The 57,340-nt window shown below is 71.5% G+C and carries 50 protein-coding genes (2 of these 50 cut by a window edge); 22 read left to right on the top strand and 28 right to left on the bottom strand.

Annotated elements, in window-relative coordinates; genetic code table 11:
- Positions 1-1,054: the 5' portion of a phosphomannomutase/phosphoglucomutase gene (locus tag RH864_RS11180; protein ID WP_310517629.1), read on the bottom strand. Its footprint begins 383 nt before the window's first position; the window shows 1,054 of its 1,437 coding nt (coding positions 1-1,054); it begins with the start codon at positions 1,052-1,054; its stop codon lies beyond the left edge, outside the window.
- Positions 1,051-1,218, bottom strand: coding sequence for a DUF3499 family protein (locus tag RH864_RS11175; RefSeq protein ID WP_310517628.1), 168 nt, complete (start codon positions 1,216-1,218; stop codon positions 1,051-1,053). Before RH864_RS11175 ends, RH864_RS11180 begins: the two co-directional genes overlap by 4 nt.
- Before the next feature lie 93 nt (positions 1,219-1,311).
- Here RH864_RS11175 and RH864_RS11170 point away from each other — a divergent pair, with 93 nt between their 5' ends.
- Positions 1,312-1,755 (top strand): hypothetical protein, encoded by a 444-nt coding sequence (locus RH864_RS11170; protein ID WP_310517627.1) that lies wholly within the window; start codon positions 1,312-1,314, stop codon positions 1,753-1,755.
- A gap of 26 nt (positions 1,756-1,781) precedes the next feature.
- Here RH864_RS11170 and RH864_RS11165 read toward each other — a convergent pair whose 3' ends face one another.
- From RH864_RS11165 to RH864_RS11145, 5 genes are all read right to left on the bottom strand, one after another.
- Complete coding sequence (locus RH864_RS11165; protein ID WP_310517626.1) at positions 1,782-3,236, bottom strand: DUF5719 family protein; 1,455 nt, start codon at positions 3,234-3,236, stop codon at positions 1,782-1,784.
- Complete coding sequence (locus RH864_RS11160; RefSeq protein WP_310517625.1) at positions 3,226-6,348, bottom strand: glycosyltransferase family 2 protein; 3,123 nt, start codon at positions 6,346-6,348, stop codon at positions 3,226-3,228. Before RH864_RS11160 ends, RH864_RS11165 begins: the two co-directional genes overlap by 11 nt.
- A gap of 103 nt (positions 6,349-6,451) precedes the next feature.
- Complete coding sequence (locus tag RH864_RS11155; protein WP_396129965.1) at positions 6,452-6,787, bottom strand: WhiB family transcriptional regulator; 336 nt, start codon at positions 6,785-6,787, stop codon at positions 6,452-6,454.
- Between the two features lie 160 nt (positions 6,788-6,947).
- A complete protein-coding gene (gene galE, locus RH864_RS11150) occupies positions 6,948-7,925 on the bottom strand; it encodes a UDP-glucose 4-epimerase GalE (RefSeq protein ID WP_310517624.1) in 978 nt (325 codons plus the stop codon).
- A 73-nt stretch (positions 7,926-7,998) separates the two neighbouring features.
- Positions 7,999-8,151, bottom strand: coding sequence for a hypothetical protein (locus tag RH864_RS11145; RefSeq protein ID WP_310517623.1), 153 nt, complete (start codon positions 8,149-8,151; stop codon positions 7,999-8,001).
- An 87-nt stretch (positions 8,152-8,238) separates the two neighbouring features.
- Between RH864_RS11145 and RH864_RS11140 the strand changes: the two genes are divergently transcribed.
- The gene (locus RH864_RS11140) at positions 8,239-9,240 is read left to right on the top strand and encodes a GlxA family transcriptional regulator (RefSeq protein WP_310517652.1); all 1,002 of its coding nucleotides are present in this window, start codon (positions 8,239-8,241) and stop codon (positions 9,238-9,240) included.
- Between the two features lie 12 nt (positions 9,241-9,252).
- Here the strand turns inward: RH864_RS11140 and manA are convergent, their stop codons facing one another.
- Positions 9,253-10,482 carry a mannose-6-phosphate isomerase, class I gene (manA, locus tag RH864_RS11135; protein WP_310517622.1) on the bottom strand — a complete coding sequence of 410 codons (1,230 nt, stop codon included), beginning with the start codon at positions 10,480-10,482 and terminating at the stop codon, positions 9,253-9,255.
- Positions 10,483-10,586: 104 nt separating this feature from the next.
- On the opposite strand from manA, the gene RH864_RS11130 reads away from it, so the two are divergent.
- From RH864_RS11130 to RH864_RS11120, 3 genes are read left to right on the top strand one after another with little or no spacing between them, the layout of a single operon-like run.
- Entirely contained in the window at positions 10,587-11,765 is a 1,179-nt protein-coding gene (locus tag RH864_RS11130; protein ID WP_310517621.1) for an acyl-CoA dehydrogenase family protein, read from the top strand.
- Positions 11,766-11,787: 22 nt separating this feature from the next.
- A complete protein-coding gene (locus RH864_RS11125) occupies positions 11,788-13,161 on the top strand; it encodes an O-antigen ligase family protein (RefSeq protein ID WP_310517620.1) in 1,374 nt (457 codons plus the stop codon).
- Entirely contained in the window at positions 13,158-14,474 is a 1,317-nt protein-coding gene (locus RH864_RS11120) for an O-antigen ligase family protein (RefSeq protein ID WP_310517619.1), read from the top strand. The genes RH864_RS11125 and RH864_RS11120 overlap by 4 nt, the downstream gene beginning before the upstream one ends.
- Before the next feature lie 69 nt (positions 14,475-14,543).
- Here the strand turns inward: RH864_RS11120 and RH864_RS11115 are convergent, their stop codons facing one another.
- Positions 14,544-15,845: a lipopolysaccharide biosynthesis protein gene (locus RH864_RS11115; protein ID WP_310517618.1), complete on the bottom strand. Its 1,302-nt coding sequence runs from the start codon at positions 15,843-15,845 to the stop codon at positions 14,544-14,546.
- 57 nt (positions 15,846-15,902) lie between these two features.
- Here RH864_RS11115 and RH864_RS11110 point away from each other — a divergent pair, with 57 nt between their 5' ends.
- Genes RH864_RS11110 through RH864_RS11100 form a run of 3 tightly spaced genes read left to right on the top strand, consistent with a single transcriptional unit; the run spans position 15,903 to position 18,011 of the window.
- Entirely contained in the window at positions 15,903-16,826 is a 924-nt protein-coding gene (locus RH864_RS11110; protein ID WP_310517617.1) for a glycosyltransferase family 2 protein, read from the top strand.
- 34 nt (positions 16,827-16,860) lie between these two features.
- Positions 16,861-17,613, top strand: coding sequence for a glycosyltransferase family 2 protein (locus tag RH864_RS11105; RefSeq protein WP_310517616.1), 753 nt, complete (start codon positions 16,861-16,863; stop codon positions 17,611-17,613).
- Complete coding sequence (locus RH864_RS11100; protein WP_310517615.1) at positions 17,610-18,011, top strand: DUF2304 domain-containing protein; 402 nt, start codon at positions 17,610-17,612, stop codon at positions 18,009-18,011. The genes RH864_RS11105 and RH864_RS11100 overlap by 4 nt, the downstream gene beginning before the upstream one ends.
- Before the next feature lie 47 nt (positions 18,012-18,058).
- Here RH864_RS11100 and RH864_RS11095 read toward each other — a convergent pair whose 3' ends face one another.
- Both RH864_RS11095 and RH864_RS11090 read right to left on the bottom strand, forming a co-directional pair.
- Positions 18,059-19,198: an RHS repeat-associated core domain-containing protein gene (locus RH864_RS11095; RefSeq protein WP_310517651.1), complete on the bottom strand. Its 1,140-nt coding sequence runs from the start codon at positions 19,196-19,198 to the stop codon at positions 18,059-18,061.
- Between the two features lie 208 nt (positions 19,199-19,406).
- Complete coding sequence (locus RH864_RS11090) at positions 19,407-21,260, bottom strand: hypothetical protein (protein WP_310517614.1); 1,854 nt, start codon at positions 21,258-21,260, stop codon at positions 19,407-19,409.
- A gap of 119 nt (positions 21,261-21,379) precedes the next feature.
- On the opposite strand from RH864_RS11090, the gene RH864_RS11085 reads away from it, so the two are divergent.
- Positions 21,380-22,993 carry a DUF2142 domain-containing protein gene (locus tag RH864_RS11085; RefSeq protein ID WP_310517613.1) on the top strand — a complete coding sequence of 538 codons (1,614 nt, stop codon included), beginning with the start codon at positions 21,380-21,382 and terminating at the stop codon, positions 22,991-22,993.
- Here RH864_RS11085 and RH864_RS11080 read toward each other — a convergent pair.
- The 4 genes from RH864_RS11080 to RH864_RS11065 form a co-directional block, all read right to left on the bottom strand.
- Positions 22,978-23,985, bottom strand: coding sequence for a glycosyltransferase family 2 protein (locus tag RH864_RS11080; RefSeq protein WP_310517612.1), 1,008 nt, complete (start codon positions 23,983-23,985; stop codon positions 22,978-22,980). The two genes, RH864_RS11085 and RH864_RS11080, sit on opposite strands and share 16 nt — an antisense overlap.
- Positions 23,982-24,644 carry a class I SAM-dependent methyltransferase gene (locus RH864_RS11075; RefSeq protein WP_310517611.1) on the bottom strand — a complete coding sequence of 221 codons (663 nt, stop codon included), beginning with the start codon at positions 24,642-24,644 and terminating at the stop codon, positions 23,982-23,984. Before RH864_RS11075 ends, RH864_RS11080 begins: the two co-directional genes overlap by 4 nt.
- A gap of 99 nt (positions 24,645-24,743) precedes the next feature.
- Positions 24,744-26,858, bottom strand: coding sequence for a hypothetical protein (locus RH864_RS11070; protein ID WP_310517610.1), 2,115 nt, complete (start codon positions 26,856-26,858; stop codon positions 24,744-24,746).
- Positions 26,859-27,058: 200 nt separating this feature from the next.
- Positions 27,059-29,950 carry a rhamnosyltransferase WsaF family glycosyltransferase gene (locus tag RH864_RS11065; protein ID WP_310517609.1) on the bottom strand — a complete coding sequence of 964 codons (2,892 nt, stop codon included), beginning with the start codon at positions 29,948-29,950 and terminating at the stop codon, positions 27,059-27,061.
- Between the two features lie 112 nt (positions 29,951-30,062).
- Here RH864_RS11065 and RH864_RS11060 point away from each other — a divergent pair, with 112 nt between their 5' ends.
- Genes RH864_RS11060 through RH864_RS11045 form a run of 4 tightly spaced genes read left to right on the top strand, consistent with a single transcriptional unit; the run spans position 30,063 to position 34,689 of the window.
- Positions 30,063-30,971: an ABC transporter permease gene (locus RH864_RS11060; protein ID WP_310517608.1), complete on the top strand. Its 909-nt coding sequence runs from the start codon at positions 30,063-30,065 to the stop codon at positions 30,969-30,971.
- Between the two features lie 4 nt (positions 30,972-30,975).
- Positions 30,976-32,187 (top strand): ABC transporter ATP-binding protein, encoded by a 1,212-nt coding sequence (locus RH864_RS11055; RefSeq protein WP_310517607.1) that lies wholly within the window; start codon positions 30,976-30,978, stop codon positions 32,185-32,187.
- 1 nt (position 32,188) lies between these two features.
- Complete coding sequence (locus RH864_RS11050) at positions 32,189-33,088, top strand: glycosyltransferase family 2 protein (RefSeq protein ID WP_310517606.1); 900 nt, start codon at positions 32,189-32,191, stop codon at positions 33,086-33,088.
- Positions 33,085-34,689, top strand: a complete 1,605-nt coding sequence (locus RH864_RS11045; protein ID WP_310517605.1) for a DUF2142 domain-containing protein — start codon at positions 33,085-33,087, stop codon at positions 34,687-34,689. Before RH864_RS11050 ends, RH864_RS11045 begins: the two co-directional genes overlap by 4 nt.
- On the opposite strand, the gene RH864_RS11040 is transcribed toward RH864_RS11045, so the two are convergent.
- The 4 genes from RH864_RS11040 to rfbC form a co-directional block, all read right to left on the bottom strand.
- A complete protein-coding gene (locus RH864_RS11040) occupies positions 34,649-35,611 on the bottom strand; it encodes a glycosyltransferase domain-containing protein (protein WP_310517604.1) in 963 nt (320 codons plus the stop codon). The genes RH864_RS11045 and RH864_RS11040 overlap by 41 nt on opposite strands.
- Before the next feature lie 62 nt (positions 35,612-35,673).
- Complete coding sequence (locus tag RH864_RS11035; RefSeq protein ID WP_310517603.1) at positions 35,674-36,669, bottom strand: hypothetical protein; 996 nt, start codon at positions 36,667-36,669, stop codon at positions 35,674-35,676.
- A gap of 4 nt (positions 36,670-36,673) precedes the next feature.
- Positions 36,674-37,543 carry a glucose-1-phosphate thymidylyltransferase RfbA gene (gene rfbA / locus RH864_RS11030; RefSeq protein WP_310517602.1) on the bottom strand — a complete coding sequence of 290 codons (870 nt, stop codon included), beginning with the start codon at positions 37,541-37,543 and terminating at the stop codon, positions 36,674-36,676.
- Between the two features lie 6 nt (positions 37,544-37,549).
- Complete coding sequence (gene rfbC, locus RH864_RS11025) at positions 37,550-38,158, bottom strand: dTDP-4-dehydrorhamnose 3,5-epimerase (protein WP_310517601.1); 609 nt, start codon at positions 38,156-38,158, stop codon at positions 37,550-37,552.
- Positions 38,159-38,246: 88 nt separating this feature from the next.
- Between rfbC and rfbB the strand changes: the two genes are divergently transcribed.
- The gene (gene rfbB, locus RH864_RS11020; protein WP_310517600.1) at positions 38,247-39,245 is read left to right on the top strand and encodes a dTDP-glucose 4,6-dehydratase; all 999 of its coding nucleotides are present in this window, start codon (positions 38,247-38,249) and stop codon (positions 39,243-39,245) included.
- A 3-nt stretch (positions 39,246-39,248) separates the two neighbouring features.
- Complete coding sequence (gene rfbD, locus RH864_RS11015) at positions 39,249-40,094, top strand: dTDP-4-dehydrorhamnose reductase (RefSeq protein ID WP_310517599.1); 846 nt, start codon at positions 39,249-39,251, stop codon at positions 40,092-40,094.
- Positions 40,095-40,189: 95 nt separating this feature from the next.
- On the opposite strand, the gene RH864_RS11010 is transcribed toward rfbD, so the two are convergent.
- On the bottom strand, positions 40,190-41,794 hold the full coding sequence (locus tag RH864_RS11010) for a glycosyltransferase (protein ID WP_310517598.1): 1,605 nt from the start codon (positions 41,792-41,794) through the stop codon (positions 40,190-40,192).
- 102 nt (positions 41,795-41,896) lie between these two features.
- On the opposite strand from RH864_RS11010, the gene RH864_RS11005 reads away from it, so the two are divergent.
- Positions 41,897-42,808, top strand: coding sequence for a glycosyltransferase (locus RH864_RS11005; RefSeq protein WP_310517597.1), 912 nt, complete (start codon positions 41,897-41,899; stop codon positions 42,806-42,808).
- Between the two features lie 28 nt (positions 42,809-42,836).
- Complete coding sequence (locus RH864_RS11000; RefSeq protein WP_310517596.1) at positions 42,837-43,967, top strand: glycosyltransferase family 4 protein; 1,131 nt, start codon at positions 42,837-42,839, stop codon at positions 43,965-43,967.
- 20 nt (positions 43,968-43,987) lie between these two features.
- Here RH864_RS11000 and RH864_RS10995 read toward each other — a convergent pair whose 3' ends face one another.
- The 3 genes from RH864_RS10995 to RH864_RS10985 form a co-directional block, all read right to left on the bottom strand.
- Positions 43,988-45,301 (bottom strand): LCP family glycopolymer transferase, encoded by a 1,314-nt coding sequence (locus RH864_RS10995; RefSeq protein WP_310517595.1) that lies wholly within the window; start codon positions 45,299-45,301, stop codon positions 43,988-43,990.
- A 50-nt stretch (positions 45,302-45,351) separates the two neighbouring features.
- The gene (gene purE, locus RH864_RS10990; protein ID WP_310517650.1) at positions 45,352-45,819 is read right to left on the bottom strand and encodes a 5-(carboxyamino)imidazole ribonucleotide mutase; all 468 of its coding nucleotides are present in this window, start codon (positions 45,817-45,819) and stop codon (positions 45,352-45,354) included.
- Between the two features lie 91 nt (positions 45,820-45,910).
- A complete protein-coding gene (locus RH864_RS10985; RefSeq protein WP_310517594.1) occupies positions 45,911-47,092 on the bottom strand; it encodes a 5-(carboxyamino)imidazole ribonucleotide synthase in 1,182 nt (393 codons plus the stop codon).
- A 56-nt stretch (positions 47,093-47,148) separates the two neighbouring features.
- Here RH864_RS10985 and RH864_RS10980 point away from each other — a divergent pair, with 56 nt between their 5' ends.
- The 3 genes from RH864_RS10980 to RH864_RS10970 are packed head-to-tail and all read left to right on the top strand — an operon-like array spanning position 47,149 to position 49,269.
- Entirely contained in the window at positions 47,149-47,766 is a 618-nt protein-coding gene (locus tag RH864_RS10980; protein ID WP_310517593.1) for a GtrA family protein, read from the top strand.
- 10 nt (positions 47,767-47,776) lie between these two features.
- On the top strand, positions 47,777-48,946 hold the full coding sequence (locus RH864_RS10975; RefSeq protein WP_310517592.1) for a polysaccharide pyruvyl transferase family protein: 1,170 nt from the start codon (positions 47,777-47,779) through the stop codon (positions 48,944-48,946).
- Positions 48,934-49,269, top strand: a complete 336-nt coding sequence (locus RH864_RS10970; protein ID WP_310517591.1) for a hypothetical protein — start codon at positions 48,934-48,936, stop codon at positions 49,267-49,269. Before RH864_RS10975 ends, RH864_RS10970 begins: the two co-directional genes overlap by 13 nt.
- A gap of 13 nt (positions 49,270-49,282) precedes the next feature.
- On the opposite strand, the gene RH864_RS10965 is transcribed toward RH864_RS10970, so the two are convergent.
- The 4 genes from RH864_RS10965 to RH864_RS10950 form a co-directional block, all read right to left on the bottom strand.
- Entirely contained in the window at positions 49,283-52,402 is a 3,120-nt protein-coding gene (locus RH864_RS10965; RefSeq protein ID WP_310517590.1) for a glycosyltransferase, read from the bottom strand.
- 94 nt (positions 52,403-52,496) lie between these two features.
- Entirely contained in the window at positions 52,497-53,330 is an 834-nt protein-coding gene (locus RH864_RS10960; protein ID WP_310517589.1) for a DarT ssDNA thymidine ADP-ribosyltransferase family protein, read from the bottom strand.
- Between the two features lie 89 nt (positions 53,331-53,419).
- Positions 53,420-54,016: a PH domain-containing protein gene (locus RH864_RS10955; RefSeq protein WP_310517588.1), complete on the bottom strand. Its 597-nt coding sequence runs from the start codon at positions 54,014-54,016 to the stop codon at positions 53,420-53,422.
- Between the two features lie 7 nt (positions 54,017-54,023).
- Positions 54,024-54,860, bottom strand: coding sequence for a biotin--[acetyl-CoA-carboxylase] ligase (locus RH864_RS10950; RefSeq protein WP_310517587.1), 837 nt, complete (start codon positions 54,858-54,860; stop codon positions 54,024-54,026).
- Between the two features lie 132 nt (positions 54,861-54,992).
- On the opposite strand from RH864_RS10950, the gene RH864_RS10945 reads away from it, so the two are divergent.
- Both RH864_RS10945 and RH864_RS10940 read left to right on the top strand, forming a co-directional pair.
- Complete coding sequence (locus RH864_RS10945; protein ID WP_396129967.1) at positions 54,993-56,582, top strand: acyl-CoA carboxylase subunit beta; 1,590 nt, start codon at positions 54,993-54,995, stop codon at positions 56,580-56,582.
- A gap of 3 nt (positions 56,583-56,585) precedes the next feature.
- Positions 56,586-56,813 (top strand): acyl-CoA carboxylase epsilon subunit, encoded by a 228-nt coding sequence (locus tag RH864_RS10940; RefSeq protein ID WP_310517585.1) that lies wholly within the window; start codon positions 56,586-56,588, stop codon positions 56,811-56,813.
- Between the two features lie 300 nt (positions 56,814-57,113).
- On the opposite strand, the gene RH864_RS10935 is transcribed toward RH864_RS10940, so the two are convergent.
- On the bottom strand, positions 57,114-57,340 hold the 3' end of the coding sequence (locus tag RH864_RS10935; protein ID WP_310517584.1) for a hypothetical protein. 787 nt of this gene lie beyond the right edge of the window; 227 of the gene's 1,014 nt are visible here — the last part of the coding sequence; its start codon lies beyond the right edge, outside the window; the stop codon is at positions 57,114-57,116.

Below are 57,340 nucleotides of genomic sequence, written 5' to 3'. Positions count from 1 at the left end.
AGTAATGGGCGGAGTGCTCGCCGCCGAACACCGCTCCGGTCTCGGCCATCTGGTCCTTGATGAGCGAGTGGCCGACCTTCGTGCGCACGGGCGTGCCCCCGGCCTGCTCGATGAACTCGGGCACGGCGCGCGACGTGATCAGGTTGTGGAGCACGGTGATCTCGGTCTCGCCCGCCGCACGGACGCGTGCGATCTCTCGGAGGGCCACGATCGCCGCGACCGCCGAGGGCGTCACGGCCTCGCCGCGCTCATCGACGACGAAGCACCGGTCGGCGTCGCCGTCGAAGGCCAGACCGAGGTCGGCGCCGTGTTCGCGGACGGCGCGCTGGAGGTCCACGAGGTTGGCCGGTTCCAGCGGGTTGGCCTCATGATTGGGGAAGGTGCCGTCGAGCTCGAAGTACAGCGGGACGATCTCGAGCGGCAGCGCGGGCAGGCCGGCCGCGGTGCCGAGCACCGCGGGGACGGTGAGCCCGCCCATGCCATTGCCCGTGTCGACCACGACCTTGAGCGGGCGGATGCCGCGGAGATCGACGAGCGAGCGCAGGTACGCCGAGTAGTCGGCGAGCACGTCGGCCTCGACGACCGAGCCCCGCTCGGGAGCCGGCTCGACGCCGGACTCGAGGTACGCGGCCGCGCGGTCGCGGATCGCCGCGAGGCCCGTGTCGAGCGAGATGCCCTGCGCACCGGCACGCGAGAACTTGATGCCGTTGTACGAGGCGGGGTTGTGGCTCGCCGTGAACATGGCGGCGGGCGCGGCGAGGGACCCCGAGGCGAAGTAGCTCTCGTCGGTCGAGCACAGCCCGATCGCGACCACCTCGGCGCCGCGGAGCGTCGCCCCGGCCGAGAATGCCGCCGCGAAGCGCGGGGACGACTCTCGCATGTCGTGGCCGACGATCAGGCGCCCGCCAGGCTCGCCGACCTCATCGGCGAACGCCGCGCCCAGCGCCGTCACGACCTCGTCGGTCAGCCCCTCGTCGACGATGCCGCGCACGTCGTAGGCCTTGACGATCTGGTCGAGCCGGGCGCGTGATTCGGGAGCAGGCGATGTAGTCACGCCTTGAAACCTACCTCGCCGAGCGGCACGTGCCGCACGACCTGCCAGCCGCGCGGCGCGGAGGTGCGCTCGGCGTGGCGCGCGCACAGATCGTAGCCGTGCGGCTCTCGTCGGAAGGCGAGCGGGCCGAGCACCGCGAGCGAGTCGGCGTAGTCATAGGTCAACGTCGCGACCGCTTCAGCGGTGCAGGCGGTTCGCGTACAACGTCTCATGGCTCGACCAGACTAGCGAGGCCCGCGGACATTACGATGGAACGCATGCCTCGCCCACGTCGTGTCACCTCCACGCCGAGCTCGCCGAGGCGGTTGGCCCGCGATCGGCACGGGCGCGGCCTGCGCTCTCCGGTCACGGGCCCGCATCTGCCGCTGCTGCGCACCCGGGTCGACGACTTCGACCTCACCGTCGCGACGACCGCATCGTACCTGCGCGGGCTCTGGCCGCAGCTCGAGGGGGTCGTGTTCGAGGTCGCCCAGGGGCCGGCCGAAGCCGTCCACGACGATCACGTCGACCGCTGGAAGGTGTACCACGACGAGCGGCGCATCATCTTCTATCGGCTGCCGATCGTGCGCTTCCTGCGGCTCCAGGAGGGTGAGGAGCGCGACGAGAAGCTGCTCATCGAGAGCTGCGTGTACCGTGCGGTCGCCGACCTGCTCGGCAAGGACCCGTGGGAGCTCGCACCCGGCCGGTACCGCCACTTCTGACCGGCCCGCGGGCGTCGCCCGGCCGGCTACCGCGGATAGATCCGGATCGGCGCGTCGAGCGGCCCGGGCGGTTCGACGGGCATCGACGCGAGCTGGCGCGCCGAGCGGTACGAGACCGATGCGTGCAGCCCCTCGGCCCCGCGCAGCACGAGGCCCTGCCCGGACGTCAGGCCCACCTCGACCGCGCTGCCGGCCTCGACCTCGACCGATCGCTCACCGCCGCCCGCGACGATCGTGACGTCGGCCACCTCGTCTCCGGGATTCCGCAGGTGCAGCTGGGGGCCCGGGCCGTCGGCGACCGCGACGGCGGTGTCGCCGATCAGCGGCGCGGTCGCGCTGAACCAGGCCACATCGCCGGTCGCGCCGTCGGGCGCGTCGGGCGTGCCCGCCTCGGACGGGATCGTCGAGCGTGCGGCGGCCACGACCGGGGCATCCGCCTCGATCTCGACCGAGTACGGCCCGGCGGCGAGCTCACCGAGCGGCACGTCGGTGACCTGGCCGGGCTGGAGGTTGACCTCGGCGCTGGTCCCTCCGCCGCCCGACTCCGAGATCACGCCGATCGTGGCGACCACGGGCTCCTCGCCGGGTGCGAAGAGGCGCAGCGCGGGGAACGCGTCGCCCTCGGCGTGATCCTCGTCGACGGCCACGCCGTGGTCCCCGGTCACGAGGACGCCGGGGATCTGCTGTGATTGCGCCGGCCGGGCCGAGGCGCCGACGAGCTCGACACCCGCCGGCACGAGGCCGTCGATGGCGGTCTGCTGAAGACTCGCGGCGATCCGCCCGCCGGTCGACGTGACCTGCACCACGGGTGAGGCGACGTTGGGTGCGAGGCCGGCGAGCGAGACGACTCGCTGCCCGTGTGCGGGCACCTGCAGCCCGACCGCCGACGGCGCTTCGACCGGTCCCGCCTCGCCGAAGACCCGCAGCTCGACCGTCGCGGCCACGTCGGTCGGGTTGGCGAGCAGGACGAGCGTGACCCGCCCGAGCGCGGTGGACCCGCCGACGAGCCAGGACTCCGCGACGGCTTCCCGGCATGCGGCGACCGCGAGCCCGGCGATGGTCTCGGTGCCCGCGCTCTGGGACTGCGCGCCCGCGAGCAGGCCCGCGGCGACGTCTCCCGGCGCGGTGGTCAGCGCGATCGGCGTCCCGTCCGCATCGGCGTCGGGATTGCCCGGCGCGTTCACCTCGACCTCTTCGACGTCGGCCTGCGCGGGCTCGACCTGGGTCACGAGCGAGACGTCGCCGAAGGACGAGGCCGTGGTCGCCGAGGACGCATCGTCGGCGAGCGCGAGCAGCGGACCGGGGCACACCCGCACCTGCGGGCTCTCGGACGGCTCGACGACGACGGACGCGGGCTCGGCCTGGTACGACGGCCACGGCACGAGTGCGGCGGCGGCGACGGCACCAGCCCCGACGGCGAGGGCTGCGGCCGCGGCCAGCCCTCGGACCCCCGCGATGACGTAGCTGCGCCTAGCCGGCATGCTCCGGACCCTTCCTCTGGTCGAACTCGGCGTCGCCGGCCGGGTCGCCCGGCTCCCCGCCCGGCGCGACGCGCGCCGGCGCGCCGGTCTCGCCCGTCTCGGCCGGCGGCGGGCCGGCTTCGACGATCCCGGATGCCTCGGCGGCGGGTGGCTCGGAAGCAGAGGTCCCGGCGGCGGATGCCTCGGCGACGGGATCGGTCGCGGATGCCTCGGCGGTGGCCGTATCGGCGTCGGCAGCGCCGCTCGCACCGTCGCCACGACGCGACCGGGCGCGCGGGGGCTTGGCGGGTTTCGGCGGCTTGGGCGGCTTGGCCGGCCTGATCCTGACTCGCGCGTCCTCACGACCCGCGCCGGTCGGGATCGACAGCAGCACAGCCGCGCCGAGCACGATGAGCTGGAGCGTGGTCCACAGCACGGAGGTCGCGCCACCCGCGTTCGCCGGGATGGCCGACGCGGGCGCCGGCGACGGGGCGTCCGCGAACCGCCACAGCACGCCGAACGCCGTGTCGCCGACCGGGATGAGCTCGGGGTTGCCGTCGAGCGCGGCCCGCGCACGCTCGGCGGTGGCGACCGCTTCGCGGTTCTCAGCCGACTCGGGTGGCGCCAGCAGCACGAACGTCGTGCCGAACTCGTCGACCGCCGCGGCGGCGTCGAACCCGCTCTGCGAGGCGAGGTTCCCGGTGAGCTCGGCGAGCCGCGCCTCCCGCTCCGAGAGCCCGGCGCGGGTCGCATCGATCGTCGACTGGTCGTCGAGTGTCGCACCGGTGCCGTGTTCGAGCCACGAGCGCAGGCCACCGCCGTCGAGGGGCTCCATGCGCAGGGTCGTCACCCGAGGATCGGTCTCGGCCGCGGCGACGACGAACGCGGGCAGCGTCCGTTCACCGGCCGGGCCGACGGGCGCGGCGCTGGTCGCCAGCGCGAGTCCGGCCGGCAGCACCGCGGCCGCGGCCGCGACACCGGCGACCGCCGCGAGGGCCGGCGCTCCGCGGCGGATGCCGTCGAGTCCGATGACCACGGCGGCGACCAGGCCCAGCCACGCGAGGCTCTGCCCGGCTCCGCTCCAGACGGGGACCGCCTCGTCGCCGATGGACGCGACCGCCAGGTGCGCGGCGGCGACCGCGGTCGCGAATCCGGCCAGTGCGGTGGCGAGTGCGAGGATGGCGGCCCGCAGCCGCGGCCAGAGCAGCGAACTCACGGCGAGGAGGACCAGCGGGGCGAGCAGCACCGTGACGATCCAGACCGGGTCGAGCCCGAGTCCGAGCGGTTCGAGGGCCGCGGACCAGCCGGCGTCGGCGACCGGGAAGCCGAGCGCGAGCCACCACGCCCCCGGCACAGCGCCCGGCGCGGGCAGCCCGGGGTCCGCGAGCAGCCCGAGCGGCGTGCCGGCCGAGACCTGCGCCCAGATGAGCGGCGCGGCGAGCACGAGCGCCGGCAATGGGATGAGCGCGTACCTGGCCGCTGACCGCCCGCTGATCGCGATCGCGACGATCCACGCGAGGATGAGCGCGGGCGCGAGACTCGGTGCGGCCGCGACGACGACGGCCAGCAGGAGGCCTGCGGCGGCGGTCGACGCCCAGCTCGATGCGGCGCCGATCGCGGCGAACGCGAGCCATCCGAGGAGCGCGTGCGCGATCACCGCGCCGGGCCGGCCGTCGGCGAGTGCGATGACGAACGGCGGCGCCAGGGCCCAGACGGCCGCCGCGAGCGCGCGCAGCGAGCCGCGCTCGGTGAGCCGGGATGCCGTGAACCAGGCCCCGAGCGCGGCGACGGGGATGGCCACCACCCAGAGGGCGACCAGCGCGAACGACGGCGACCAGAACGTGATCGAGCCGAGCACGGCGAGCACACCCGCGAACGGGTCGGCGGGGCCGACGAACCCGGCGCTGACGTCCCGCCAGCCGTACGCGGCGTTGCGCCAGAGCTCGTCCAGCCGGTCCGACAGCGGCAGCAACGCGCCGCCGCCGATGCCCGCGGCGCTGAACAGCCACGACATGAGCGCGGCCGACACCACGATCGAGCCCAGCAGGACCCATCCCCCGCCCGTGCCGAGGAACTGCAGCTCCTCGGTGCGGCCGCGAGCGCGCGCGCGGCGCGCCTCGGCCGCCGCACGGCGACGGCGCCGCATCTCGTCGGGCTGGATCCGGAGCGGCGCGATCGCGGACCAGCCGACCAGCTTGGCGCGGCGGAGGGTCCGTCGCGCGTGCGCGACCTGGCCCAGCCCGAACATCGCCTGGAACGCCGCCGCGAACTCGCCGCCGATCGCGCCGGGGGCTTTCGTGAGCAGCAGGCCGATCGAGCGGGCGACGGCGAGTGGGAGCAGGGCGAGCCAGTGCAGCGGCACCATCGCCGCGGGCGCGTAGACCAGCCGTCGGTGCAGCTCGGCCGCGCGCTCGAGCCGACGGCGGCGGCGCGCACGGCGACCGCGACCGGCTTCGGGTCCGGCGACGCCGCCTTCTCCGACGACGACCCGTGCGGATGGCACGACGCTCACCCGGTGGCCGGCGAGGCGCGCGCGGATCGAGAAGTCGAGCGCGTCGTCGACGACGGGGAGTCCCGGGTCGAAGCCGTCGAGCGCGCGCCAGACGGCGTGGCGGACCAGGAGGCCGGCCGCGCCGACCCCGAGCACGTCGCTGAGCTCGTCGTGCTGGCCCTGGTCGAGCTCGTCGGCGACGAGGTCGACCGCGCGACCGAATCTCGTGATCGAGCGCCCGAGTCCGACGATGCGATCCGGTGCGTCCCAGGACATGAGCTTGGGGCCGGCGATCGCGACCGAGCGCTCGGTCTCGAGCGTCGCCACGAGGCGGGCGAGGGTGTCGGCTGCAGGCTCGGAGTCCTCCGCGAGCAGCCACAGGGCGTCGTCGTCGCCGCTCGGCGGGGTCAGGACGCCCTCGGCCGCGCGGACGGCCTCGCCGAAGGAGACCCGGGTCGAGAGCGACACGATGTGGTTCGGCGCCGCGGCCGCGGCGTCGTCGCGCGCGGCGGTGTCGGCGTCGGTGAGCACGATGATGAGCTCGTCGGGGGCGCGGTGCTGAGCGCGGACCGCCGCGAGCGTGCGACGGAGGCGGTCGCCGCCGCGGTGCACGACGAGGACGGCGGTGACTCGAGGGAACATCGGGGACAGCCTAGGGTCCGCCCGCCGTCCCGGCGGTCACCGTGGCGGGCGTGCCGCGAACCTCATGCGGCGGAGCGCTCGTGCCTTCGGGGAGCGGCGCGGGTCACCCGGCGCGTTTGCGGAGCTTCCGGCGTTCGCGTTCGGACAGTCCACCCCAGATGCCGAAGCGCTCGTCGTTCGCTAGGGCGTACTCGAGGCACTGCGCGCGGACCTCGCACCCGCCGCAGATCTTCTTCGCGTCGCGCGTGGAGCCGCCCTTCTCGGGGAAGAACGCTTCGGGGTCGGTCTGCGCGCACAGCGAATCGCTCTGCCAGGCCAGCGGATCGTCCTCGGCGCTCCCCCGAAGGCCCGGCATGCCCAATTCTGTCGGCTGACCCCGACGGACCGGATCGATGAACCAATCCTCAGGTACGCCAGAACGATATTCGAGGTTTCCCATATCGTCTCCCACCCAGTTGTACCGTCCGCCTGCGCGGCGTGTCAGCACAATTACACCGGTGTAATTCCAGGGCGTCAAGTCGCGGAGACCAAACTCTCAATCATGGCCTGAGGCTTCTGGTGCACGGCGACACCCCGGACGCGTGTCGCGGAAGCCGGGGTCAGGCAGGATCCGGCGCGGTGGCCGTGCGCCTCGCACGCCACGCGCTTTCCACCATGTCGGCGAGGGAGTGCCGCATCCGCCAGTCGAGGTCGCGCGCCGCGAGCTCGCCCGATGCGACGATCCGCGCCGGGTCGCCGCGTCGGCGCGGCGCGACCTCGGGGGTGAAGGCGACGCCGGTCACGTCGGCGATCGCGCGCATGATCTCGCCCACCGAGACCCCCTCACCCGAGCCGAGGTTGTACACGGGCTCGAGCGGGTCACCGGCGATGAGCCGCTCGGCCGCGACGACGTGGGCGGCCGCGAGATCGGCGACATGGATGTAGTCGCGGACGCAGGTCCCGTCGGGCGTCGGGTAGTCGTCGCCGTTGATGCGCGGGGTCTCCCCCTCGAGCAACGCGTCGAACACGAGCGGGAACAGGTTGTGCGGACTCGTGTCGTACACCTCGTCGCTGCCGGATCCGACGACGTTGAAGTACCGCAGTGCCGTGTGTGCGAGCCCCGCGGCGACGCCCTGGTCGGCGATGAGCCATTCGGCGACGAGCTTCGACTCGCCGTACGGAGACGTGGGACGCTTCGGCGTCGCCTCGGTCACGAGGTCGACGTCGGGCGTGCCGTAGACGGCCGCGCTCGACGAGAAGACCAGACTCGGGACCCCGGCGCTCTCCATGGCCGCGAGCAGCGTGGCCGTCGCGGTCACGTTCTGCTGGTAGGTGTGCAGCGGCCGGCCGACCGAGACGCCCGCGTACTTGAACCCCGCGAGGTGCACGACGCCCTGGACGCGGTAGCGCGCGAGCGTCTCATGGACGAGCCGCCCGTCGAGGATCGAGCCGTGCACGAAGGTCGTGCCGGCCGGCACGAAGTTCCGCCGGCCTGAGGAGAGGTCGTCCATGACGACGGTGTCGATGCCCTTGGCCTCGAACGCGCGGACGACGTGGGCTCCGATGTAGCCCGCTCCTCCGGTGACCAGCCAGCTCATGGGCGCCCCCTCCCGGCGCCCGGACGGTCCGGCGCCTCCCCGATCGTATCGGGGAGGCGCCGCTGACGGGGGGTCAGGACTGGGCGATCGGCGGCTCGCCCGCGTGGCGGACGCGGGCCGAGATCTCGGGAAGGCCGTAGCCGTCCCGGGCGAGGAGTCGAATCGTGCCGGCGACGCCCCAGGAGACGAGGGCCGCGACGAGGATCAGCAGCAGGATCGTGGTCATGGCAGAAAATCTATGCCTTGCCATATCACGCCAACAGTGGCAGAGTTGCCACCGAACGACGTCTTCCTGCCAAGCTCTGAGGTCACCATGTTGCACACCGTCGCCTGTCTCGCTCTCCCGCACATGGCCCCGTTCGAGTTCGGGGTGATCTGCGAGGTGTTCGGCATCGATCGCTCCGAGCACGGCGGGCCCACCTTCGACTTCCACGTCATCGCCGCCGACCCCGGACCGGTGCGGACCAAGCTCGGATTCGACCTCGTGGTCACCGAGGGGCTCGAGGCGGCCGCGACCGCCGACCTGATCGCCGTGCCCGCCTCGCTCATCGACGAGGCCGCGGACGAACGCGTGCTCCAGGTGATCCGTGACGCCGTCGCCCGCAACGCCTGGGTGCTCAGCGTGTGCTCGGGCGCGTTCACGCTCGCACGCGCCGGAGTGCTCGAAGGGCGACGGGCGACCACGCACTGGATGTACACCGACCGCATGGCCGAGATGTACCCGGGAACCGAGGTCGACCCCGATGTACTGTTCGTCCAGGACGGCAAGGTCGTCACCGGTGCGGGCACGGCCGCCGGCATCGACGCCGCGCTCCACGTCGTCCGCACCGAGCTCGGACAGTCCGCGGCGAACATCATCGCGCGCCGCATGGTCGTGCCGCCGCAGCGGGACGGCGGTCAATCGCAGTTCATCCAGACGCCGGTCGTCGAGGCCAGAAGCGACTCGTTCGCGCAGATCACCGAGTGGATGGTCGAGCATCTCGACGAGGAGCTCACGGTCGACCGCCTCGCGCGCAAAGCGCTCATGTCGCCGCGCACCTTTGCCCGGAAGTTCCGCGCCGAGACCGGCACGACCCCCAACGCCTGGCTCAACCGGCAGCGTCTGCTCCGCGCCCAGCAGCTGCTCGAGGAGACCGACCTCACGCTCGAGGAGATCGCGCGGGAGACCGGCTTCGGCGCCGCGGCGGTCATGCGTCACCACTTCCTCAAGGTGCTGCAGACCACGCCGACGGCCTACCGCCGCCTGTTCGGCGCGCCCGGCGATGCCGCGGTCTCCGCCGCGGCGGCGGAGCGGTCGGTCTCCGCCGTCGGCTGACGGGTCAGGGGGTCAGCCCGTCGTGGCGACCCACGCGATGCCGGGACCGCTGACCGAGAGCGCGCCCTCGTCGGGCGTGACGTAGACGGCCGCCCCGCGAGGCACTGCGGTTTCCCCCAGCGCACCGGCGAGCCGCACCTCGTCGCGCTCGGCGAGCACGATGGCTGGTCCGCCGAGCGTGACGCGCGAGACATCCGCCCCGGGCTCGGCCCGGTGCAGCACGAAGTCGGGGACGTCCGGCCGGAACGTGAGCACCCCGTCGCTCGCGACCTCGGGCGCGAGCCGGGGCGGCGGCATCGGTGACACGTCGAGCACCTCGAGGAGCTCGCCGACGTCGATGTGCTTGGGCGTGAGGCCGCCACGTAGCACGTTGTCGCTCGACGCCATGAGCTCGATGCCGAGCCCGTCGAGATACGCGTGGATGTTGCCCGCCCGGAGGTAGAGCGCTTCCCCGCGGACCAACCGCACGCGGTTCAGCAGGAGCGAGATCACGATCCCCGGGTCACCGGGATAGGCCTCGGCGAGCGCGGCGACGGTGTCGAACGAGAGCGCGAACCCGGAGGCCCGCGCGACGTCGCTCACCGCGAGCCGGACCACGCGCTCGACGACCCAGGCCGCCTCGCCGGTGTCACCGCCGCGGCCGTCGCGGAGCAGCCAGTCGACGGTGCCCGCGAGGCCGTCCGCGAGATGCGACTCGAGCAGGTCGAGGGCACCCGGCTCGGGCTGCGCGTCGGCCGCGTCGGCCTCGCGCAGGGTCGCGAGCACGCCACGGACCTCCTCGACCGGCCGGAAGCCGGACAACGCGTCGAACGTCTCGCTCAGCGCGACGATGAGCTCGGGCTTGTGGAAGGTGTCCTTGTAGTTGCGGTCGTAGGCGTCGATGGGCACGCCGTCGGCCTCCTCGCGCGCGAACCCGGCACGCGCTTGCTCGGGCGTCGGATGCGCCTGGAGGGAAAGCGGGCCGCCGGCGGCCAGCAGCTTCAGCAGGAACGGCAGCCGCGCGCCCTGCGCCGCGAGGTCGGGGCCGAGCGCCCGCTCGGGCTCGGCGGCGATCCACTCGGCGAGGTCGCGTGCGCCGCCGGTCGCGGCCGGATCGTCGATCCTCGCGGGCGAGCCCGCGTGCGCCCCGAGCCACAGCTCGGCCTCCGGCCCGCCGGACGGCCGCGTGCCGCGGAATGCCGCGATGTGCTCGGACGATCCCCACGCGTAATCGCGCGGGGTGTTGCGGATGGCGACAAACATGCAGGAGCGTCCTTTCGGGGGCGTTGTCCCAAGCTACCAACGGCGTTGCCGCCCCCGGGGTGCGTGGCCCTAGGCTCGGCCCATCCCCACCGACTGGAGCTGCCATGACCTTCGCCCCGCTCGCCGGCGACTTCCTCTCCTATGCCGACGTACTCACCGACCGCGAACGCGACGCGCTCGCCCGCCTCAGGGGCTGGCTCGAGACCGACGTCCGGCCGATCATCGGCGACTACTGGGAACGTGCCGAGTTCCCCATGCAGCTGATCGCCCCGCTCGCGCAGCTCGACGTGCTCTCGTACGCCTGGGAGGAGACCAGGCCGTTCGAGAACAGCGCCGTCTTCCGCGGCTTCGTCGCGCTCGAGCTCGCGAGGGTGGATGCCTCGGTCGGGACGTTCGTCGGCGTGCAGAACGGGCTCGCCGCGGGCTCGATCGCCGTCGCCGGGTCGGCCGAGCAACGGGCCGAGTGGATTCCGAGGCTCGCCTCCGGCGAGGTGCTGGGCGCATTCGGACTCACCGAGCCCGACTCCGGCTCGGACTCGGCGCGCGGGCTGCGCACGACCGCCCGCCGCGAGGGCGACGAGTGGGTGCTGAACGGCGAGAAGCGCTGGATCGGCAACGCGACGTTCTCGGACGTCACCATCATCTGGGCGAAGGACGAGGCCGACGGTCAGGTGAAGGGATTCATCGTGCCGACCGGCACCCCCGGCTATGCGGCGACGAAGATCGAGGGCAAGATCAGCCTCCGCCCCGTGCAGAACGCCGACATCGTGCTGACCGACGTCCGGGTGCCCGAGTCGCTGCGGCTGCAGCGTGCGTCGTCGTTCCGCGACACCGCGGCGGTGCTGCGTGCGACACGCGCGGAGGTGGCGTGGTCGGCCGTCGGCACCGCGATCGGCGCGTACGAGTCGGCACTCGCGTACACCAAAGAGCGCGTGCAGTTCGGCAAGCCCATCGCCGCGCACCAGCTCATCCAGGACCACCTGGTGCGCTGCCTCGGCAACATCACGGCCTCGCTCGGCATGGTGGTCCGCGTCTCCGAGCTGCAGGATCGCGGCGAGCAGCGCGACGAGCACTCCGCCCTCGCCAAGGCGTATGCCACGGCTCGCATGCGTGAGACGGTCGCGTGGGCGCGTGAGGCGTGCGGCGGCAACGGCATCGTGCTCGAGCACGGCGTGGCACGGTTCTTCGCCGACGCCGAGGCGCTGTATTCCTACGAGGGCACGCGCGAGATGAACACGCTCATCGTGGGCCGCGCGATCACCGGTGAGGCCGCATTCGTGTGACGGCGGCGATAGCCTTGTCCGCATGACCTCGGGACGTCGCTCCGCGCTCGTCGGCGCCTACGCGACGTTCGCGGTGTTCACGGTGCTCGCGGGCCAGTTCTGGCGCAACCTGCTCGGCTGGTGGGGCTTCGGCGCGGTCGTCGCCGTCGTGGTCGCCGGCGCGATCTGGCTCATCGTGGCGACGCGCCCATCGTGGGCCTGGCGCCGGGTGCCGAAGTCGACGCTCGCCTTCCTCGCCATCGCGACGCTGTCGGTCGCCTGGTCGGCCTACCCCGCATCGTCGGCGCTCGGCGTGGCGATCCTGCTCATCACGGCGTTCGTCGCGATCACGCTCGCGCTCTGCCTGAGCTGGTCGCGCCTCGTGACCGCGATCGCCGGGGCCGTGAAGTGGGTGCTCGGGCTCTCGCTGGTGTTCGAGCTCGTGATCGCGATCTTCGTGCGGCAGCCCGTGCCGCCGCTCTTCCCCGACTACGACCCGAGCGACTACGAACGCGTCCCGCTGGCCTTCTTCTGGTCGCGCGCGCTGCTCTTCGACGGCGGACCGATCGAGGGCATCGTCGCCAACCGTAATCTGCTGGGCATGATCGCGCTGATCGGCGTGATCGTCTTCGGTGCGCTGCTCGCCTCGGGCGCCATGCGCCGTGCGCAGGGCATCGGCTGGCTCGTGGTCGCCGGGGTGACGCTCGTCCTCACCCGGTCGGCGACCGTGACGCTCGTGGCCGCGCTCGTCGTGATCGGGGTCGCGTTCGTGGCCTGGGCGCGGCGCGCCGGCCCGGATCGCCGTCGACCCGTCTATCTCACGGCCGGCCTCGCGCTCGTGGCATCCGTGACCGCCCTCGTCGTGTGGTGGAGCCAGCTGACCTCGCTGCTCGGCCGCAGCGAAGACGTGACCGGGCGCTTCGAGATCTGGGCGGGAGTGACCGAGCTGGCCGCGCAGCGGCCGTTGTTCGGCTGGGGCTGGCTCGGGTACTGGCAGCCGTGGACCGAGCCCCTGAACTCGCTGTACTCGCGCCACGGCGTCATCTACCTGCAGGCCCACAACGCCTGGCTCGACGTGTGGCTGCAGCTCGGCATCCTCGGCCTGGTCGCGTTCGCCTCGGTGGTCATCGGTGCGCTCTGGCGGTCCTGGTTCCTCGCGGTCGACCGGCCCATGGATGCCTCGGGCCGGCTGCGTCCCCACACCGCGGCGTCGCTCGTGCCGCTCGCGCTCATGATCGCCCTGATCGGGCAGAGTCTCGCCGAGAGCCGGCTCCTCCTCGAAGGCAACCTCGTCCTGCTCCTCGCGATCGCGTGGGCGACGAAACAGCGCCAGTGGGCGCCCGAGCCGCTTCCGGTCGAACCCGCCCGGGCGCGCTTCGACCGGCGCCCGACCTCCGGCACGGCGTCCGCGCGATGACCGCCGACCGGCCGGCTCCCGGCGCGTGGCACGCCGTCCGCGAGGCGGTCGGACAGGCGCGCTTCGCGCAGGCGCTCGCGCTCATCGCGATCGGACTCGCGTTCTCGACCGAGGCGATCGTCGCGCTCGTGGGCTGGCCGGGCCTGCTCGCCGCCCTCGTCGGGCTCATCGTGCTCGCGGGGTTCTCGCTCGTCGCACGGTGGCCCGCGGTCGAGTGGTACGGCATCCTGCCGCTCACGATCCTCGTGTTCGTCGCCTGGTGCGCGGCCTCCGTGATCTGGAGCAACACCACCTGGCTGAGCGCGGGCCGGGTCGCGTACCTCATCGCGTTCGCCGTGCTCGGCGTCTACATCGCGCTCATGCGCGACACCATCCAGATCGTCCGCGCCTTCGGCGACGTCATGCGCGTGCTGCTCGGCGTGTCGCTCGGGCTCGAGGTGCTCTCGGGCATCCTGCTCGACCTGCCCATCGAGTTCCTCGGCATCAACGGCGACCTCGCCACGCTCGGTCCGATCCAGGGCATCTTCGGCACCCGCAACATGCTCGGCTTCGTGGCGCTCATCGCACTGCTGACCTTCATCATCGAGTGGCGCATCAAGATCTCGCAGCGCGGAAAGGCCGCGGGGTCGATGACGCTCGCAGGACTCTGCCTGATCCTCGCGGGATCCCCGACGACGTGGGTGGCGCTCGTCGCGGCGCTCGTCGCACTGGCCGCGCTGTACGGGCTGCGGCGCGCTGACCCGACGACCCGATGGCGCTGGCAGATCGCGCTGCTCGCGGCCGGGGTCGTCGCGCTCGTGACCGCCTGGTTGCTGCGCATCCGGATCATCGAGCTGATCGATGCGCGCGCCGAGTTCGACGTGCGGCTCGAGGTGTGGCGCGAGGCGTCCAGGTACCTGGCCTCGAACCCGCTGCAGGGCTGGGGGTTCGTCGGCGAATGGCCGAGCGACCTGCCGCCCTACACCTGGATCGAGCAGATGACCGGGCGCGAGCACGCCTCGGCCCTGAGCGCGTTCATCGACGCCTACTTCCAGGTCGGGGTGATCGGGCTGGTGCTGTTCGCCGGCCTCATCGGCGTGGCCCTCGTCCGCGCCTGGCTGCTCGCGTCGTCACGACGCAGCCCCGTGTACCTGTGGCCGGCGCTCATGCTCGTCGTGATCGCGGTCACCAGCGTCACCGAGAGTTTCGTGCTCGTCGACGGCGGATGGATGCTGCTCGTCGTCTGCGCCGTCAAGGCCGCTCGGGACATGAGCTGGCGCGACGCGCTCTCCCGCCCGGCACCGTCCGCGCCGTCGTCCGAACGGCTCGGCTGAGCCGGGCCGGGCCGGGGCAGCGCAGTCGGCGGCCGGCGCGGCCGCGCACCGGGCTGGCGCGCCCGCCGGTCAGCCCGCGGGGATCGACGCGCGCACGCGGCGATCGGCCACGCGGACCCGGCCGAGCAGGACGAGATGGATCGCGACCCCGATGATCGGCCCCGCGGCGAGCGCGACGGGGATCATCACGAGGATCGGGCCGGGCACGAGGAGGATCACGACGGTCGCGACCGAGGCGATCACCCAGCCGATCGCGTAGCCCGTGTGCAGCCCCCGGGCGAGCAGCGCCGGCCCCGACACGCACAGCGCGCCGATGCAGCCGGCCGCGAGCACGAGCGTCGCGAGCAGCGCGGCGGGGAGCGCGAAGTCGGGCCCCACGAACACGTCGAGCGCCCACTCCCCCGCGAGCCACACGATCGCGGCGATCACGACCGCACCCGCGACGACGATGCCGAGCCACGTGACGAGGAGTCGTCGCTCCTCGCCGCGCCGGAGCGTGAACGCCGTGACGAGATAGCTCTGCAGCGCCATCAGAGGCACGAGCAGGGGGGCCCTGGTGAGCGTGATCGCGAAGATCAGGGCGCCGAGCAGGGCCGCGTCGAGATCGCGCGCGATGAGCGAGAGCACGAGCGGGAAGCCGTTGATGAGCACGGCTGTCGCGGATGCGGCGACGACCGTCTGCGCCGAGTTCGCGGTGAGCCGTCGATACGAGAGCCCCACCCGCCCCATCCGCACGAACCGGCGCCCGCCGATCAGGAAGAGCCCGCCGACCACGAGCACGTACGGGGCGACGACCGCCCAGGCGAGCGGGGCGGGATCGGCGAGCGTGACGAGGACGATGCCGACGCACGCGAGCCGCAGCAGCCCGTCGGCGGCGATCACGAGGCCGAGCACCCGCCAGCGCTGGCGACCCGCAAGCACGCCGCTCGCGACCGCGACGATCGCGCTCAGGCCCGAGCCGATCGCGACCTGGACGGCGAGCACCGCGTGCTCGCCGAGTGACGGCGGCGCCCAGGCGAGCGCGGTCGCGAGGAGCACGACCAGCACGAGGGCGCCCGCGCCGGCCGCGAAGACCCAGAGCGAGCTGCGCGGCCCGCGCTCGGTCACGGGCTTGCCGGCGACCACGACCCGCGTCGCCTCCTGCTGGAGACCGAACAGCACGCCGACCACGAGGAACAGGGCCGACCAGAAGACGCCGAAGACGGCGTACTCCGCGGCCCCGATCGTCCGCGCGGTGAGCCACATCACGAGGTAGCCGGCGAGCCCCGTGACGATCGTGCCGCCGAGCATCCACAGCACGGACTGCCGTGCCTCCGCGGCCGGTTCCGGTTGCCCCACGACCACGGTCGGCCGTCCCTTCGGTTGATACACTGTCGGACAGCTTACGCGTCGGCCGACGCCCCGACGGCGATCCCCCTGGAGCACCACGTGACCGATTCCGCCGCGCCCCGCGACGGCGAGCCGATCTTCCTCGACCTCGTCATGCCGTTCTGGGGCGACCCAGCCCAGTTCCGTCTGGCCGTCGAGAGCGTGCTCGCACAGGACGCCGGCGGATGGCGGCTCACGATCATCGACGACGCCTATCCCGATCCGGCGCCGGGCGCCTGGGCGGCGAGCCTGGACGACCCGCGCGTGGTCGCGGTGCGCAGCCCCGAGAACCGCGGCGTCAACGGCAGCTTCCGCGAGGCGGTCCGGATCGCCGAGGCGCCCTACACCGTCATCGTGGGCTGCGACGACGTGCTGCTGCCCGGCTTCGTCCGGCGCATCCGCGAGCTCGCCGATGCCCACCCCCAGGCGTCGTACCTGCAGCCCGGCGTCGAGGTCATCGACGCGAGCGGCCGCGTGACGCGGCCGCTCGCGGACCGGGTGAAGGCCGCGCTGCGCCCCCGGCTCGACGGCTTCCCCCGCGAGCTCGCGGGCGAGGCGCTCGCGGCGAGCCTGCTGCGCGCGAACTGGACCTACTTCCCATCGATCGCGTGGCGCACGGACGCGCTCAAGCGCTTCGACTTCCGGCCCGACTACGAGGTCGTGCTCGACCTCGCGCTGCAGATCGAGATCGTGGAGTCGGGCGGCAGCATGGTGCTCGACGACGTGCCGGCGTTCCAGTACCGGAGGCACGCCGCGAGCGTCTCGTCGTGGCGTGCGGCCGAGGGCTCGCGCTTCGAGGAGGAACGACGCTACCTCTCCGAGGCCGCGGCCGGCATGCGGCGCCGCGGCTGGACGCGCGCCGCACGCGCCGCCGCGAACCGGGCCACGTCCCGGCTGAACGCCCTGTCGGTCCTGCCGCGCGCACTCCTCGCCCGGGATGGCGCGGGCACCCGCGCCCTCGTCCGCCATGGACTCGGCCGCTGAGGGCCCACGAGACTCGGAGCATAGAATCGTGAGCATGTCCGCCCTTCCCGCACGAACGCTCATCATCATGCCCGCGTTCAACGAGGAAGCCGCCATTCCGGCCGTCATCGCCGAAGTCACCCGGACGTTGCCCGACGTGGACGTCCTGGTCGTCAACGACGGCTCGGCCGATGCGACCTCGGAGCGCGCACGCAACGCCGGCGCCATCGTGCTCGACCTGCCGTTCAACCTCGGCGTCGGCGGGGCCATGCGGCTCGGCTTCCGGTACGCCGTCCGCAACGGGTACGACGCCGCGGTGCAGATCGACGCCGACGGCCAGCACGACCCGGCCAGCGTGCCCGAGCTGCTCGCCGCGCTGAGCGGCGCGGACGGCGGCGGCGGGGCGGACCTCGTGATCGGCGCCAGGTTCGCCGGCAAGGGCGACTACGAGGTGCGCGGGCCGCGCAAGTGGGCGATGCGCATGCTCGCCGCCGTGCTCAGCCGGACGGCGAAGACGAAACTGACCGACACGACCTCGGGTCTGAAGGCCATCAACCGGCGCACCATCGCCCTGTTCGCGCGTCACTACCCGGCCGAGTACCTCGGCGACACCATCGAGGCGCTCGTCATCGCCGCGCGATCGGGCCGGGTCGTGCGTCAGGTGCCGGTCACCATGCGCAAACGAGCCGGCGGCGTCCCGTCGCAGAATCCGTGGAAGTCGGCGGTCTACCTCGGCCGTGCCGTGCTCGCCCTCGGCTTCGCCCTGACGAGGCCGCCCGCGTTCGAGCCTCAGGAGACCGCAGCATGAGCACCACCGCGTACATCTTCGGCATCATCGCCGCGGTCCTCACCCTGACCGTCGTCGTGCAGATGCTGCGGCACCGTCGCCTGCGCGAGCGGCACGCGGTGTGGTGGCTCGGCGGCGGCCTCGTCGCCCTCGTGGTCGGCCTGTTCCCGGGACTGCTCGACTGGGCGGCGCGACTCATCGGCGTGAGCGAGCCGGTCAACCTCATCTTCTTCGTCAGCATCGCGATGCTCGTGCTCGTGTGCATCCAGCTGAGCTCGGAGCTGACCCGGCACGAGACCCAGATCCGCACCCTCGCCGAAGACGTCGCGATGCTCGACGAGCGCCTGACGTCGCTCGGGTCGCCGCCGCGGCCGGGCGTGGGCGACGCACCCGCGCGCGACGACAGCACCGCGCCGTAGCGGGGCGGGCGAGGGCGCGACGCTCGTCGTGCCCGGTCTCATCCGCGCTAGAACTCCACGAGGAGATCCGGGAACGAGTCTCGGGGCCCCTTGAGCATGAGCTCGAGTTCCTCTTGAAACGCCGTGAGCTGCGTGCCTGCCTCGTCCGCTGCATCCGCGTCGGACCAGCGTTGCGATGTGACGCGCTGCCGTACGTGGCCGAGCTCCTCGACACCGGTCTCGACGAACGCACGAAGCCTTCCTATCGACTTCGTGAGGAAGTCGTTCGCCCCCTGCGCTGTATCGAACTGGAAGACCCGCTGCATCGCGCCTGCCGCCTCGGTCTGGGCTTTCTGGAGCGCCCGCATCGCTGACTCGACGCCGGTGGTCAGTGATTCGCTGCGAAGGTCGGTGACGATCAGCGGAAGCGTTTCGAACTTCGCGTTCTTCAGAGATTCGTTCCAGCCGTTCATCACCCTCAGATTCTCGAGCAGGCCGTCGGCGGTCACCTCGGAAGCGCTCGTGAGCTTGGGAGGTGTCGAACTCCTGGCGGCTTTCAGGATGCCTACCGCCTCGTCTGCGTTGCCGCCCAGGCATGCGAGGTCCATGAGCTCCATGCAGGTCTTCGCGGCCTTGCCGACTCCGCGTTTCGCCAACGCTCCGACGACGCCGCCGACGCCCACGAGAAGGCTGGCCCCGAAGAACGCGTGCGACGCGGCCGTGAGGGCTTCGTCGTCGGTGAACTCCACCCTCGACAGCCCCTGTACGACCTGCACGCCGGTCACCACCATGTCGCCGAGGGCGACCCCGAACCCGATCGCGCCGAAGGCGGTGAACAGCACGCCTGGCGTCGTGATCATGAGTGCAGCGCCACCGAGGGCGACCAGGTATCCCACGGTCGTCAGGAAGGAGTTCGCCGTGTCCGACCGCTCCCAGCGGCCGCTGGGGTCGACCTTGGTGATGGGGTTGAGGCTGACGTAGGCGTACAGGTTCGCGAGGGGTGCATCGTCTTTCTCGAGGAACCTGGCCTGGACGGGATCGAAGGTGCGGGGGCCCAGGGCTTGGGTGCCGTCGCGGTAGGTGTACTCCCCGGAGTACTGGAACGGGTTGTATTCGAGCTCGCCGATTCCGGCCGGCGTCGGAATGCGTTGGTCGTCGCCGGTCACGTTCACCATCCCGTAGTCGGTGTAGCGGTACGACGTGGTCACTGCGCCGGTCTGATCGGTGAGGTCGGTGATGTTGCCGTGCCGGTCGGTTCCGTAATACGCGACGCTCACGTCGCCGCCGTGCGGGCGGACGCTGCGAGCCTGTCGGTTGGTGCCGACCAGATAGCTCGCGGTCCCGGATCCGGCTGCCGCGGTGTCGTGCCCGCGCCGGTCGACGACCGGATTCGGCCGAAGCCTCGACCCAGAACGCTCAGGGGGAGACGACGACCTCGAAGCCCGCGTCGGGACACGCCGCGCCGAGCTCGTCGTTCAGGGCCGGATCGACCGTGACGATGCGAACTCCCCCACCCCAGGTCACGATCGCCTCGCACAGCGAGGCGGCGTCGTCGGTGTCGAGCCAGTAGGCGAACGTGCGGATGGGGTCGTCGCTGTGCTGCGAGTGGGCCTGCAGCAGCCACGAGTTCAGGAACGCGTCCTCGGTGCGGTCCGCGCTGATGCGCGCCGCGATCGTCGGCTCGGCGTCCGCGAGGACGAAGAGCCGCTCGGCGACCACGGCACTCGCGTCGAACCGGTCGTCGGTGGCGATGGCGACCGCGGCCGGCACCCGGCGCACGCCGCCCATCGGCAGCGAGCCGGACGCGACCACGGCGATGACCGCGACCGCGGCGACGGCGCCGAGCGCCACACGCCGCGCCGACGTCGCACGCGCCGCGGCGGCCATGAGCATGCCGCCCAGCACCACGAAGAGCAGGACGCACACGAGCCACGCGAACTTCGCCGGGTAGTAGCCCCACCAGCCGAGCCCCTGGCCCAACCGCTGCAGGACCAGGTAGCCGCCGCCGAAGGCTGCGGCGACGAGCACGACGAGCGCGCCGATCGCCTGGTGCCTGAGGCCGGGAGGCGGCGTGCGCAGGAGGATGAGCAGCGTCGTCGCGAGCACCACGCCGGCGAGCGCGGTCACGTCGCGTGGTTCGACCGGGGGCGCGGCACCGTCGGCCGCGAGTGCGCCGCCGGTGGAACGCAGATCGGCGAGCGTCACGAAGACGACGTACACGACGAACGCTGCGGCCGCCACGCCCACCAGCGCCCATGATCCGCGTCGCGGGATCAGGGCGCGCCGGGCGGCCGCGAGGCCCGCGACCCCGAGCGCGAGCGGCACGACGACGAGCGGAGCCCAGGTCGCGAGCAGGAGCGTGGCCGCGACGAGGAGCCCCGCGCCCGAGAACATCGGCGAGCGCACCACATCGGACCAGCACACCCACGCGGCGAGCAGGACGAGCAGGGCGATGGGCGCGTTGAGGAAGCCGAGCTCGGCCGTGAAGCCGAGCACGTACCAGCCGAGCACGAACCCGCTCGCCGCGGTGCCCGCCACGGCCCGGAGCACGGCGTGCCGCGTCGGAACCGCGCGCGCCGCCACCAGCCCCGCGAGGACCGCGACGGCGAGCGTGACGAGCAGGACCAGCTGCGCCTCGCGCGTCACGTCATGCCTGAGCACCTGTTCGGCCGTGTCGCGACCGGGCAGCATCCAGACGGCCGCGAGCGCCGCAGTCGACGGCGCCGGGTTCGGATGCGCCGCGGGGTCGATGCCGCCGTCCGCGACGATGAACTGCGCGGCCATCGTGTTCCAGACCGCGTCGTTCGCGAGCATCCAGCCCACCCGCATCTCGGAGCCCCACCGCAGCGCCGCCAGCCAGTAGCCGAGTGTGATCGCGGGCAGCCCCAGCGCGGCGAGCAGCGTCGGGATGGAGTCCCGGGCGGGCGAACGGAGCTCGCCCCTGACCAGGGTGACGACGACCGTGACGACGCCCCCGACGCCCGCCAGCGCGACGCCCGCGGTCGTCGCCGCTCCGAAGTCGACGCCGAGCATGGGCGCGAGCCGCGAGATCAGCGTGTGCAGCCCGAGCAGCGTGAGCAGCGCACCCGCGAGTCCGAGCGCCCACGAGAAGCGCTGGGCGAAGGCGAACGTCAGTGCGGCGATCGCGGAGACCGCGAGCAGGGCGGGGCTCCAGCCGGCGCCGATCGCCACGACGCCAGCGGCGAGACCAGCGGTGAGGACGAAGGGGACGATGGCGTCGCTCCGGGTGCGGGCGCGCTCGGATGACATCCATTCCTCCGTTCCGTCGCGAATCGCATCATAGCGGGCCGTCGCTGAGACCCCGCCGCCGGGCCACCCGCTACAGTTGAACCGCTCGTTTCGAACGCCGAGAGGATTCCCTGCACACGATGTCCTCAGCATCCCCCATCGCCATCGACGAACCGGTGGTGGCGCGGCAGGCCGACCGGCGACGCTCGTCCCGGGTATTCCTGATCAGCTGGGCGCTCGCGTCCCTCGTCGGCATCATCTGGGCGCTCGCGACCCCGCTGGGCGGCTCGCCCGACGAACCTGCGCACCTCGTCAAGGCGGCTTCGGTCGCCCGAGGGCAGTTCGTCGGCGAACCCGCCGAGATCGGGCACGTCGTCCAGGTCCCGCGGTACATCGCCGACACCCACGAGGTCGCGTGTCTCGTGTTCGACATCAACGCGTCCGCCGACTGCTACGAGGACGCACCCGCCTCACCGGCCGAGCTCGTCGACGCGGGCACGACCGCCGGGCTCTACAACCCGCTGTACTATCTCGTCGTCGGCTGGCCGAGTCTCGTCTTCGACGACGCCACCGGCATCTACGCGATGCGGATCATGAACGCGTTGTTCACCGCACTCTTCCTGGGATTCGCGGTGCGCTTCGCGTTCGAACTCGGCCGGCGCAGCCTGACCGTCGCGGCGATCGGCGTCGCGTTCACGCCGACCCTGGCGTTCCTCAGCGGTGCGGTGAATCCCAACGCGGTCGAGGTCACCGCGACGATCGCCGCCTTCATGGCGATGCTCGCCGTCGTCCGCCGAAGGTCGGATGCACCGATCGGCGGCGCGCTCGCGATCGCTGCGGTCTCCGCCGCCGTCGGCGCCCAGATGCGCGGCCTCTCACCGGTCTGGATCGCACTCGCCCTCGCGCTTCCGCTCGTGCTCGTGCCGTGGGCGCGCCTCAAAGAGCTGCTCGCGCGACGCGTGGTCTGGGTCACGATCATCGCCGTCGTGGTCGCGGCCGCGCTCGCCGGGCTCTGGACCGTCGGTTCGAGCTCGCTGACCGGCGCGATCGACGCAGACTGGGAGATCCCGCCGTACCCGGGCACCGGCTCGAGCCCACTGACCGGCTTCGTGGTCATGCTCCTCAGCACCTTCGGCTACGGCATGCAGATGGTGGGCTCGTTCGGCTGGCTCGACACGCCCGCGCCCGATCCCGTCTACTTCGTCTGGGCCACGCTCACCGGGGCGATCGTGCTCGCCGGCATCGCCGTGCTGCGCGGGCGCCGGCTCGTGTTCGGCGGCCTGCTCACGCTCGCCCTGCTGCTGTTTCCGCCCATCTTCCAGGCTGCCTACGTCACCGCGGGCGGCTTCATCTGGCAGGGGCGGTACACGCTGCCCCTGTTCGGGATCGCCGTGGTCGGCATCGCCGTCGTGGTCGGCGATCGCCTGGCCGAGTCCTCCTTCGGCCAGCAGACGTCCGGGTCGGAGCGACGCCTCTTCGGCGCCGTGTGGCTGGCGTGGGCGCTCAGCCAGGCCTACTGCCTGCCGACGGCCCTCAAGCGCAGCGCGATCGGCGCCGACGGCAGCTGGGGGCAGCTGATCCGGTCGCCGGAATGGTCGGCGCCGGGCGGCAACCTCACGCTCATCGTCGCCTACGTCGTGCTGATCTTCGCGATCGCGTTCACCGCGTGGTGGGCGACGACCCGGCGTCCGCTCGCGGCGCGTCCGCTTCCGGAGGACCGGCCTCAGGACGAGGCGGTTCAGTCCGCGGGCTGAACCAGGTCGCGCACGATGTCCATCGTGCCCTGGCTGGCGTATCGGGCGTAGTCGCCCGAGGCCGCCCGCGCGAGCACCGGCACGATTCGCGGCGGCCGAGCCGTCGGCAGGTCGGCTCTGAACCGTTCGAATGCCGATTTCGCGCGCGCCGCGTCGAGCCTGGATGCGGACACCCCGAGCTGCTCGAGCCGGTCGGCGAGCACGGCCGATCGCGTCGCGAGATCGCGGTTGCGCGCGCCGCGCGGCTGGAGCACGCGGCGGACTTTCCGGCAGAGCGTCGGCGCGGCGACGCCGATCTGGTTGGCCCCGTGCTGACGGTACGCCGTCACGGGCCGGTCAAGGGGCACGACCGAGCCGGTGGCGGCCGCGACGATCGCCAGCCATTCGTCGTGCACCCACTCGGACGGAAACGGCAGGGCGCGCTCGAGGAGCGACCTGCGGAAGACGACGGTCGCGCCCGTGACGATGTTCCTGCGGAGCAGCGCCCCGAACGCGCCCGCACCCGCGATCTCGTAGAGCTCGGGCGCCCCGACCTCGAGGTGTTGGAACAGCGTGGCCCCGAGCGGCGACCCACCGGCATCGACGAGCTCGGCGTCCGCGAACAGCAACTCGGCTCCGGCCGATGCCGCGAGCCGATCGAGCTGAGCCGTGAGCCGCCCGGGAAGCCACTCGTCGTCCTGGTCGGACAGCGCGATGAACTCGCCGCGGCACGCGCGCACGGCGCGTTCGAAGTTCGCGGTCACGCCGTGGCCGCCCCCGGTGAGCACCCGGACTCGATCGGACCAGCCCGCACGCTCCACGGCCTCGCGCACCCGATCGAGCGTGTCGTCGGTCGACCCGTCGTCGGCGACCACGAGCTCGCTGACGACGTCGCCCTGCGCGAAGATGCTCTCGAGCTGGGCGGCGATGTAGCGCGCACCGTTGAACGTGCAGAGCGCCACCGAGACCGATCCGTGCGAGGTCGCGACCTGCCCCGTCGCCGGTTCGCTCACGCCGCGCCCGTCACAGTATCGGCGGCACCGGTCTCACCTGGCCATCGGGCGACGACCACGAACTCGTTGTACGTGAAGACCTGACCGAAGACGCGCGGCAGCGGGAACGACAGCGCACGCTCGACCTCCGCGCCGAGCCGGCGGGCGCGGACACGGAGCCCGTCCAGATCGATGTACGTCACATGCGTGGCATCGGATCGGTACCCGCGCGGTTGCGGCGTGATGAAGCAGAGCCGCCCGCCGTCCTTCAGGAACGGCAGATAGGCACGGACGAGATCGAGACCATCCGCATCGGGGAGGTGCTCGAGCACATGCGCGAAGAGCAGGGTGTCGAAACTCTTCGGCTCGGCCACCCCACCCGAGAAGAACTCGTCGGAGGTGTACGCGGTGAGGCCGCGTTCGCGGGCGATGCGGATCGACTCGGCATTGTGGTCGACGCCGACCGATCCGGCGTCCAGACTCACCAGGTTGCGGCCGAGTCCGCAGCCGACGTCGAGCACGCGGCCCAGCCGGAACCGGCGCAGGTTCCATCGATACGGCGCCTGCACGTCGATCAAGCGCCGGATCCCGCGTCGCTCGAGCGTGGCCAGCCGATCGGCGTACGCCCGCTTCGCGGTCGGCGACTCGTCCGATGCTCCGGCGGGTTCGGGTTTGCTCATCACCTCACCACAGTAGCCCGCCGACGCCCCACCGTCGGCGCGGGCGCCCCCGGCTCCCACGGGACCGCAGGAGCCGGGACGACCGATGCCCGCCGACGACTACGAGGTCGCCGTCGCGCACCTGATCAGCTTGTTCTCACCCGGCCCGACATTGATCGCGAACACGCAGACCTCATGGGTTCCGGGCGATGTCCTGAGCGGCACGCTGTAGCCGTGCCGGTCGCCGTACGCGGGGTGGACGCGCGCGACGTCCGGGCGCGAGCGGTCGGCCAGGTAGGCACCGCCCCAGCCGCCGTCGATGTAGACGTGGATCTCGATCGGGTTGGTCGTGTCGGGGTCGATCGTCCAGCCCGAGATGTTGATCGTCCCGGGTGCGCCCACCGCGGTGTCGAGGCTGCCGAACGGTGCGCCGCTGGCGCGCGTCACAGAGCGGCACGCGAGCAACGGATTGGCGCTGCCGCGGACGTCGATGGCGTAGAGACACACCTGGCTCGTTCCGGCGGGGATCGGCACGTTGATCGCGAGGCCGTGATTCGCACCGTAGCCCGGGTACGCGGCCCCGACGTCGGGCCGGTTCGCGTTCGCCACGTACCGGCCGCCCCAGCCGCCGTTCACGTAGGCGTGCACCTCGATCGGGTCCGGCGTGTCCGGGTCGATCGTCCAGCCGCTCACGCGCGCGGTCGAGCCGGACGCGGTCACGGATTCGATGTTGCCGAACGGCGCCCCCGTGGCGTTCGAGACGGTGCGACAGCCGATCAGCTTGTTCTGGCCGCCGCCCTGGTTGATGCCGAACAGACAGATCTCGCTGGTGCCGACGGGCACGCCGATGTTCATGCGGAATCCGTGCGCGTTCCCGTATCCGGGGTACGCGCGCCCGACGTCGGCGCGTGCGAGGTCGGCCCGGTACGAGCCGCCCCAGCCGCCGTTCACGTAGGCGTGGATCTCGATCGACGCCGGAGTGTCGGGGTCGAGCGCCCAGCCGGTCACCGTCGCCGTGCGGTCGACGAGCGTGGCGGCCTCGAAGTTGCCGATCGGCGGACCCTGCGGGGTCGAGATGGTCTTGCAGCCGAGCAGCTTGTTTCCGCCGGCACCGACGTTGTACGCGAAGATGCAGGCCTCGAACGTGCCCTGCCTGATGGGGACGGTGAACGAGAAGCCGTGGTTCGGACCGAACTGCGGGTGCACGCTGCCGACGTCGGCGCGCGCCTTGTCCGCGCGGAACGCACCGCCCCATCCGCCACTGAGGTAAAGGTGGACGTCGATCGGATCCTTGGTGTTCGGGTCGATCGCCCATCCGTGGAACGTCGCGGAGTTGATCGTCGTGCTGGCGAGCTCGAAGTTGCCGAACGGATCGTTCGGCGGAAGGGCGCTTCCCGGGAACCAGGTGTTGTAGAACACCCAGAAGTTGCGGTTGCCGTACGCGCTGCAGCTGTCGCCCGTGCCGCCGATGTTCGCGAGCGCGGCGGCGTTCGGCGTGTAGGGCGTGTAGTAGTAGAGCGCCGCGGTCGCGCGGTTCTTGATGTGCACGCCCTTCGTGCCGCACGCCGCGTTCGGGTGGTACCGGATCTGGTTGACCTGTCCGACCTTGATCGACGTGAACGAGCCCGCCGGGTTGGTGTACCAGGTCAGCTGGCGCCCGGCCGCGAAAATCTGGTTGAAGAAGCCGTAGTAGGTCGAGTCGCACGCCGAGGTGTCGGGGCATCCGTACCCCATGGCCTTCCGCATGACGCCGTCGGACGGCGCACGGTTCGAGACGAGGCTCTGCTCCTTCTGGAGCGTGACCAGGATCACCCGGGCGCTGAGGCCGCACGCCTGCTGGACCTTGAAGATGATCCGCGCGGCGGATTCGGCCGCGCCGCCGTGGTAGGTGGAGCACGTCCCGAACGACCAGGTGCGGGTCGGGGTGTCGGCCCGGTAGGCCGCGAGGCAGTTGCTGTTGTCGCATCGACCGCCGACGGCGTTCTCGAGGAATCGCTGGATCTCGGCCTCGGACATCGCCGAGCCGTTGTAGAACTCCGCGTCGCTGATGATCTGCCCGGGATCGAAGTCGGCACCGCTCAACGCCTGCGCGGGCTCGGCGTCCGGCGAGGCGACAGGGGCGAGCACCGCGAGCACGCTCGCGAGCAGCACGCCGATGACCAGCGCGGCCACATGGCGCGACGAGCGCGGATGCCGCGACGAGCGCGGGTGGCGTGACGAGCGCGTGCGTTGCATAGATCTACCCCGACCGGGCCTGGGCCCGTCCCCTCGATGTGGTGCGCAGCCGAACGAGATGCGCGCGTCACCAACGTAGCGGAGAACTCCCGCCGGGAGGTTTCCCGGCCGTCGCGTGTCGTCGGGCCGGCTGGCGCGGCGCTCCGCCGGGTTCGGCGGAGCCCAGACTCAACGGGCCGCGGACTCGGCGGCCCCGCGGCTCAGCGGGCCTCGGGATCGCAGAGGTAGCCGTACACCTCGCTGAGCGCCGTGTCCCAGCTCGAGTGCCCGGTGTCGATCGTCTCCAGCGCACCGGCCGCGAGCCGCTTGCGCAGCGCCTGGTCGCGCACGAGCGTATCGAGCTGCTCGACGATGTCCTCGTAGGTGCGCATCGCGAGCTTCGAGTTCTCGCCGTCGCGGAACAGCCATTCGAACCAGGTGCTGTCGGGGGCGACCATCGGGACCCCGCAGGCCATGAGCTCGAGCGGCAGATACGACGGATGACGCGAGATCTGCAGCGTGAGGCCGATGTCGGTCTCGCGGTACACGGCCCCGGTGGCCCGGTAGTCGAGCAGCCCGAGGTCGATGAAGTCGGCGGTCTGCGGGAGGTACCGCGCGCCGGCCGCGACGATCCGGACGCCGTCGCCGTGGATCCGCTTGATCTCGCGGAGCGCGGCGTACGCGAGCTCCCAGCAGTTGCGGAAGTGGTCTCGCGCGTACGCGAAGATCGTGACCGGCTCGTCCTCGGACTTCGTGCGGCGACCCTCGGCGTGGTAGATCGACCGGTCGACCGCGGGCGAGAAATACATCGCCTTCCCGCCGTAGTGACCGGTGTAGATGTCGTACATGCTCTTGGTGTTGCAGATCGCGTAGAGCCCGAGACGATAGGTCTCCTCGGCCATCGCGTAGAGCGTGCTCGCCGGGTAGAAGCCGGGCTCGTAGTCCTGCATCAGGTAGAACTTGCGCCGGACTCCCGGCGCCTTGGCGACGTGGTCGGCCGTCAGCCAGAGCGTCGCGACCGCGGCGTCGGCCGGTGGCAGCGTGGCGATGCTCTCATCGGTGCCGTTGTAGAAGTGGATGTCGACGTCGTCGAGCCCCGGGAACGCGGCCACGAGCGCCGAACGGAAGAAGAGCTCGTTCGGCGCCGCGAGGAACACGAACCGGTTGCGCACGCCGTGTTCGACGGCGAGCTTCTCGGCGATGCGGAACGCGGTGTTCAGCCCGCCGAAGAACGGCATGTCGATGTCGGGAATGAACCAGTTGATGGTCTGCACCTCGGCGAACCCGTCGACGGCGGCGTGCGCCGCGTGCACCTGCTCGACGGCCGCGCGCGAGACCGAGGCCTGGTGGACCAGCCCCGTCGCCTCCTCGGAGATCGACGAGCCCTGCTTGACCTTCATGAACGAACGCCCGAGCACCTCGAGTGCGAGCTTCACCGGGTCCTCGTCCCGCGGGCTGCGGAACCGCGGGACGGCGGTGAGTCGTGAGACGTTGGGCGAGACGTACGGGTCGCCCGCCGCGAGCCAGGGGTGATACCTCCAGTAGCTCGCGTAGAAGTCCTCGGGCGGGACGGAGGTGCCTCGGGTGATCGACTCGTAGTGGCGCACGAGATCGAAGGGGATGACCGCGTTGCGCCGGCCGCGCAGGATCTGGTCGAGCCCGAGCACGACATCGCTCCCGGTGAGGATGAAGCGCTCGTCGAGCCCGCCGACGTCCTCGAAGTCCGACCGGCGGATCGCGACGCACGCGCCGGTCACGGCGAGGGAGTTGCGGTACCAGTCGGTCGGCCCGATCAGGGTCTCCGAGTGCGGCGGCAGGCCGGTGAACAGGTTGTCGGCGAAGCCGCCCGGTCCGAGCATGACGCCGCCGTGCTGGATGAGGCCCTCGCCCTGGCGCAGCTGGAGGCCGACCGTGCCGACCCCGTCGCGCAGGAGCAGACCGACCATCTCGCGCAACCACGCGGGGTCGACGATCTCGGTGTCGTCGTTGAGCATGACCAGGATCTCGCCCGTGCTCGCCCGCGCGGCGGTGTTGTTCACCCGGTTGTAGTTGAACGGTTCCTCGGTCCACCAAATGACCTTGAGAGCGAGCCCCTCATCGCTGTCGGCGTACCACGCGTCGCGCTCGTCGGACTGGCCCCCGTTGTCGATGACGGTGACGTCGAACGCCGGGTAGTCGGTGCGCGCGAGCGAGGGCAGCAGCCGCGAGAGGTTCGCCCGGCCGTGCCGGGTCGGGATCACGATCGAGACCGTGGGCCAGGTCTCGCGCTGGAAGCGGACCCGGACGACGCCGCGCTCGACGCTCACCTCGGCGGGCTCGCCGCGCGCCGCGAGGACCTCGCGGACCATGTCGGCGTCGAGATGGGATGCTCCGGCAGGCCTCGCGACCTCGGTCAGCAGCACGTGGGGCAGCCGGCCGACGGTGCGCGCCGAGAGCTCGGCGGACAGGAGCATCCGCCAGATGCCGCGATCGTCGAGGTGACCGCCCACGCGACGCGCGAGCGACGTGCGCACCGCGAACGCGCGCCCCAGGTAGTTGGCCCCGAGCAGCGTCTCGGGCGACCACTCGGGCCGGAAGAGCGGATCGGTCGGCCCGTTGCGGCCCGCCAGGTCGGAGTCGAAGCCGATGACGTCGAGTGCCGGGTCGACCCGGTGCTCGTGTGCGATCTCTTGCAAGGCGGTCGGCGCGAGCAGGTCGCCCGCGCGCAGGAAGAGCGTGAGGTCGGTCTTGACCGGGGCGAGGGCTTCGGCGAGGTCGCAGCCCGACCCGATCTCGAGGATCTTCGGCGCCCGCCCGGACTGCGCGAGCAGCGACCGCCGCGTGGCGGCGAGCGCCCCGGGTGCGTCGGTCGGTGAGGTCTCCACGACGACGGCGAACGAGGTCTCGAGGTCGACCTCGGCCACGGTGCGGTCGTTCTGGCTCGCCCGCCACTGGCTGTAGGTGTCGAGGCCCACGCGCTCGGGCTTCGGGGCGTTGCGCTCGAGCAGCGCGGCGAACTCCTGCCTGCCGACACGCAGACCGTGCCGACTTGCCGAGATCACTCGGCGGGGCGGGGAACCGGCTGGAAGGAGTCGTCGGGCTGCCTGCCCCAGGACCGACTTGACGGATCTCACCCGGTGAGTCTAGCCCAGCGGCCATCGCGGCAAGCTCTCGGGAGGCGTGCGGTATCCTCGACAGGCGCATCAGCGCCGACCCTCAGTTTTCCACTTTTCTGGAGGATTCTCCATGTCAGATTCCGCCGCGATGCGACAGCGTCGTGAGCGGCTCGCCGGCCTCGCGTGGCAGGATGCGGGCGCACCGACCGGCACGTTCTCGGGGTCGCTCCGCTCGTTCGCCGACATCTGGTCGCGTCGTGAGCTGCTCGGCATGCTCACCCGACGCGAGCTCAAGGCCCGCTACAAGGACAGCGCGCTCGGGTTCCTCTGGAGCCTCGCCCGCCCGCTCACGCAGCTGCTCATCTACTACGTGGTCGTCGGCCAGTTCCTCGGCGCCGCACGGTCGATCGAGAACTTCGCGGTCTACGTCTTCGCCGGACTCACGATCTACACGCTCTTCAGCGAGATCGTCGCCACGGGCACGAGCTCGATCCTCGCCAACACGGGCCTCGTGAAGAAGGTGTACCTGCCGCGCGAGATCTTCCCGCTCGCGTCGATCGGCTCGGCGCTCTTCAACTTCGCCATCCAGGTCGCGATCCTGCTGGCCGCCGCCCTCGTGATCGGCACGATGCGCTTCGATCTGTCCTTGCTGTACGCGCTCGGGTCGACGGTGCTCATCCTCATCTACGGCGCCGCCTTCGCCCTCATCCTCTCGGCGGCGAACGTCTACCTCCGAGACATCCAGTACCTCGTCGAGGTCGTGCTGCTCCTGCTCATGTGGGCCTCCCCCATCGTGTACTCGATCGCGCAGGTCACGGCCGTGCTGCCGGGCTGGGCGATGCACATCTTCATCAACAACCCGATCACGCTCGCGGTACTCGGGTTCCATGTCACGTTCTGGTCCGAGGCCGACATCGGCATCTCGTCGGCCGCGCTGGCCGAGCACATGGGCATCGCGGCGCTCATCGGTCTCGTGTTCGTGTTCATCGCCCAGCGGGTGTTCGCGCGCCTCGAGGGCAACTTCGCGCAGGAGCTCTGATCCGATGACCGTCACCTCCACCTCCACCTCCGCCGTCCCGATCGTCCGCGTCGAGAACGTCTCCAAGCGGTTCGTGATCCGCAAGGACAAGAGCATCAAGGAACGCCTCACGAACTTCAATCGTGGTGCGCGTCACCGCGAGGACTTCTGGGCGCTGCAGAACATCGATCTCGAGATCGAAGCCGGCTCCACGATCGGCCTGATCGGACCGAACGGTTCCGGCAAGTCCACGCTCCTGAAGACGATCGGCGGGATCATCCGGCCGACCACGGGACGGGTGCTCCGCCGCGGCCAGCTCGCCGCGCTGCTCGAGCTCGGCGCGGGGTTCCACCCCGATCTGACCGGGCGCGAGAACGTCTACCTCAACGCGTCGATCCTGGGCCTCTCGCGCGAAGAGACGGATGAGCACTTCGACGACATCGTCGAGTTCTCCGGCATCGGCGAGTTCATCGACACGCAGGTGAAGTTCTACTCGAGCGGCATGTACGTGCGACTCGCCTTCGCCGTCGCGATCAACGTGAACCCGGACATCCTGCTCGTCGACGAGGTGCTCGCGGTCGGCGACGAGGCGTTCCAGAAGAAGTGCCTGGCGAAGATCCGTGACTTCCAGGAGGAGGGTCGCACGATCATCCTCGTGACGCACACCCTCAGCCAGATCACCGATCTCTGCACGCGCGCGGTCGTCCTCGCGAAGGGTCACGTCGTGTTCGACGGCGACCCCGAGGACGCCGTGTCGATCCTGCGGTCGGGGTTCGCGACCGTCCCGGAGGCGAAGAAGGTGCCGGAGACGGCGGCCGAGAAGGCCGAGGTGACCGCGGTGCGCGTCCTCGATGCCGACGGCGCACCGCAGCAGACGTTCGCGCCCGGCGCGGACGTCGTCATCGAGGCGGATGTCTCGGCCACCACCCCGGTCGACGCCTGGGCCGTCGGGCTGCACATCGACAACCCGCTCGGTCAGCTCATCCTCGGCACCACGACCGGAAGCCTGAAGACCGACCCGGTCGGGCCGCTGGACGGCGCGCAGACCGTGCGCTTCAGGCTGTCGAACACCGCGCTCGGCCCGGGCGACTACGGTGTGACCATCGCCGTCATGGGCAGCAAGCGCCAGGAGATCGCACGCGCCTCGCGCGAGGCCGAGTTCCGGGTCGTCAGCACGAGTCCCGTCTGGGGTCCCGCCATGTCCGACGTCGCATTCGAGGCGCTCTCCGCGCGCTGACATGGATCCCGATCTCGCAGTCATCACCGTGAGCTACGCCTCGGAGGACGTGCTCCCGGCGTGGTTCGAGACCCTCGGCCGGGCGACGAACGCCGACTTCGTGTGCGTCGTCGCCGACAATGCGCCCGAGCGTGGCGATGCGGTGCGCCGGGTCGCCGAGGCGCACGGCGCCGGCTACCTGCCGGTGGCGCACAATCCGGGCTATGGCGGCGCCATCAATGCGGCGGTCGAAGCGTTGCCGTCCACCGTGCGCTGGATCGTGATCAGCAACCCCGACGTCGAGTTCTCCCCCGGTGCCATCGACCGGATGCTCGAGGCGCTCGTCGCCCACGACGACACCGGGGCCGTGGGCCCCCGCGTGCTGCGACCCGACGGGACGACCTACCCGTCGGCCCGGGCGGTCCCGTCGCTCGTGCACGGGGTGGGGCACGCCCTGTTCGGCTCGATCTGGCCGTCCAACCCGTGGTCGAAGGCGTATCAGGCGGGGGCGGTCGACCCGACCGTGCCTCGCACGGCGGGGTGGCTCTCGGGGTCGTGCCTTGCCGTCCGTCGTGAGGCGTTCGAGCGCATCGGCGGCTTCGACGACGGGTTCTTCATGTACTTCGAGGACGTGGACCTCGGGTATCGCCTCGGCGTGGCAGGGTTCACGAACGTCTATGAGCCCGCGGCCGTGGTCACCCACGTCGGCGCCCACTCGACCTCCAAGCACGGTCGTCGCATGCTCGAGGCGCACCATCGCAGCACGATGCGATTCCTCGAGAAGCGGTACCACGGGCCGGTCTACGCGCCGGTGCGCGGCCTGCTCCGGGTGGGGCTCGCGCTCCGGCTGCGGCTGCTCGCGCGCCGCCCCGGTGAGCTCTCCCCCGACGGCGCCAGCCGCACGAGGCCACGACCACGATGACCGGCCGCGCGGCACGCCCGGCACGCCGGCCGCGCCCGGCACGCCCGGCACGCCCGGCACGTCCCTGGTGGTACGCGGCGCTGCTCGGCTTCGCGGGGATGGCGCTCGTCTCCATCTCCTGGGCGCTGCTCGCTCCGCCGGTGTCGGGCCCCGATGAGGCCTCGCATCTGATCCGGGCGGAGACCGTCGTGCATGGGCACCTCGTGCTCGATGGGCTCGACTCACGCGGATTCCCGGTCGCACCGGTGTCGCCGGGCGGCGGGCAGCTCTGGGCGCAGATCTGCTACCTGCTCGATCCGAGCCTGTCGGCCGCGTGCGCCCCGGGACTGAGCGAGGCGACCGAGCCGACCACGTTGGCGGCGACGGGCGCCGGCCGCTACAACCCCGTCTATTACGCCGCGGTCGGATGGCCGTCGCTGCTCATGAGCGGCGATGGCGCCGTCCTCGCCATGCGCGTGGTCAGCGCGCTCCTCAACTCGGCGTTCATCGGTCTCGCGTTCGGGGCGATCGCGCAGCTGCGGCGCCGCAGCGCGGCCGCGCTCGGGCTCTTCGTCGGCCTCACGCCGATGGTGGGCTACCTGGTGTCGATCGTGAACCCCAACTCGGTCGAGATCACGGCCGCCGCCGCGCTCTTCGCGTGGCTCACGCTGCTCGTCCTGCAGCCGAGCCGGCGGGCGATGCCGCTGCGTGCGGGGGTGATCCTCGTCAGCGCCCTCATGGTGCTGAGCGCGCGCGCGATCACCCCGCTCTGGGCGCTGCTCATCATCATCGCCGCGCTGCTGCTCCCCGATCGCGCACGATGGTCCGTGCTGGTCCGGTCGGCCTGGACCTGGGCGGCCCTGGCGGTGGGCGCCGTGCTCTCGGCCGGGGCGATCGCGTGGGTCGTCATCGTCGCGCCGCTCACCCCCACCGCGCCGTACCCCGGCGTAGGCGACGACTTCACGACGGCGTTCACGACCATGCTGATCCGCACCATGGAGTACGGCCGCGACCTGTTCGGGCAGTTCCTGACCCTGCGGCCCCCGGACGCCCTCGTGCTCGCCCTGGCGGCCGGGACGCTCGCGATCATCGCCTCGGCGCTCGTGCAGGGGCGCGGCCGGGCGAGGATCACGACCGCCTTCCTCGCGCTGTCGATCCTGCTGGCTCCCGCGTTCGTGCAGGGCGTCAGCGCGTTCGAGCACGGCTACATCTGGCAGGGCCGCTATGTCCTCGCGCTGCTGCCGCCGCTGCTCATCGCCGCGGGACTGGCCATCAGATCGGGCACCCTCGTCCGTCAGGCGCGCATCTGGACGACCGTGTTCGCGGTGCTCAGCGCCGCCGCGATCGTCGCGGGGCAGATCATCGTGTTCGGTCGAGTCGCGGTCGGCACCGATCGGCCGTGGTGGCAGGCGTTCGCGAACCCGGAGTGGACGCCGCCCATCCCGGCCATCGCGTGTTTCGTGATCGCGTCCGCGGGCGTCGCCCTGCTCGCATTCGCGTCGGTCACGGCTTCCGCGCGCGTACCCGCAGACACGCGACGCGCCGACACGACACGCGCCGACACGACACGCGCCGCCGGGGTCAGCCGGCCCGGCGGCGGAGTCGAGCGCGAATCCCTCTGAGCCCGGCGGTGAGGCGCCAGGACGCGCTCGCCTGCACGTTGGCCAGCTCCGTCTGCGCGAGTTCCGCGCGGCCCTCGGCACCCGCGAGGTCGGCCTCGCGTGCCGCGATCTCGGCCTCGCGCCTCGCGATCTCGGCCTCGCGCTTCTCGATCTCCCGCTGGAGCTCGTCGTTCTCGTTCTGCAGATGTCCGACGGCGACGCGCGGCGCGCGCAGCGCGTCTTGGAACCGGCTGTCCGAGCGGCCCCATTTGCGGTCGACCTCGACCGGCCACTTGTGCAGCGCGGAGTTGAAGTTGTTCAGGTCGACCCGTCGCGCCTCGAGCCCGCTCTCGCGCAGCACGTAGTTGATCGACAGCTGATCGCGGCGCGAGTAGCGCAGCACGTGGTCCATCCACAGCCGCATGGCCGACGCGACCGCGTCGGTGTGCCGCCGTGCCAGCAGTGCGGTCCAGAGCGGCGGCTCGTCGACCACCGCGTCCTCGGTCGCGAGGTAGTGCAGGAGCTGCTCGTAGACCCGGTCGGGATCGTCGTAGCCGACCTCGGCGATGGCGTCGAACTCGGCGATGACCGATCGGCGATAGCTGTGCTTCGGGAGCCCGAGGTCGAATCCGTCGAGCCAGGCGTCGAGGATCTCGTTGGGGTCGACGTGGAGATGCACGGTGTTGTCGATCCAGAGCGTCTCGTCGAACGCGGAGAGGTCGGGGTGACCCTCGATCTTGACGTGACGAGCGCTCCGGATCAGGTCCTTGCGGAAGCGGGGCGGGATGACCCGGACCTCCCAGGTCTCGCTCGTCAGCTCGGGATCGTCGGTGAAGCAGATGAACGGCAGGGCGTCGTCGCCCGCGGCCATGGGCTGCTCGTGGAGCTGCTCGTATCCACCGAAGATGGCTGTGTAGACCGCACGGCGTGGGGGCTGGCTCATCGGTCTCCTCTCGATCCATACGACGCTATCAGCGGAGCCGCTCCGGGATGGGGCACCGCGGCTCACGCGTCGCGTTCGGCCTCCGACTCGGCGGCGAGCTGCGCGACCGCGGCGGCCGAGTAGCTGGCCGCGACCTGCGCATCGTTCGCACCGCCGACGACGTTGTGCGCGTAGAGCCCGTAGACCTGCGTTCCGGGGACCGCGGGGAAGAGCCGCGCCGAGCGGCTCAGCTGCCGGGTGGCGATTCCCTCCTCGACCGCCGTGGCGTGGATCCAGATGTCGTCGGCCGTGGGCGAGGCGTCGCGGAAGTCCGTGCCCCGCGCGGCCAGAGCACGCAGCACACGTGGCGGATAGATGACTCCGGACACGCCCGTGGCGAGGTTCCCGAGTCGTGGTGTCCGATCGGCGACGGGCGTCCACTCGGTGTACGGCGCGATGGCGTCGTCGGTCGCGAGCACGCGGTGCGCGCGATGACAGTGGATCAGCTCGGGTTCGTCGCGCGCGGCCGAGTCGAGCTGCCGAAGCCAGTCGGGCGGGTACACCATGTCGTCGTCGGCGGTCACGAGCGGCGACTCGGTGCCGCCGGGGAGCCGGATCTCGGGGTAGTACTTCGTGTGCGGCCCGTACCCCTCGGTGAGCCGGACCCGCAGCCCGCGCCGCTCGAGGCGGCGGAGCCGGCGCCTGATCCTGCCGGTCGGCGGCGCCTCGAGCCACAGCGTGAGCGTACGCGGCCGCGCCGAGCCGCGGCCGATCGACTCGATCGCAAGGTGCACGGTGTCGAGCCGCCAGCCGTACGAGGTCAGGGAGACGCGCGGCTGGTCGCCGAGCAGGGTCGACCGGCTGAATGCGTGGCGCAGCATGAGGCTGCGCACGTCGCGCTCATCCGCGCCGCGCGGCCGGACCAGGATGCGGAGCCCGCCGCGGGCCGAAGCCACGCGCTTCGCCACGCGGCCCGCGACCCGCTTCACCAGGTCGGTCGCACGCGACGACGCGGCAGTCGCCCGGGCGCGGAGCGGTCGCAGCCGGGCCCGGATGCGGCGCCACACGGACGCGGGCATGGGCCTAGCGCGCCTGCCGTGCCAGCTTGCTCAGGTAGCGTCCGTAGCCGCTCTTCACGAGCGGTGCCGCGAGCTCGGCGAGCTGGGCGTCGTCGATCCAGCCCGCGCGCCACGCGATCTCCTCGATGCAGCCCACCTTGAAGCCCTGCCGGTCCTCGATCACGCGCACGTACTCCGACGCCTGCATCATGGACTCGAACGTGCCGGTGTCGAGCCACGCGGTGCCTCGGTCGAGCACCTGCACGCTCAGGCTTCCGTCCTCGAGGTACCGCTCGTTGACCGTGCTGATCTCGAGCTCGCCGCGCGCGCTCGGCTCGATGGTCTTCGCGATCTCGATGACGCGGTTGTCGTAGAAGTAGAGCCCGGGCACCGCGTAGTCGCTCTTCGGGTTCGCGGGCTTCTCCTCGATCGAGACGGCACGGAACTCGTCGTCGAACTCGACGACGCCGTAGGCGGTCGGGTCGCTCACCTGGTAGGCGAAGATCAGGGCGCCGTCGACGTCGGTGTGCTGCCGGAGCGCCGAGCCGAGGCCCGATCCGTGGAAGATGTTGTCGCCGAGCACGAGCGCGACCGACTCGTCGCCGATGAACTCCTCGCCGATGATGAACGCCTGCGCGAGGCCGTCGGGCGAGGGCTGCACGGCGTACTCGATGCGGATGCCGAGGTGCGAGCCGTCACCGAGCAGCGCCTTGAACTGGTCGTTGTACTCGGGCGTCGTGATCACGAGGATCTCGTTGATGCCCGCCATCATGAGCGTCGACAGCGGGTAGTAGATCATCGGCTTGTCGTAGATGGGCATCAGCTGCTTCGAGATGCCCTTGGTGATCGGCCAGAGTCGGGTGCCGGAGCCGCCGGCCAGGATGATTCCACGCATCGAGCGTCACTTTCCTTCGTTGAGGGAGGCGTAGTACGCCCGAGCGGCGTCCCAGGTCGGCAGCAGTCCCGAGCTTGCGGCCTCTTCGAGGCTGGGTGCCGCGGTGTCTTTCGGTGAGAGCAGCAGGTCGGCCGCGTCGACCGGGAACTCGAGCCCGACGGTGGGGTCGAGCGGGTTGATCCCGTGCTCGCGCTCGGCGTTGAACGTCGAGGTCACGAGGTAGCTGACGGTCGCGTCGTCGCTGAGCGCGATGAAGCAGTGCCCGAGACCCTCGGCGAGGTAGATCGCACGGCGATCCTGGTCGTCGAGGAGCACCGAGTCCCATTGGCCGAACGTCGGCGAGCCGACGCGGATGTCGATCACGAAGTCGAGCACGGCCCCATGGGTCGCGGTCACGTACTTCGCCTGGCTGGGCGGCACGTCGGCGAAGTGGATGCCTCGCACGACGCCGCGCTTGGAGACCGAGGTGTTGCCCTGCGCGAGCTGGAGCGGGTGACCGATGGTCTCTTCGAGCCGGTCGAACCGGTACCACTCGAGGAACACTCCGCGGTCGTCGCCGAACTGCTTCGGGGTGATCTCGTAGCTGTCGGGGATCTTCAGTTCGCGGATCTGCACCCCGAGAGTGTAGCAATCCCAGGTCGAGGGGCCGCGTTCGGGCTCGGCCCGCCGCGAGCTTCCAGGCTCGCCTGGCTAAGATGACCGGGTGTCAAATCTCCTCGTCACCGGCGGCGCCGGCTTCATCGGCTCGAACTTCGTGCACTATGTCCTGGCGAACACCGACCACTCGGTGACGGTGCTCGACAAGCTCACCTATGCGGGCAACCTCGCCTCGCTCGAGGGTCTGCCGGAAGACCGCTTCCGCTTTGTCAAGGGCGACATCGCCGACGCACCGCTCGTCGACGGCCTCGTCGCCGAGCACGACGCGGTCGTGCACTACGCCGCCGAGAGCCACAACGACAACTCGCTCTCCGACCCGCGCCCGTTCCTCGACACGAACATCATCGGCACGTACACGCTGATCGAGGCGGCGCGCCGCCACAACCGCCGCTTCCACCACATCTCGACCGACGAGGTGTACGGCGACCTCGAGCTCGACGACCCCGAGCGGTTCACCGAGCAGACCCCGTACAACCCGTCGAGCCCGTATTCGTCGACGAAGGCCGGCAGCGACCTGCTGGTCCGTGCGTGGGTGCGCTCGTTCGGGCTGCAGGCGACCATCTCGAACTGCTCGAACAACTACGGCCCGTACCAGCACGTCGAGAAGTTCATCCCGCGTCAGATCACGAACGTGCTCCGCGGCGAGCGGCCGAAGCTCTACGGCAAGGGCGAGAACGTACGCGACTGGATCCACGCGAACGACCACTCGTCGGCGGTGCTCACGATCCTCGAGAAGGGCGAGATCGGCGAGACCTACCTGATCGGCGCCGACGGCGAGAAGAACAACAAGGAGGTCGTCGAGCTCATCCTCACTGAGCTCGGGCAGCCCTCCGACGCCTACGACCACGTCACCGACCGCCCGGGTCACGATCTGCGCTACGCGATCGACTCGACGAAGCTGCGCACCGAGCTCGGCTGGCAGCCGCAGTTCAGCGACTTCGCGTCCGGGCTCGCCGACACCATCGCCTGGTACCGCGAGCACGAATCCTGGTGGGCCCCGCAGAAGGACCAGACCGAGGCCCGCTACCGCGAGCAGGGGCAGTAGTCGATGCGATACCTCATCACCGGGGCATCCGGCATGCTCGGCCGCGACCTGCAGGAGGCGCTCGCCGGTCGCGACGTGACCGCGCTGGGTCGCGCGGATCTCGACGTGACGGATGCGTCCGCGACCCGCGACGCCGTCGCGGGCCACGACGTCGTGATCAACGCGGCCGCCTACACGAAGGTCGACGACGCCGAGTCCCACGAGGACGACGCCTACGCGGTGAACGCGACGGGCGCGGCCAACCTCGCCGCGGCGGCGTCGCTCGCCGGCGCGCGCCTGGTCCAGGTCTCGACCGACTACGTGTTCGACGGCAGCGCGACCTCGCCCTACGCCGAGGACCAGCCGTACGGCCCGATCTCCGCGTACGGCCGCACCAAGGCCGCTGGCGAGCGCATGGCGCTCGAGGCGAACCCGGGCGCCACGTTCATCGTGCGCACGGCGTGGCTCTACGGCGCGCACGGCCCGAACTTCGCCAAGACCATGCTGAAGCTCGCCGAGTCGAAGGACACCTGGTCGGTCGTCGACGACCAGGTCGGCCAGCCGACCTGGACCGGTGACCTCGCGCGCCAGATCGTGGCCCTGCTCGACGCGGACGCGCCCGGCGGCATCTACCACGGCACGAACAGCGGGGAGGTGAGCTGGTACGGCTTCGCGCGCGCCGTGCTCGAGGAGGCCGGGCTCGACCCCGAGCGCATCACCACGACCGACAGCTCGGCCTTCGTGCGGCCCGCGCCGCGCCCCGCGTACTCCGTGCTCGGCCACGACGCCTGGACGCGCGCCGGCCTCGCACCCATGCGCGACTGGCGCGAGGCGCTCACGGCTGCGAACGAGGCCGGCGTCCTCGCGTGATCGCCTGCTCGCTGGTCGAGTAGCGAGCGCCAGCGAGCGTATCGAGACCCGGTGACCCGGTCTCGATACGCTTCGCCACTCGACCGACGGGAGGCTCACCGCGCGAAGCGGTCGTGCTGCAGCCTTCGGCCCCACCTGGCCTGCAGCCGGTCGGTCTCATGCGGCAGCACCTTCGCGTCGCGCGTGCGCGACTCGAAGTGGTACAGCTTCACGCGGCCGAGCACGAGGATGTGCAGTCCGCGGTCGCCGATCTTCTGGGCCAGGTCGACGTCGTTGTAGTTGCCCGCGAACTCGTCGCTGAACCCGCCGACCTCGGCGAACACCCGGGCCGGCACCAGCGCGCACGCGGCCGTCACCCCCGAGACCTCGCGCGTGGCGGCGAGCTGGTCGGGGTTCACGAGCGCGCCGGGCGTCAGCCCGAACCCGACGTGCCCCGGCGCGCCGCGCTCGTAGCGGTGCCCGAGGTGCTGGATCGAGCCGTCCTCGAAGTACAGGGCGGCACCGACGAGGCCCACGCCCGGCTGCTGCACCGCGCCGACGAGCTGCTCGAGCCAGTCGGGCGTGAGCAGCTCGACGTCGTCGTTCAGCATGAGCAGGTATTCGCCGCGGGCGACCGCCGCACCGCGGTTCATCTTCGCGCTGAAGTTGAACGGTTCGCTCCATCGGACGAGCCGGAGCCGGTCTCCCGCGATCGTCTCGAGCTCGTCGACGACCGACTGCGGGGTGGGGTCGTCGGCGACGATCACGAGCTCGTAGTCGGGCCAGGTCGTACGTTCGACGATGCCGCGGACGGCCTCGACGACGAACGTGCGCTCGCGCCCCGCGACCCGGTCGCTGCCGCCGCGCGTCGGGACGATGATCGAGACCATCGGGGTGCCGGACGGTCGATAGGCGACCTCGCGGATGCCGCCGACGGCGGTGACGTCCGCGTCGACCGCGTCGCGTTCGAGGCTCGCCGCCACGACCGCCGCGGCGCGCTCGGCGCCCTCGCCGGACGGCAGGTCGTGCGGCTCGCCGATCCCGAGGTCATGACGCAGGCGGATGACCCGGTCGGGGTCGGCCCGGAGCACGACATCGAGCAGCTCGGCCCCGTCGGCCTCGGCGCGGAAGCCGCCGCGATCGCGGAGTGCCGCGACGGCCAGCACGACCACAGGGCCGAGCTCGTCGATCTCGCGCAGCCGGAACACCGAGTGGTCGGGCGCGAGCGTCGGCACGCCGTTCGCCCGGCGCGAGTCGCCGACGAACACCTCGGCGCCGGGGTGCTCGCCGGCCGCCCGCTCGATCGCGGCGGTCGCGCCCGGCGCGAGCCGGGTGCCCGGCCGCAGCAGCGCGAGGTACGGCTCGGTGGTCTCGGCGAGCAGGCGCGCGCCCTCGGTCGCGGTCTCTGGCGCGGGCGCGACGCGCAGCGTCGCCGACCCGGTCTCGGCGGGGATCGTGCGTCCGCGGGCACGCCACAGCTCGCGACGCGAACGGCTCAGGACCTTCTTCGCGAGCGCTGGTGCGCCGGTCGCCCGCACCCGGCGCATGACCCCGCCGCGGATCCGCCGCTGCAGGGTCAGTTCCGGGTGTTCGACGACGAGCCCGTAGCGCTCGGCCGCCCGCTCGGCGACGACGCGGTCCGCGTCGGCGAGCTCGGCCAGCCGGCGACGCTCGGTCTCATCGAGCACGACCTCGCGCGCCGAATGCCAGCTCTGGTTCACCAGGGTGCTCGTCCTTCCGCCGAATGGCCATCAACTACTCTAATCTGGGTGACCGGTCTCGCCCGGGCACGCCCCACGTCCGTTCGACCCGGAAGGACCGAAGTGCCGCGTGTGATCGCCGTCGTGCCGACGTACCACCCCGACCACGACGTCGTCGCGCACATGCGGGCGCTCCGCGCCCAGGTCGACCGGCTGATCGTCGTCGACGACGGCTCCGGCCCCGCCGCCGACGGTGTGCTCGCCGAGATCGAGGGGCTCGAGGCATCCGTCGTCAGGCTGGGTCGCAACCGTGGCATCGCGGGTGCGCTCAACGCCGGCGTGCGCGAGGCGCTCGCCGACGGCGCCGACTTCGTGGTCACCACCGACCAGGACACCGATCTCCCGGCCGACTACGTCGCCGACTGCCTCGCCACGTTCCGCGCGGCGAACCCCGTGACGAGGCTCGGCATCGTCTGCGCCGACCGGGTGAACGGCCAGCCGTCGCTGCCGACCTGGACGTCGCCGGAAGGGCTCGGGCTCGTGCCCGAGGCGATCCAGTCCGGGTTCGTCGTCGCGCGCGAGGTGTTCGAACGGGCCGGGCTCTTCGACGAACGCCTCGTGATCGACTGCGTCGACACCGAGTACTGCATCCGGGTGCGCGACCGCGGGTTCCGCATCGCGATCGCGCGCGGCACGGACATCGCCCATGAGCTGGGCGAGATGGTGCCGTTCCGCCCGTTCGGTCTGCGGCGGCGGAACCGCACCGGCGCGTTCGAGTACCAATACCACTCGCCGTTCCGGCAGTACTACATCGTGCGGAACAACATCGACCTGGTCTACCGCACCGCCCGTCGCCACCCGCGCTGGGCGGCCGCGGTCGTCAAACGGCAGATCGGGCCCGCGCTCGACGCCGTGACGAGCGGGCCGCAGCGCTGGCGGCACCTCGTCGCCACGGTCGTCGGCGGCGTGCACGGCTTCTTCCGCATCCGCGGTCCCATCCCCGCCGGTCTCCGGCGGTACCTGACCAGATCCTGACCCGAGCAGCCACCCGAGGAGGCGGACCGTGACCACGACCCTGCGGTTCATCGTCGACCCGATCGTCGCACCCGTTCCCGGGTACGTCGGCCGGTACGCCCGCGACCTCGCACGCGCGATCGTCGCGACCGCGCCGGACGGATGCCTCGTCGAGGGGCTCGTCTCGGCTGCGCCGCCCGAGGAGCTCGAACGCGTGCAGCACGAGGTCCCCGGCCTCGCCGAGCTCGTGCGGGCGCCGCTCCCCCGCCGTGAGCTCGCCGCCGCCTGGCAGCTCGGCGTGCCGACGCCCCAGAGCGCCGGCTTCGTGCACGCGCCGAACCTGTTCGCCCCGCTGCGCAAGCACTCGCGCGACGAAGGCACCCAGATCGTGGTCACCGTGCACGACCTGCTCGCGTGGACGCATCCCGAGGCGCTGAGCGGCACGTCCGTGGCGTGGCACAAGGGCATGCTGAAGCGTGCCCGCAAGCACGCCGACGCCGTCGTCGTCCCGACGCACGCGCTCGCCGACCAGCTCGGCATGGTCGCCGATCTCGGCGACCGCGTCCGCGTCATCCCGACCGCACCGCGCGACGGGCTCGAGGTCGGCGCCGACGCGTCGTGCCGGCGCGACGAGCTCGGCCTGCCGTCGGAGTACCTCGTGGTGTCCGGGACGCTCGAGCCGCGGAAGGGCGTGGTCGACGTCCTCGCCGCACTCGGCCGGCCGGACGCGCCCGACCTTCCGCTGGTCGTGATCGGGCCCGAGTCGTGGGGCGAGCAGCACCTCGCGACCGCGGCCGAGGAGGCCGGCGTCGCACCCGATCGCGTGCACCACGTCGACGACCCCGAGCCGGGGCTGCTCGCCGCCGTGCTCTCCGGCGCGACCGCGTTCGTCGCCCCGAGCCACGACGAGGGCTCGGGCACCTCGCTCATCGAGGCGTTCAGCCTCGGCGTGCCGGTCGTCCACTCCGACATCCCCGCGTACGCCGAGGTCGCGGCGGACGCCGGGCTCGCGGTCGACGACGACGACGACTTCGTCGACGGCCTGCTCGCGGCCATCACGGCCGTCGTCGACGGGCCGGCGCTCGCCGAGCGGCTCGTGATCGCCGGGCACGACCGGGCACGCGCATTCACCTGGACCGACTCGGCCGAGCGCGTCTGGCAGCTGCACGCCGACCTCTGAGTCGCCTGCCGCCGGGCGGGTCAGCCGTCGGCGGGCTCCGCGGTCGGCGGCGGCGCGACCGCCTGCTGCACGAGCCCCAGCGCGTACGCGTAGTCGGGGTCTTCCGGATCGAAGCCGTTGTCGGGTGTGAGCGGCACGTCGATGATCGGCAGCTCCTTGGTCTTGCCCGCGAGATCCACGAAATAGCCGAGCATCGACTGCGGGACGTCGGTCTTCACGACCTGCGAGCCCGCTGCGGCGATCTCCTGGAACTTCGTGAGCACGTTCGCGGCGTTGAACTGCGCGAGCACGGCCTCCTGGATCTGGAGCTGTCGAGCCATCCGGTCGTAGTCGCTGGTGCCGTGCCGCGAGCGCGCGTACCAGAGCGCGTGGTAGCCGTCCATGTGCTGCTCCCCCGCCGGGATCCACTCGGCGACGGTCGTGAACGTCTCGTCGGCGTGGATCGGGACGTCTTCCGGCACGTTCACGGTGACCCCGCCGAGCGCGTCGATGAGCTGCTGGAAGCCCGCCATGTCGATGAGCACGTAGTACTGGATCTGCAGGCCGGTGATGCCCTCGGCGGCATCGCGCATGCCCTCGATGCCGGGCTCGCTCCCCTCGGCCACCGCATCGGGGTACATCTCGGGGCTCTTCAGCTCGACCTCGGTGTAGATCGAGTTGAGCAGGCACACGTCGACCTCGCAGCCGTCGATCGCGCCATACCCTTCGGGGTAGACCGCGCGCAGGGGCGAGGTGTCGTCGAACGGCACGTCCTCCATGTTGCGGGGCAGGCCGATCGTGACCGCCTGGCCGGTCTCGGCGTCGATGCTCACCACACGGATGCTGTCGGGGCGCAGGCCGTCGCGGTCGGGGCCGGCATCGCCGCCGAGCAGCAGGATGTTGTACCGGCCGTCGATCGGCGGTTCGGAGGGGCCCGCGACGAACACCGAGGCGAGGAATCCGCTCGCCGTCGTCGCGATGTACGCGCCGTACGCCGCGGTGCCGGACAGGGCGATCATGACCACCGTCGTCAGGCCCGCGATCCAGCCGCGCGCCGTCGGCGCGGTCTTCACCAGGCGCACGAGTCGCAGCGTGTCGAACGTGAGCACGACCCAGAGCACCGCATAGAACGCGAGCAGCGCGGCCACGATCCAGAGCGACCAGGACTGCGAGAACGCCGAGAGCAGCACGGTCGGCCAGAGCAGCCAGACCACGAGGGCGACCACCGCGAGCGCCCAGAGCGTCAGGGTCGCACCTAGCCCGAACCGGCCGAGCCGGCGGTTGCCCGCGAGCACCTGCGGCGCACCCGGGATCAGGAAGTTGAGCACGACGAGCCACCACGCGCGTCGCGTCATCAGGGGACGCGAGGCGGTGTCCGGGAAACGGATCGGGCTGGCGGCGAGGGTCATCGGGACTGCTTCAGCCGTTCGTTCTTCTCCTCGACCATGGCGGCGAGGTCGTCCGCGTAGCCGGCGAGCGCGTCGGCGAGCCGGGGGTCGGCGGTCGCGAGGATCTTCACGGCGATGAGCCCCGCGTTGCGCGCGCCGCCGATCGACACGGTCGCGACCGGCACGCCGGCCGGCATCTGCACGATCGAGAGCAGCGAGTCGAGTCCGTCGAGTCGCGAGAGCGGCACGGGAACCCCGACGACCGGAAGCGTCGTGACCGAGGCGAGCATGCCGGGCAGGTGCGCGGCGCCGCCGGCGCCGGCGATCACGACCTTCAACCCGCGACCGGCCGCCTGCTTGCCGTAGGCGATCATCTTCTCGGGAGTGCGATGCGCCGAGACGACCTCGACCTCGTGCGGCACGCCGAACTGCTCGAGCAGCTCGGATGCCTCGCGCATGACGCCCCAGTCGGAGTCGGAGCCCATCACGACGCCGACGAGTGGCGCGTTGTTCGTCTCAGTCACCCGATCGAGTGTAGGGCTGGGCGCTGTGAGAACCCCGCAGCGCCACTCGGCGTCAGCCCTGGAACTCCATCGCGGCGGCGCGCGCCTCGTACACGACGTCGTCGAGGTCGGCGCCGATGGCCGTCACGTGCCCGACCTTCCGGCCCGGCCGGGGCGACTTCCCGTAGGCGTGCAGCTTCACGGTCGGATGTCCGGCGAGCGCGGCGGGCGTGCGGTCGGCGAGCGTGCCCTCCTCGGGACCGCCCAGGATGTTCACCATCACGGCCCATGGCGCGTGCGTGCCCGTGCCGCCGAGCGGGAGGTCGAGCACGGCGCGCAGATGCTGCTCGAACTGTCCGGTGGTCGCGCCGTCCATCGACCAGTGGCCGCTGTTGTGCGGGCGCATGGCGAGCTCGTTGACGAGGACGCGGCCGTCCACGGTCTCGAACAGCTCGACCGCGAGCACGCCGGTCACGTCGAGCCCCTCGGCGACCGCGAAGGCGATGTCGCCCGCGAGGTCGGCGATGCGACCCGCCGACTTCGGCGCGGGCGCGATGACCTCGCTGCACACGCCGCCGACCTGGATCGTCTCGACGAGCGGCCACGCCGCGACCTCGCCGCTCGGGCGGCGAGCGACGAGCTGTGCGAGCTCACGGCGGAACTCGACGAGCTCCTCGACGAGGAGGGCTCCGGGCTGTCCGTCCTCCGCGATCGTGGCGAACCACTCCGCGACCTCGCCAGCCGAGCGCACAACGCGCACGCCCTTGCCGTCGTACCCGCCGCGCGGCGTCTTCACGACCGCCACGCCGCCGTGCGCGGCGATGAACTCGTCGAGCTGGGCCGGGGTCTCGACACGGGCCCAGTCGGGCACGGGCAGCCCGAGCTCGGAGAGCCGCTCGCGCATGAGGATCTTGTCCTGCGCCACCGCGAGGGCGCCCGGGCCCGGTCGCACCGGGACGCCGGCGTCGACGAGCGCCCGCAGCACGTCCTGCGGGACGTGCTCATGGTCGAAGGTGATCACGTCGACCCCGCGTGCGAAGTCGAGCACCGTCGCGACATCCGTGTAGTCGCCCACCCGGTCTGCGGCGAGTGCCGCCGACATCCCTTCGGTCTCGGCGAGCACACGGAGTTCGACTCCGAGCTCGATCGCGGCGGGGATCATCATCCGCGCCAATTGACCGCCACCGATCACTCCGACCCGCACCCGATCGACCCCGTTTCCCTGATTGCGTGCTCTCTGGTCCCGGGATGTCATCCACAGGACCGCGACTTCACAGTCTAAGCCGAGCCGCACGCGACTATCCTGGCCCGGTGATACGGCGCGGGGGCGGCCTGCTCGGGCGGGCGTGGGACGGCCTGATCACCTACGCGCTGAAGTTCGGCGTCGTCGGGGTGCTCGGCCTCGTGATCGACGTCGCGCTCTTCAACGCGCTGCGGCTCGGCCTGTTCGGCGCCGACGACTGGGCCCAGTCCGCGATCGGCGCGAAGACCATCTCGACCTCGGTCGCGATCGTGTTCAACTGGATCGGCAACCGGTACTGGACCTTCCGTTCGCACCGCCGCCGCAACTACCTGCGCGAGTTCGCCGAGTACGTCGCGGTCTCCATCGGCGGCATGGTCATCGCGCTCGGCTGTCTCTGGGTGAGCCATCACCTGCTCGGCTACACGAGCCTCATCGCCGACAACCTCGCCTCGAACGTCGTCGGGCTCGCGCTCGGCACGGCCTTCCGGTTCCTGCTGTACCGCTACTGGGTCTTCGGGCACCACCGCACGGACGGGCTCTCCAACCTCGCGCGCGTCGAGGCCGCCCAGCGCTCGCTGTTCGAAGAGCCCGAGCCGGAAGCGCCGCCCCCCACGACGCCCGCGGACGCCCGGCTGCCCGCCGCGCGGAACCAGGTCACCCCGGTCACCGAGCGGGCCTTCGAATAGACTGCGGCATATGTCGACACCCGGGTCCCCGGCCACGGTCATGCTCGTCGGGGCGTTCGAACGCGACAACTTCGGCGATCTGCTCTTCCTGCGTCTGACCGAACACCGGCTGCGTGCTGCCGGGGTGACCACGCTGGCCGCGGCACCGTCCGCGGCCGACATGAGCGGGACCCTCGGCCGATTCGTGCCCGCCTTCCCGCCGTTGCTCAGCCGGCACGCCTTCGACGTGGTCTGGTCGGTCGGCGGCGAGCTCGGCGGCGTCGACCAGGAGAGCGCCTACCGTTTCTCCCTCACCGAGGATGAGTTCCGCATCTACCGCGAGGCCGGCGACGCCGGCCGGACCGCGATCACACAGGTGCTGAGCGGCGGTGACCTCACCGGGCCGGCCTATCTTCCCGACCTGGACGGATGGGTCGCACAGGAACGGGCCCGCTCGGTGCTGCACTCCGTCGGCCTCGCCGGCGCGGCCGCTCTCGACGAGACCGGGCTCGCGGCCTTCCGGTCGGCCGTCGTCCGGGCCGACGCGATCACCGTCCGGGATCGCGCCTCGAGCCGGCTGCTCGATGAGCTCGAGCAGCCGCACCGGCTCGCGCCCGACGTCGTCCACGCCATCCGTTCACTCGTGCCCGCCGAGCACGCCGCCGAGCCGAAGGTGCTCGTGCAGATCTCCGAACGTGCGCTCGACGCGCACACCGAGCATGCGTTCATCGAGGCGCTGCTCGCGACCGAGGCGATCGCGCCGTTCGAGATCGCGTTCTTCGCCGCCGGGATCGCTCCCGGACACGATTCCCTCGCCCGCTACGAGGTCATGGCCGACGAGCTCAGACGTGCCGGTCGCGCTCGGGTCCGCGTCATCACCGGCCGAGAGCCCGAGGTGCTCGTCGCAGAGATCGCCTCAGCGGCGCTCTGGATCGGCACGTCCCTGCACGGCCGGGTCGTCAGCGCGGCCTTCCGGGTTCCGCGAATCGGGCTCTCCACGGCCAAGCTCGACGGGTACGCCGCCGAGTGGGACCCGGCCATGCCGTTCGGCGTCGAACCGGCGGCGCTGCCGTCCGCCGCGCGAACGGCCCTCGCCGACGACACGCGGACGCGTGCGGACGAGACCTCGGCAGCGCTCGAGCTCACCGCCGAGCGCGCCCTCCGCGAGCAGATCGAGCAGGTGGTCGAATGGACGAGCTGATCGGCGAGGCCGAGCGGTTCCGACGCGATCGCGACGCGGTGTTCGCGCTCGTCGAGGCCACGACGGCCGAGCGTCGTCGTCTGAGCGAGCGTCAGCGCGCGCTCGAGCAGGAGGTCTCCGGGCTCCACGGCGAACTCGACGCGCTCCGCCGGGAAGCGAGCGCGCTCCGCGACGAGGCCGCCGCCCTCCGCGACGAGGCCGCCGCGCTCCGCGACGATCGCGACGCCCTTCGACGCGAGCACACGGCCCTGCGAACGGATCGCGACGCACTCCGGCAGCACCGTGACGCCCTGGCCGCCCGGGCCGAGGCGCGTACCGACTGAGCGCGACGCGGCGTCAGCCCGGGAAGCCGAGCTCCGCGCGGTGCGCGAGGACGGCATCGAGGAGGGTCGTGGCGCGGGCCTCGAACGAGTGCTCGCGATGCATCTGCGCCGAGAGCTCCCGGCGTCGTTCCTCCGACGGCCGCCAGCTCCGGTCCTCGAACAGCGCCCTGAGCTCGTCGGGCGAGGAGTAGGAGACGACCGAGCCGCCGAACATCTCGAGTCCGTCGACCTCGTCGGTGATCACCGCGGCGCCGCTCGCGACGGCGTCGAAGATGCGGTTCGAGATGAAGCCCCACTGAGACATGCCCTCGAGGTGGTCGTTGAGCACGACGTCGGCGGCGCGGTACGCGCCGGGGACATCCGCCCAGTGCAGGAACTCACCCTTGACCAGATCGCCGGGGACGTAGGACGGCCAGCCCGGCCCCCAGACCGCGAGCGGAAGGTCGGCGGCGACCGCATCGCTCACGATCCTCCGGCCCGCACCCGGCCGCGGGCCGCCGACGAAGAGCGCCTCGGGGCCGCGTGCGGCATCGTCCTGCCACGCGAACCGCGAAGGGTCGCTCGCCTGCAGCAGGACGTCGACCCGCCTGCCGGACGCCTTCGACATCCACTCGGCCCACTTCGGGGACGCCGAGAAGACCAGGTCGTACGCCTGGACCTCGGCGACGTCGACGAGCTCGGGGCGGCTGATCACCCAGAGGACATTGGTTCGACCCGCCTGCGGATGCACCGGATGACGGCCACGGATCGTGAGCACCACATCGTCGAGGTAGGAGGTCGGCCGGCCGAAGGCCCCGAACCGGTCGATGACGGCGTCTTGACCCGCTGCGCCCAGCGCTCGGGCCAGTTCGTCGGCGAACGGCACGTCGCCCCACAGGTCACCGGCGGGACTGTTGTCCGCCCCGATCTTGATCGCCCAGCGGAGGCTCGGCGTGGTCGCACCCGGCGCGGGCGTGGTCGACCGGGCGAGCAGGGGACGGGCCATGCCGTACTCGACGTCCACCTCAGGCGACAGGTGGACGACCTCGAACGAGAGCTTCGCGAACTGGTCGACCTGGGGACGCGGCAACCTTCCGCGCCACCGCTGCAGGAACAGCCTGCGGTTCTCGCCCTCGCGCGCGAACCGCCCGGGCGACTGGCTCTCCTCGTGGACGACCACGGAGCGGGACTCCACCTCGAACGTGCCGCCGAAGGCGGCGCCGGCGCGCAGACAGAAGTCGACATCCTCGAGGCCGTTGGCATAGATCGGGTCGAACCCCTTGAGCCGGGCGAAATCGGCAGCGCGCGTCAGCATCGCGCCGGCCGTGACGGCGTGGAAGCCCATGCCGTCGTGCCGGAGCGCATCCTGCACGGGGTGGCGTGCGAGGAAGTGGCTGGCGAGCCCGTCCGGCACGGTGAAGACCGTTCCCGCGGTCTGCACCGTGCCGTTCGGATAGGTCATGAGCGGTTGCACGGCGAACGCCTCGCGTCGGGTCAGACGTTCGACGAGCGGCTCGAGCCAGCCCTCGCGGACCTCGGTGTCGTTGTTCAGGAACATCACGAACTCACCGGACGAGCGCGCGAATCCGACGTTGGAGCCGGTCGCGAAGTTGTAGTTCCGCGCCAGGCGGTGATAGGCCACCCGGGGGTGCTCGCCGTACCTGGCGTCGAGCGAACGGCCGACCGCGTGGCGGGACCCGTTGTCCACGACCACGATCTCGACCTCATCGCCCGTGGTCCGCAACACGGAGTCGATCGCCCGGACGGTCCGGTGGTGGTCCTGATAGGCGAGCACCACGACACTGACCCGGCCCGGGACTCGGGAGTCGACGTCGGTGAGGACCTGGTCCCAGTCGAGGAGCGCGTTGCCGAGCACCACGAACTGCCAATGCGAGGACTCCCTGATCGTGATCCGATCGAGACGGTCGTTGTGCGAGTAGCGGCAGCCGATGAACGGCAGATAGGTCAGCGTGACGGCGGCCGCGAGCCGGAGCACGAGATCGTGATCGACCCAGCGGCGGAGCGACGTGTCGAACCCGTCGATCGCGCGGATCGCCTCGGTCGTCGTGACGAGGCAGTTCATGTCGATCGAGTTCTCGATGAGCAGGTCGGACCGCTCGACCTGGAGCCCGCGGTATGTCGAGGTGCCGCCGTGGTCGATGAGCTCGACCGCGCTGTAGACGGCGGCGTGACCGCCCGAGCGCATGGCCTTGGCGCTGAGCTCCAGGAACTGCGGCGTCCAGGCGTTGTCGGAGTCCAGGAACGCGACCAGCTCCCCCTGCGCGGCTTCGATACCCGCGTTGCGCGCGGCACACACCCCGACATGCTGGCGCTCGATCAGCTGGATGCGCGGGTCGTCGGCGGCGTAGCGCCGAACGGTCTCGATGCTCCCGTCGGTGGAGCCGTCGTCCACCACGAGCAGCTCCCACTCGGCGAGCGACTGCGCGAGCACGGACTCGATCGCCTCGCCGACCGTGTCGACGCGGTTCCAGACGGGCATGACGATCGACACGAGCGGCGCACCCGCCTCGGTCGCGAGCGGGTGCGCGGAGATCTCGGCGATCCAGGCGGCCTCGCCTTCCGCGTCCCAATCGGGGTCTGCCACCGCGGTCCGGTACATCCGCTGCTTCGAGATGGCGACGGCGTGTTCGATCGCGCGCGCCCTCGCCTGCTTCCAGGTGGGGATCGGGCCCTCGAAACCGTTGGGCACCGGGAGCGGGGCGTTCGGATGGAGGTGCCGCAACGCGTCGGCCGGCGGCTCGGCGATCGCGAACTCACGCGGGTCGAACAGCGGACCCCACGCGTGCTCCCTCGCCCAGTCGCTCTGCACATGGGCGACGAGCCCGTCCGTCTCGCCGCGTTCGACGGCGTGCCTGACCTCGGTCGGAAAGTAGTCGAGCTCGATCAGCGGGTGCGGCGAATAGCCGAAGTGCGAACCGTCGGTGACGAAGTGCAGTGCGAGATCGAGACGGTCGGTGGCGTCGACGTGGGCCGAGGCACGGTAGAACTCGGGGTCGAAGACGCCGAGGTCCAGCAGGCGCTGCGCGCGCTCGGCATCGCTGGTCGGTTTGGGTTGCCCCAGCACGCGCGAGCGAACGTCGTCATATCGCCCGCGCAGCACCACCCGGATGATCCGCAGGAACTTCTGCCGCATTGCACTCTCTTTCGACCCTCGATGCCTGCCGGACGCGCGACAAACACCAAAGAATCATATGCGAGTGAATACGTCCGCGAATTCCGCGGCCTGATCACTGCGACGTCTGGAACCAGGGCGGGTAGACCGCGACCCGGGTCTTCACCCCGACCGCGGACAGCGCCGCGCGCACCCGATCGCGGACCCGGTCGTTCGCCACCGCGATGAGCTGGATGCGCTCGAGGGGCACGTCGCCCTTGACGAGCAGCTCACCCGAGGCGAGCCCCTCCTCGTCCACCGCGATGCGGCGCAGCACGCGCTCGGCCTCGTGCCAGCCGACTGCGAGCTCGGCCCCGGGGAGCGAGGCGTCGGATGCCGCGGCGATGACCTGTTCGGTGACGGCGGCGCGCGCGCCGAGCGCCTGGGCGACCGAGCTCACGAGCAGCACGAAGTCGGCCGCGGGCCGGGTCTCGCCCGCGGGCACGGGCGCGAGCCGCGGATCGGGCTCGCCGTCCCGGATGGCGAGCCACAGGTGGGCGTCGACACTGAGGAAGAAGGGGACGTAGCCCGCGAGCGTCGTCCCACCCTCACCCACCGATGCGGTGCGGCGATAGTCGCGCGCCGCGGGCGCGGCGATGTCGACCGCGGGCGACGCCGAAGGATCGCCGGAGTCGGGCAGCAGCGCGCCGGTGCCGAGGATCCGCGCCAGGTTGTCCAGATGCGTGAGGTGGTACACGCGCAGCTTCGCCGGGTCGACCGGAGGCTCCGCCGTGAGCCTCGACGACCGCGCAGCGGGGCGGACGGGCGGGCCGCCGGCCGACTTCGTCGCGCGACCCGTCGCCCGTGGCGCCCTCGCCTTCACGGGTGCCGCGGCCGGCGGCTCAGGCGCCTTCGGCGGGAAGCAGATGGCGCACAGGCCGTCGTCGAAACCGTGGATGCACTCGCCCAACGTGAACCTCTCTCGCGGCTCGCGTCGGGTTCACGCGAGCGCCGCCCGACCACTGTACGCGCTCCAGCGACCCTCGATGCCCACTGCGGTCAGCGCGTGCCCCACAGCACCGTGTCGACGTCGGGGTCCGGCGGATCGACGCGGCGCTCGGCCGCCGCCCCGCGGTGCGATCGGTCGATCAGCTCGTCCAGCGCGGCCTGCACGAGCAGCGGGCCGGGCACGTCATGCAGCACGAGCGGCCGCTCGTGCGCGGTCGTGATCCGCACGTCGCCGGCTCCGAACATGCGCTGGCCGGGCGTGCGCCGCACGGTCACCTCGTGGGCGCGGTGCAGCTGCAGCTCCTGACGCGAGCGCGCGAACACTCCCGATCGCTGGATGATCCGACGGGTCGTCAGCGTCCATCGGCGGGTGAGCCAGGCGAGGAACGGCAGCAGCGTTCCGAGCAGCACCACGAGGATCGCGCCCGCGCCAACGGCGAGCCGCTGCCACGGCTCGGTCAGGGCGAACAGCGCGTAGCCCGCTGCGCCCGCCGCGGCGATCATGAGCAGCACCGGCAAGATCAGCACGCGCGCACTCCGGCGGAAGCGCGCGACGACCCGCTCGGGCGCCGCTGGCGTCGCCGGCGGGCCGGGCGGACCCGGGGTCGTCGCGGGCGGCTCGGAACCTCCAGGTGCAGGGCGGCTCATACGCCCATTAATAGCGCAGGTGCGTCACATCACCCGCGGCGACAGCCTGCGGCTCACCGTTCTCACGGTCTCTGACCACGAGCCGCCCGTCGCGATCGATGCGCTCGGCCGTTCCGAGCAGTTCGGAGCCCCCGGGCAACTCGACACGCACGTCCCGCCCGAGCGTTCCGCAGAGCCGCGCCACCCGGTCGGCGACGCCGCTCGCAATGGCATCGCCGCCGTGCTCCGCGAACCGCTGCACCGAGCTCAACAGCCGTTCGAGGTAGTCGGCGAGGACGGCGTCGGCGTCGGGTCGCTCCCCCGTCGCGAGCAGCAGCGAGGTGGACGTGAGGGTCGGCAGGTCGTGCTCGTCGAGGGTCAGGTTGAGCCCGCTGCCGATGACCACGTCACCCTCGGTCAGCAGTTCGGAGAGGATGCCGCACACCTTGAACCCCGAGATGAGCACGTCGTTCGGCCACTTCAGCTCGACCTCGAGCCCTCCGCTGACGTCGTCGGGCTCGGCGGCCGAGGTGTGCGCCCGCTCGACGACCGCGCGGACCGCTTCGGTCATCGCCGCCCCGGCGAGCAGCGGCAGCCAGCCGTACGCCTGGGCCGGGAAGGCGCCGGGCAGCGATGTGGGACGGATCAGCACCGAGATCGCGAGCGTCTTCCCGGTCGGTGCGAGCCAGGTCCGCCCGAGCCGGCCGCGGCCGGCGACCTGATCGTCGGTCACGATCACCGAGCCATGGGGCCACGCCGAGGCATCCGGCCCGCTCGCCGCCAGCCGCAACTCGTCGTTCGTCGACCCCGCCTGCTCGAGGAACTCGAGACGCGGGACCGCAGCCCGGGAGCGCTCCCAGTCCATGGCACCTCCAGCGCACATAGGCAAAAACGGCACGTGTGGGATTCAGGCTAGTGTCCGCCTGGCGATTTGTAGGAAACCCTCAACGAAGTGCCGGGGAGAGGCGCCGGTAGAGTGAACCGCGTGACCGAACCGATCGACGACGGCCCCGACCTCTCCACGACCGCCGGCAAGCTCGCCGACCTGAAGCGCCGCTATCACGAGGCCGTGACGGCGTCGGGCGAGGCGGCGATCGAGAAGCAGCACGCGAAGGGCAAGATGACGGCGCGCGAGCGCATCGCCGAGCTGCTGGATCCGGGTTCGTTCGTCGAGCTCGACGAGTTCGTCCGTCACCGCACGCACGCCTTCGGCATGGAGTCTCGCCGCCCATACGGCGACGCCGTCGTGACCGGCACGGGGACGATCCACGGCCGTCAGGTCGCGGTCTACTCGCAGGACTTCACCATCTTCGGCGGGTCGCTGGGCGAGGTCGCGGGCGAGAAGATCATCAAGGTCATGGATCTCGCGCTGAAGACGGGCGTTCCGATCATCGGCATCCTCGACTCGGGCGGCGCCCGGATCCAGGAGGGCGTCGTCGCGCTCGGGAAGTACGGTGAGATCTTCCGCCGCAACACCGCCGCCTCGGGGGTCATCCCCCAGATCTCGATCATCATGGGTCCCGCCGCCGGCGGTGCCGTGTACTCGCCCGCGCTCACCGACTTCGTGATCATGGTCGACAAGTCCAGCCACATGTTCGTCACCGGGCCCGACGTGATCAAGACGGTGACCGGCGAGGAGGTCGGGTTCGAGGAGCTCGGCGGTGCGCTGACGCACAACACCGTCTCGGGCGTCGCGCACTACCTCGCCAACGACGAGTCCGACGCCCTCGACTACGCTCGCGCGCTCGTGTCCTACCTGCCCGACAACAACATGACCGAGGCGCCCGTCTACGAGACCGAGGTCGACCTCGAGGTGACCGACGGCGACCGCCGGCTCGACACGGTCATCCCCGACTCGCCCAATCAGCCCTATGACGTGCACGAGATCATCGAGGGCGTCGTCGACGACGGCGAGTTCCTCGAGGTGCAGCCGCTGTTCGCACCGAACATCGTCGTCGGGTTCGCCCGGATCGACGGCCGCTCGGTCGGCATCATCGCGAACCAGCCCAGCCAGATGGCCGGCACGCTCAATATCGCCGCGGGCGAGAAGGCCGCGAGGTTCGTGCGCTTCTGCGACGCCTTCGGCATCCCGATCCTGACCCTCGTCGACGTGCCCGGCTACCTGCCAGGCACCGACCAGGAGTGGACCGGCGTCATCCGCCGCGGCGCCAAGCTGCTCTACGCCTACGCCGAGGCCACGATTCCGCTCGTGACCGTGATCACGCGCAAGGCATACGGCGGGGCCTACATCGTCATGGGCTCGAAGCAGCTCGGCGCCGATCTCAACCTCGCGTGGCCGACCGCCGAGATCGCCGTCATGGGTGGCCAGGGTGCTGTCAACATCCTCTACCGCGCGGAGATCAAGCGCGCCGAGGAGGCCGGCGAAGACGTCGCGGCCGTACGCACGCGCCTCGCGAACGAATACACCTACAACGTCGCGTCGCCCTTCCTCGCCGCCGAACGCGGTGAGCTCGACGGCGTCATCGAGCCCTCGGCCAGCCGCGTGGCGATCATCAAGGCGATGCGCACGCTCCGGACCAAGCGGGCCAGCCTGCCGCCCAAGAAGCACGGGAACATCCCCCTGTAGGGCATGATGACCGACCAGACGAACGAACCGGACCTGAGGCTCCTCACCGAGGTCTCGGCAGAAGAGGCGGCCGCCGTGACGGCCGTTCTCGTGGCGGTGCTCGCCGACCGCGCTGCGGCGTCCTCGGCGCCGACCTCGACCCGCGACGCAGGTCGCTGGGTGCGCGCGGGAGGCGCCATGCGCACGCCGCTGCAGCCGGGTCCCGGCCGCTGGAGCTCATGGGGACGGTGAGGTCCTCATCCTGTCCCCCCAAATGACGACTATCTCCCTCAGACGGGGTGGCCCAAGATAAAGATGCAGGCTCTTCGGAGCCGCCCGCGAACGCCGGACGGGTAACCGGCCTCGCGAAGAATATGGGGCGAGTCAGGGCGATATTCGGGTTGTCGCCGTGACTCGGGCTTGAAGGGGGCCGGTCATCGACCGGCCCCCTTTCTCATGCCCCGGGTCATCTCATGTCCCGGTCAGCCCTGCCCCGGGTCATCTCATGCCCCCGGGTCAGCTCTCGCTTCGCGGTCAGCTCTCGCTTCGCGGTCAGGCCTCGCGCGGGATCTCGAGCCAGAGCTCGACCTCGGCGTCCTCCGCGTCGCCCGCGACGCTCGACGGCCCGTCGGGCACGAGCAGCCCGACGACGGTCACGGCGATCGCCGAGCCGTCGGCGGCGGTGCGCGCGATGATGCGGTCCGCGTTCGAGGTCGAGATGGCCTCGGCGAGGCGTGTGAGCACGCGTTCGCGGGCGGGCTCCTCGAGGTCGTCGATGC

It is taken from the genome of Agromyces aerolatus (assembly GCF_031432255.1).
Classification (GTDB): domain Bacteria; phylum Actinomycetota; class Actinomycetes; order Actinomycetales; family Microbacteriaceae; genus Agromyces.
Note: the sequence above shows the minus strand (reverse complement) of the source record. Positions and strands in the feature narration are given on the sequence as shown.

Coding starts and splice junctions, on each gene's coding strand:
- RH864_RS11100 (WP_310517615.1), top strand. CDS start 17,610: ATGAGCACCACCGCGTACATCTTCGGCATCATCGCCGCGGTCCTCACC.
- purE (WP_310517650.1), bottom strand. CDS start 45,819: ATGGGCTCCGACTCCGACTGGGGCGTCATGCGCGAGGCATCCGAGCTG.
- RH864_RS11090 (WP_310517614.1), bottom strand. CDS start 21,260: ATGTCATCCGAGCGCGCCCGCACCCGGAGCGACGCCATCGTCCCCTTC.
- RH864_RS11160 (WP_310517625.1), bottom strand. CDS start 6,348: ATGTTCCCTCGAGTCACCGCCGTCCTCGTCGTGCACCGCGGCGGCGAC.
- RH864_RS11120 (WP_310517619.1), top strand. CDS start 13,158: ATGACCGCCGACCGGCCGGCTCCCGGCGCGTGGCACGCCGTCCGCGAG.
- RH864_RS11055 (WP_310517607.1), top strand. CDS start 30,976: ATGACCGTCACCTCCACCTCCACCTCCGCCGTCCCGATCGTCCGCGTC.
- RH864_RS11045 (WP_310517605.1), top strand. CDS start 33,085: ATGACCGGCCGCGCGGCACGCCCGGCACGCCGGCCGCGCCCGGCACGC.
- RH864_RS10975 (WP_310517592.1), top strand. CDS start 47,777: ATGTCGACACCCGGGTCCCCGGCCACGGTCATGCTCGTCGGGGCGTTC.
- RH864_RS11040 (WP_310517604.1), bottom strand. CDS start 35,611: ATGAGCCAGCCCCCACGCCGTGCGGTCTACACAGCCATCTTCGGTGGA.
- rfbD (WP_310517599.1), top strand. CDS start 39,249: ATGCGATACCTCATCACCGGGGCATCCGGCATGCTCGGCCGCGACCTG.
- RH864_RS10970 (WP_310517591.1), top strand. CDS start 48,934: ATGGACGAGCTGATCGGCGAGGCCGAGCGGTTCCGACGCGATCGCGAC.
- RH864_RS10955 (WP_310517588.1), bottom strand. CDS start 54,016: ATGAGCCGCCCTGCACCTGGAGGTTCCGAGCCGCCCGCGACGACCCCG.
- RH864_RS11070 (WP_310517610.1), bottom strand. CDS start 26,858: ATGCAACGCACGCGCTCGTCACGCCACCCGCGCTCGTCGCGGCATCCG.
- RH864_RS11085 (WP_310517613.1), top strand. CDS start 21,380: ATGTCCTCAGCATCCCCCATCGCCATCGACGAACCGGTGGTGGCGCGG.
- RH864_RS11050 (WP_310517606.1), top strand. CDS start 32,189: ATGGATCCCGATCTCGCAGTCATCACCGTGAGCTACGCCTCGGAGGAC.
- galE (WP_310517624.1), bottom strand. CDS start 7,925: ATGAGCTGGCTGGTCACCGGAGGAGCGGGCTACATCGGAGCCCACGTC.
- manA (WP_310517622.1), bottom strand. CDS start 10,482: ATGTTTGTCGCCATCCGCAACACCCCGCGCGATTACGCGTGGGGATCG.
- RH864_RS11105 (WP_310517616.1), top strand. CDS start 16,861: ATGTCCGCCCTTCCCGCACGAACGCTCATCATCATGCCCGCGTTCAAC.
- RH864_RS11155 (WP_396129965.1), bottom strand. CDS start 6,787: ATGGGAAACCTCGAATATCGTTCTGGCGTACCTGAGGATTGGTTCATC.
- RH864_RS11125 (WP_310517620.1), top strand. CDS start 11,788: ATGACCTCGGGACGTCGCTCCGCGCTCGTCGGCGCCTACGCGACGTTC.
- RH864_RS11130 (WP_310517621.1), top strand. CDS start 10,587: ATGACCTTCGCCCCGCTCGCCGGCGACTTCCTCTCCTATGCCGACGTA.
- RH864_RS11035 (WP_310517603.1), bottom strand. CDS start 36,669: ATGCCCGCGTCCGTGTGGCGCCGCATCCGGGCCCGGCTGCGACCGCTC.
- RH864_RS10985 (WP_310517594.1), bottom strand. CDS start 47,092: ATGACATCCCGGGACCAGAGAGCACGCAATCAGGGAAACGGGGTCGAT.
- RH864_RS11170 (WP_310517627.1), top strand. CDS start 1,312: ATGCCTCGCCCACGTCGTGTCACCTCCACGCCGAGCTCGCCGAGGCGG.
- RH864_RS10965 (WP_310517590.1), bottom strand. CDS start 52,402: ATGCGGCAGAAGTTCCTGCGGATCATCCGGGTGGTGCTGCGCGGGCGA.
- RH864_RS11075 (WP_310517611.1), bottom strand. CDS start 24,644: ATGAGCAAACCCGAACCCGCCGGAGCATCGGACGAGTCGCCGACCGCG.
- RH864_RS11145 (WP_310517623.1), bottom strand. CDS start 8,151: ATGACCACGATCCTGCTGCTGATCCTCGTCGCGGCCCTCGTCTCCTGG.
- RH864_RS10950 (WP_310517587.1), bottom strand. CDS start 54,860: ATGGACTGGGAGCGCTCCCGGGCTGCGGTCCCGCGTCTCGAGTTCCTC.
- RH864_RS10995 (WP_310517595.1), bottom strand. CDS start 45,301: ATGACGCGACGCGCGTGGTGGCTCGTCGTGCTCAACTTCCTGATCCCG.
- RH864_RS10940 (WP_310517585.1), top strand. CDS start 56,586: ATGATGACCGACCAGACGAACGAACCGGACCTGAGGCTCCTCACCGAG.
- RH864_RS11165 (WP_310517626.1), bottom strand. CDS start 3,236: ATGCCGGCTAGGCGCAGCTACGTCATCGCGGGGGTCCGAGGGCTGGCC.
- RH864_RS11060 (WP_310517608.1), top strand. CDS start 30,063: ATGTCAGATTCCGCCGCGATGCGACAGCGTCGTGAGCGGCTCGCCGGC.
- rfbA (WP_310517602.1), bottom strand. CDS start 37,543: ATGCGTGGAATCATCCTGGCCGGCGGCTCCGGCACCCGACTCTGGCCG.
- RH864_RS11140 (WP_310517652.1), top strand. CDS start 8,239: ATGTTGCACACCGTCGCCTGTCTCGCTCTCCCGCACATGGCCCCGTTC.